This window comes from Streptomyces sp. NPDC052101, assembly GCF_040680235.1.
Classification (GTDB): Bacteria; Actinomycetota; Actinomycetes; order Streptomycetales; family Streptomycetaceae; genus Streptomyces.
The window spans coordinates 285,375-342,634 of sequence record NZ_JBFAWH010000001.1 but is presented as its reverse complement, the minus strand read 5'-3'; the positions used below and the strand labels follow the sequence as shown (position 1 = coordinate 342,634).

Here is a 57,260-nt window from a genome sequence, read left to right as displayed (position 1 = left end):
AGCAGGCGGCCCGCGACGCCGCCGCGCAGGGCGCCCAAGTCCTCTGCTTCCAGGAGCTGTTCTACGGCCCGTACTTCTGCCAGGTCCAGGACAAGGCCTTCTACGAGTACGCCGAGCGGATCCCGGACGGCCCGACCGTGCGGCGCTTCACGTCCCTCGCCCGCGAGCTGGGCATCGTCCTGGTCCTGCCCATGTACGAGGAGGAGCAGCCGGGCGTCCTCTACAACACCGCCGCCGTGATCGACGCGGACGGCTCCTACCTCGGCAAGTACCGCAAGACCCACATCCCCCAAGTGCGGGGATTCTGGGAGAAGTTCTACTTCCGCCCGGGGAACAGCGGCTGGCCGGTCTTCGACACGGCCGTCGGCCGGATCGGCGTGTACATCTGCTACGACCGCCACTTCCCGGAGGGCTGGCGGGCGCTGGGCCTCGCCGGGGCCGAGATCGTCTTCAACCCCTCGGCCACCTCGCGCGGCCTGTCCCGCTACCTCTGGCAGCTGGAGCAGCCGGCGGCGGCCGTCGCCAACGAGTACTTCGTCGGCGCCATCAACCGGGTCGGCGTGGAGGACCTGGGCGACAACGACTTCTACGGCACGACCTACTTCGTCGACCCGGAGGCCCAGTTCGTCGGCGAGGTCGCGAGCGACAAGGAGACCGAACTCGTGGTGCGCGACCTGGACCTGGCCAAGCTGCGCGAGGTCCGCGACCGCTGGCAGTTCTACCGCGACCGGGCGCCGGGCGCGTACACCCCGCTGACCGCGCCCTGACCGAGACCGAATGACCGAGGGAGCAGCATGAGCAGCCGTACCGTCATCCGCGGTGGTCTCGTCATCACCGCGTCGGACGAGATCCACGCCGACGTCCTGATCGAGGACGGCCGCATCGCCGCCCTCGCCGCCACCGGCACGCCCGCCGCCGGGGCGCTGACCGCCGACAGGGTCATCGACGCCACCGGGAAATATGTCATCCCGGGCGGCGTCGACGCCCACACCCACATGGAGCTGCCGTTCGGCGGCACCTTCGCCTCCGACACCTTCGAGACCGGCACCCGCGCCGCCGCCTGGGGCGGTACGACGACGATCGTCGACTTCGCGGTGCAGAGCGTCGGTCACACCCTGCGCGAGGGCCTGGACACCTGGCACGCCAAGGCCGAGGGACAGTGTGCGATCGACTACGCCTTCCACATGATCGTCTCCGATGTGAACCAGGAGACGCTCAAGGAGATGGACCTGCTGGTCGAGGAGGGCGTCACCTCGTTCAAGCAGTTCATGGCATACCCGGGTGTCTTCTACTCCGACGACGGACAGATCCTGCGCGCCATGCAGCGCTCCGCCGAGAACGGCGGGCTGATCATGATGCACGCCGAGAACGGCATCGCCATCGACGTCCTGGTCGAGCAGGCGCTCGCCCGGGGCGAGACCGACCCGCGCCACCACGGCGAGGTCCGCAAGGCCCTGCTGGAGGCCGAGGCCACCCACCGCGCCATCCGGCTCGCCCAGGTCGCGGGCGCCCCCCTGTACGTCGTGCACGTCTCGGCCATGGAGGCGGTGGCCGAGCTGGCGCGGGCGCGCGACGAGGGGCTGAACGTCTTCGGCGAGACCTGCCCGCAGTATCTGTTCCTGTCCACCGACAACCTCGCCGAACCGGACTTCGAGGGCGCGAAGTACGTGTGCAGCACACCCCTTCGGCCGAAGGAACACCAGGCCAAGCTGTGGCAGGGCCTCAGGACGAACGACCTGCAGGTGGTCTCCACCGACCACTGCCCCTTCTGTTTCGCGGGCCAGAAGGAGCTGGGCCGCGGCGACTTCTCCAAGATCCCCAACGGGTTGCCCGGCGTGGAGAACCGCATGGACCTGCTCCACCAGGCCGTCGTCGACGGACACCTCTCCCGCCGCCGCTGGATCGAGATCGCCTGCGCCACCCCGGCCCGGATGTTCGGCCTGTACCCGAAGAAGGGCACCATCGCCCCGGGCGCCGACGCCGACATCGTCATCTACGACCCGCACGCCGAGCAGGTCATGTCGGCCGAGACCCACCACATGAACGTCGACTACTCGGCTTACGAGGGCAAGCGCACCACCGGCCGGGTCGAGACCGTGCTCTCGCGCGGCGTACCCGTCATCACCGAGCGGGAGTACACCGGACACGCCGGCCACGGCGTCTACACCCCGCGCTCCACCTGTCAGTACCTCAACTAGGAGTGGCGCACATGGACTTCGGACTCGTGCTGCAGACCGACCCACCGGCCTCCCGCGTCGTCAGCCTGATGAAACGGGCCGAGCGCAACGGCTTCAGCCACGGCTGGACCTTCGACTCCGCCGTGCTCTGGCAGGAGCCGTTCGTGATCTACAGCCAGATCCTCGCCAACACCTCGAAGCTGACGGTCGGCCCGATGGTCACCAACCCGGGCACCCGCACCTGGGAGGTCACCGCCTCCACCTTCGCCACCCTCAACGACATGTTCGGCAACCGCACCGTGTGCGGCATCGGCCGCGGCGACTCCGCGATGCGGGTCGCGGGCCGCAAGCCCAACACCCTCGCGCGCATCAGCGAGGCCATGAAGGTCATCCGGGCGCTCGCCCGCGGCGACTCCGCCGACCTCGGCGGCGGCACGGTCGTCAGGTTCCCGTGGATCAAGAAGGGGGCCGAACTCCCCGTCTGGATGGCCGCGTACGGCCCGAAGGCGCTGAAGATGACCGGTGAGGAGGCCGACGGATTCATCCTCCAGCTGTCCGACCTGTATCTGACCGAGTACATGGTGAAGGCCGTCAAGGACGCGGCCGCGGCCGCCGGACGCGACCCCTCCGAGGTCACCATCTGCGTGGCGGCCCCGGCCTACGTCACCGAGGACGACTCGCCCGAGGCCCTCGCCCACGCCCGCGAACAGTGCCGTTGGTTCGGCGGCATGGTCGGCAACCACGTCGCCGACCTGGTCGCCAGGTACGGCGAGCACTCCGCCCAGGTCCCCGAGGAACTCACCGACTACATCAAGGCACGCCAGGGCTACGACTACGCCCACCACGGGCGCAGCGGCAACCCGGAGACCGAGTTCGTGCCCGACGAGATCGTGGACCGGTTCTGTGTGATCGGCCCCGCGGAGAAGCACATCGAGAAACTGAACGCGCTCCGCGCACTGGGGGTCGACCAGTTCGCGGTGTACGACATGCACGACGCGCAGGAGGCCACCATCGACGCCTACGGCACGACGGTGATCCCGGCCGTCAACGCCTGATCCAGAACCCGCAGTCCGAGGCCCCCCACGCCCCTCTTGGTCACCCCTCCCCACCTCCCCGGGGAGGGGGCTGGTGCCCGCACGGCCGTAGCTCCCGACCCACCTCACCCGATTGGCCAGCCCATGACCGACACCGCTCCCACGGCCATACCCCTCTTCGGTCAAGTCACCCTCCCCGACGGGCGCGTGGAACTCGCCCCCGGCACCCCGCCGCCCAGCGGTCCCTACGCCAACGAGGACCTGCTCCCGGTCCCGGTCGGGAAACGCACCTGGACCACGTACAACTTCTCCGCACTCTGGGTCGGCATGGCCCACAACACGGCCTCCTGGACGCTGGCCTCCGGACTGATCGCCGTCGGCATGGACTGGAAGCAGGCGGTGTTCACCATCGCCCTCGCCAACCTGATCGTGCTGGCGCCGATGCTGCTGACCGGACACGCCGGCCCCAAGTACGGCATCCCCTTCCCGGTGTTCGCCCGCGCCTCCTTCGGGGTGCGCGGAGCCAACCTGCCCGCCGTCGTACGGGCGCTGGTGGCGTGCGGCTGGTTCGGCATCCAGACCTGGATCGGCGGCGAGGCGATCTATTTCCTCGCCGGGAAGCTCATCGGCGACAGCTGGTCGAACGCGGCGCACGTCGGCGGCTACGCCTGGACCATGTGGCTGTCGTTCGCGATCTTCTGGGTGATCCAGGTCTGCATCATCTACCGGGGCATGGAGACCATCCGCCGCTTCGAGAACTGGGCCGCGCCGTTCGTGCTCGTCGGCGCGTTCGTGATGCTGTGGTGGATGAGCAGCAAGGCGGGCGGCGTCGGCCCGCTGTTCGACCAGCCCTCGAAGCTCGGTTGGGGCGGAAGCTTCTGGAAGCTGTTCTGGCCCTCATTGATGGGCATGATCGGCTTCTGGTCCACTTTGAGTCTGAACATTCCCGACTTCACCCGCTATGGGCGCAGCCAGAAGGCCCAGACCTGGGGCCAGGCCCTCGGCCTGCCGACGACGATGACCCTCTTCGCGTTCCTGTCCGTCCTGGTCACCTCCGGCTCCCAGGCGGTGTACGGCAAGCCGGTCTGGGACCCGGTGCAGCTGGCGGCGAAGACGGACAACGTGGTGGGCCTGCTCTACGCGCTCGTGACGGTCCTGGTCGCGACCCTGTCCGTGAACATCGCCGCGAACCTCGTCTCGCCTGCCTTCGACTTCTCCAACGTGGCCCCGCGGAAGGTGAGTTTCCGCACCGGAGCCCTGATCACCGCGGTCCTCGCCGTCCTGATCTTCCCCTGGAAGCTGTACTCCGACCCGCAGGGCTACATCTTCACCTGGCTCGGCCTGGTCGGCGGTCTGCTCGGCACGGTCGCGGGAATCCTCGTCGCCGACTACTGGTTCCTGCGCCGCACCCGCCTGGACCTCGCCGACCTCTACCGCACCGGCGGCCGCTACTGGTACGCGGGCGGCTGGAACTGGCGGGCCGTCGTGGCCTTCCTCGCGGGCGGCGTCCTCGCCGTCGGCGGCGCGAGCTTCAAGCCGCTGATCGACGGCCGCCCCATCCCGGCGCTGGCCTCCCTGGCCGACTACGGCTGGGCGGTGGGCCTCGGGACATCCCTGGTGCTGTACCTGGCCCTGACCCTGCTGACCGGCCGCGGGGAGGCCACCGCCTAGCGCGGGGAGGCCACCGCGCAGCCGAGCCGGGAGGCGGTCAGCCGGACGTGGACTGCCCGCCCCCGAGCGCGCCGACCGCGGCCCGCGCCGCCTGGATGGCCCCCTTGTTGATCTCGTCCGTACCCGGCGCCTTCTTGGTCTCGAAGTTGCTGCCGTTGTAGGTCACGACCACCAGGGCGTTGGACATCCGGACCATCACCACGCCCTCCCGGGTCTGCTGCTTGTCCTCCGTGGTGAGGTTGACGACGGAGTAGGCGCTGTCCCCGAGCCCCGGCACGGCCCCGCCGCCGCTCTTCTCCTTCACCCGGTCCTGGTACTCCTGCTGCGCGTCCTGGCTCGACTCGCTGATCTCGAACGACACGTCGAGCCAGCGGTAGTCGTAGCCCTGCAGCGCGTTCCAGGAGCAGGTGCGGCGCACCTTGGTGTCCGTCGACGGGATCTCCTTGCCGGCCGTCTTCGCCCCGGGCACCAGCGACTTCACGGTCGCCGCGGGCACGCCGGCGCAGGGGGAGGGCGCGGTGCCGTACGCCTTCGCCGCGGCCGTGGCCGACGGGCCGGAGGAACCGGACGAACCGGAGGCGGACTGGGTGGTCGTCTGCCGGCCCGCCTGGTGCCCGGCGGTGTCCGACGGGGCGGCCGGTCCGGACGTCAGCGCCCAGCCGGCACAGGCGAGGACCGCGACCGGAGAGATCCGCGCGGTGAGGGCGATCGGCAGAGGAAGAGAACGCACAGCGCACTTCTCGTGGGGGAGGGGGTGCGGAAGGGGGGTCCGCAGGGTGGACGGGGACGACAGTGTCACACGAGTCCCTGTGGGGCGGTAGGGGTAACTCGCTGCGTGGCCGCGCGGTCACGACGGCGCGTTCACGACGTACCGAACTGCCCGTTTTGTACCCCAGTCGGCTCGGCGGCAGTCGCCGGCCGGGGCGGGCGCGAGCGGCGACGGCCGGACCGGTGGGGTGGCCCGGCGCGGCAGGGACGGGATCTCTACAGGCGGTTCACTCGGTGTCATGCCTCGGCGGAGTGCTCCTCCAGCCAGCGGCGGGCGCCCACTTCGCTGGGGTATTCGCGGACGGTGAGCCATGCGGCCAACCAGCCCACGAGGTAGGCGGCGAACGCCGGCATGACAGGGGCAGCGAGCACGACCAGCCCACGACCGAGGGCGATCAGGCCCGGGACGCGCCTGTTGTGGTCGCGTTTGGCCTGGAGGGTCTGGCCGGGACTGGGGGGATCCAGAAGCGCCTCGCGGTGTCCCCGGCGCTGTTGCACCCATCCCCACACCGACGCCGCGCAGGCCGCCACCACCTGCGCCCCGTCCCACACGCCGCGCGCGGCGGGCGGCAGGATGTCGCGGAACCCCGAGTAGAGGCTCAGCGCGAAGAAGGAGAACATCGCCATGACGAGGACGATGAAGACGGTCGTACGCGCCCGGCACAGCCAGTAGAGCGTGCCGCGCTTGTACCAGGTCCGGCCCAGCTTCGGCAGGGCGGGAATGGGGACGGAGAACCCCGGGGCGGGGGCCTCAGAAGATGCTTGTGACGCCATGCCAGACATCTTTCGCCAGTCGCTTCCCGTCATCGTAGGTCTCCGAGGCGACGTGCTCGGTTCCGGTCATCACGCCGCCGATCACCCCGTGGTCGTGGATGTCCTCGCTCCAGTGCTCGTGGAAGGCGTGGTCGATGACCGATGTCGCGACGATCACCGAGCCGACACCGACCGCGGCGACCGCGACCGCACCCTCGACGGGCAGAGCCGCCGTGATGGCAGCGCCGGCGGCCAGGCCGCCGACGGCTGCCCCGACATCGAGGGTGACGGAGTGCTGCCAGGACCAGCCCTTGTCGTGGTCCTCTTTCGCTTCGAGCACCCCACAGGTGGCGGCCGCGGCGACGTCCAGGACCGGCACCTCCTTCAGGACGTCCGGCAGTGCCTCCAGCCCCTTGCCCAGGCGCAGCGCGTCCGCGGCATCGACCAGCTTGACGTTCAGGGCACGGTCGTACGGCAGCTTGCTACTGCCGTTCTCGGCGCGGGCGATGTCCCCCTCCAGCGCGTCGACCTTGGTGACCGCGTCGCGGTAGGCGCTCTTGGCGGGCAGGTCGTCGGGCATCCTGCGGCCCTGCTGCTGGAACACCTTTCGCTCGGCGCGGAGTTGCTTCTTGGCGGCCTGCGCCTCGGCCTTGGCCGCGTCGAGGTGCTTGCGTGCCTCGATGCCTCCCGCGCGGGCGCCCTCGGCGTCGTACGCGTACAGGCCGCGCAGCGCGTCGTACAGGGTGACCTTGTCCTGCGGGGACGTCGGGTCCTTCTTCGTCACCTTGTCGTACATCCCCTGCAACTGCTCCGCCGCCACCAGCCGGGCGTGCTGGGCGGTGTGCAGGATCCTGGTGCGCACCTTGGTGTACTCGTCGCGGGCGGAGGCGATCTTCTGGTCCTCCGCGCTCGGCGGTTTCGCCGACAGCATCGGCGTCGGCACGCCCTTGGAGTCCGTCTCCACGCCCTTGCCCGCAGCGATGTACTCCGCGTTGTGCAGGGAGGCCTCGCAGGTCGACAGTGCGTCGGCGAGCGTTTGCAGGGTGTCGCCCGCCTGATGCACCAGTTCGGCGAAGCCGCCGGCCGTGATCTCGTCCTCGCTCCACTTGCCGCGGAACGTCTCAGCTGCCTCCCCCTTCCACCCGGAGTCGCCCGCCAGCTTGTCGACGGCGCGGCTGAGCGGCTTCACCACGCCTTCGAGCTTTTCCTTGGCGTTCTTGTACGTGGTGGCCATCGTGTGCAGGCCGTCGAGGTCGCCACCCACCCAGCTGTCGCCCATCAGTGCCAGTCCTCCGGGTCGAGGTCCTCGAAGACACCGTGGATGTCCACGTCGTGCCGGTGGAAGGAGTCACGCGCGTACGCGGCCTTGTCCCCGTGGTCGTCCAGCCGGTCCGCGAGAGCCAGGTGCATGCTGATGATGAGATCCGCGACCTCCTTGATCGCGTTGTCCAGTCCCGGGTCGCCACCGCTGACCACGGGCGGTGTCACGTCCGGCTTCAGCTTGCGGTAGTCACTCGCCTGGTCGTGGAAGGTCTTGGCCAGCGTGACGAGGTCGTCGTAGATGACCTTGAAGTCCGCCGTCACCGCTGCACCTCCTGCGCGAAGGCGACCAGGTCCCGCGGCAGCCAGTTGCGTTCAGCGGGTGCGACCCGAGGGTCCAGCAGGACGGTGACGCCCTGTTCGTGCACTCCCTCGGCCAGCGGGCCGAGCGACGCGGCGACCCACGGCTGTGCCTCGCCGAGTGCGTCCACCAGCTTCTCCGGTGTCGTGAAGGCGAAGGCCACGGTGCCGTGCGCGGGATGACTGAAGAGTTCCAGGACGATGAAGGGCACGCGCGCCGGCCGGCCGTCCCGGCCGGTCCCCGCCACGGACCTCTGATGCGACGGGACGAACACCGGAGTGTGGTACGCGGGCACCCCCGGCTTGGGCGCGGGCCGGTCGTCCACGGCCGCGCGTGGGGGTGGAGCCGCCTCCACGAGGTCCAGCAGGGTGGAATGACGCGGCTGCGGAGCCTGCTCCGGGCGATGTTCTGCCGGCGGATCCGGCTCTACGAAATCGAGCAGGCGCGAACGAATGGGCGCCCCCATCGCCGTCACCTCTTCCCCGTGGTTGCGTGGCCGATTGGGCCCGACCACGGTAGCCAGCGGGCAACGGGGCAAATCCGGCTATGTCGGGGCCGTCACCTGGACGTACACGGAACTCATACGACCGTTTGGGCGATGGCAGAGCAGTCCTTGACCCGTTGCTGAACCGGGGCTTCCGGTCGGCTCGGCGGCTACGGCACCCGCGCCGTCCACTCGGCCGACGTGAACTTGGTCCGTGCCAGCTCCTCCGCGCGCGCCAGTTCCTCGTCCGTGATCTTGCCCGGCGCCAGGCCGTACCGCGCGCGGAACGACTCGATCATCCGGTCGATGACCGCCTCCCGCGGCAGCCCGGTCTGCCGGCGCAGCGGATCGACCCGCTTCTTCGCGCTTGCCGTCCCCTTGTCGGACAGTTTCTCCCGCCCGATGCGCAGCACCTCGGTCATCTTGTCGGCATCGATGTCGTACGCCATGGTCACGTGGTGCAGTACGGCGCCCGGACCCCCGCCAGGTCCGACGATCCGCTTCTGCGCCGCGCCCGCGATCTTGCCCTGGTCCGTCGCGATGTCGTTCAGCGGCTGGTACCACGCCCGGATGCCCATGTCGCCGAGGGCGCCCAGCACCCAGTCGTCCAGATAGGCGTAGCTGTCCTGGAAGGACAGACCCTGCACCAGGGACTCCGGCACCGACAGCGAGTAGGTGATCGTGTTGCCGGGCTCCACGAACATCGCGCCGCCGCCGGAGATCCGCCGCACCACCTCGATGCCGTGCCGCGCGGCGCCCTCGGGGTCCACCTCGTTGCGCAGCGACTGGAAGCTGCCGATGATCACCGCCGGGCCTCCCCACTCCCACACCCTGAGTGTCGGCGGGCGCCGGCCCTCGGCGACCTCGGCGGTCAGCACCTCGTCCAGTGCCATGTGCAGCGCGGGCGGCTGCGAGCCCTCGTGGATCAGCTGCCAGTCGTAGTCGGTCCAGTCCGTGGCGTGCGCGAGAGCCCGGCGCACCGCGATCGCCACGCCCTCCGACGTCAGGCCGTACATCACCGTCCCCGCGGGCAGCGCGGCGTCGATCCGCGCGGCCAGCCCCGCCGCGTCGGTGTCCGCCGGGGCGCCCTCCAGCGCGCCGTTCACCGCGTCCAGCGCCTCGTCCGGCTCCAGGAAGAAGTCGCCCGACACACGCACGTGCCGCAGCACGCCGTCCTGGGCCTCCACGTCGACCACGACGAGCTTGCCGCCGGGCACCTTGTACGCACCGTGCACTGCCTGGGCCTCCGTTCCTGCCGCCTCCCGCACGAGATCAACGGCGCAGGCCGTCGCGGTGTTCCCCGGACGGTGATCACGCTCGTACGATCACCCGGAAGACGTACCCGAGCCGAGGAGGCTCCCGTGTTCACCACCCGGCCCACCCTGCAGGGCACCTTCGGAATGGTGTCCTCCACCCACTGGCTGGCCTCCCAGTCGGCGATGGCGGTTCTGGAGGCCGGCGGCAACGCGTTCGACGCCGCCGTGGCCGGGGCGTTCGTGCTGCATGTGGTGGAACCGCATCTGAACGGGCCGGCAGGCGAGGTGCCGATCCTGCTCGCGCCGGCCGGCGGCGAGGTGCGCGTGCTGTGCGGGCAGGGCGTGGCCCCGACAGGCGCCACCGTCGCGCACTACCGGGGGCTCGGGCTGGACCTCGTACCGGGCACCGGGCCGCTCGCGGCCGCCGTGCCGGGCGCCTTCGACGCCTGGCTGCTGCTCCTGCGCGACCACGGCACGAAGTCCCTGGACGACGTACTGAAGTACGCCATCGGATACGCCGAGCACGGGCACGCGCCCGTGGAGAAGGTCGGCGCGACCGTGGAGACCGTACGGGAACTGTTCGAGACGGAGTGGACGTCGTCGGCCGCCGTGTATCTGCCCGGCGGACGGGTGCCCCGGCCCGGCGAACTGCTGCGCAATCCCGCCCTCGCCGCGACCTGGAAGCGGCTGCTCGCCGAGACCGCCGGGGCCGGCGACCGGGAGGCCCGGATCGACGCCGCGCGCGAGGTGTGGCGCTGCGGCTTCATCGCCGAGGCCCTGCTGCGGCAGTCCCGCCGGCCCACCCTCGACACCAGCGGCGAACGCCACACCGGCACGCTCACCGGGACCGACCTCGCCGACTGGTCGGCGACCTACGAGACCCCGGTGAGCTACGACTGGAACGGCTGGACCGTCTGCAAGGCCGGCCCCTGGAGTCAGGGCCCGGCCCTCCTCCAGCAACTCGCCCTGCTCCCGCCGGACCTGCCCGCCTACGGCTCCGCCGACTACGTCCATCTGCTGATCGAGGGCTGCAAGCTCGCCATGGCCGACCGTGAGGCCTGGTACGGGGACGCCGCCGAGGTGCCGCTCGCCGACCTGCTCTCGGACGGCTACAACGCCGGCCGGCGGGCCCTGGTCGAGGCCAAGGCCTCCTGGGAGCTGCGGCCCGGCAGCCCCGGCGGACGCGTGCCGCGGCTGCCCGCGCAGGCGTGCGCGCGCGTGGAGACCGGCGATCACCGCGGCTTCGACCCGATGGGCGCGGGCGAGCCGACCGTTGCGGAGTTCCCCGGCGAGCCCACGGTGGCCGCCGACGGCGCCACCCGCGGCGACACCTGCCATCTGGACGTCGTCGACCGCTGGGGCAACATGATCGCGGCCACGCCCAGCGGCGGCTGGCTGCAGTCCAACCCGGTCGTGCCCGAGCTGGGCTTCCCGCTCGGCACGCGCCTGCAGATGACCTGGCTGGAGGAGGGCCTGCCGAACTCCCTCACCCCGGGCCGCCGCCCGCGCACCACCCTCACCCCGTCCCTCGCGCTGCGCGGCGGCGTGCCGGTCCTGGCCTTCGGCACGCCCGGCGGCGACCAGCAGGACCAGTGGCAGCTGCACTTCTTCCTGGCCGCCGCCCTGCGCCCGCCGGTCCGCGGCGCCCTCGACCTGCAGGGCGCGATCGACGCCCCGAACTGGCACAACGACAGCTTCCCCAGCTCCTTCTACCCGCGCGGCCACCGCCCCGGCAGCGTCACCGTGGAGTCCCGCACGGACCCCGAGGTCGTCGAGGAACTGCGACGGCGCGGCCACGACGTCACGGTCGGCCCCGCCTGGTCCGAAGGACGCCTGAGCGCGGTGGCCCGGGACCCCGAGACCGGGGTGCTGTCGGCAGCGGCTAACCCGCGCGGGATGCAGGGGTACGCGGTGGGCCGCTGACGCCGCTGACGCCGAGCCCCTGGCGGCGCGGTGGGCCCGCCGGCTGCCCGTCAACCCGATTCCCCAGTTCTTCAACCCGATTCCACCCGCTGTGCACCGGACGGGCGGGGATTGTCAGTGGGACGTGGTCTCATGGAGGCATGATCGAAGACACGGAAACCATCGACGAGTTTCTCACGCGCTGCTCCGCCGACGTGGAACAAGCGGTCCGCAAGGCGGCCGAGGCCGAGATCCTGCCCCGCTTCCGCCGCCTCGCCGAGCACGAGGTGGACCAGAAGAGCGGCCCCCATGACCTGGTGACGGACGCCGACCGGCTCGCCGAGCTGCGGCTGACCGAGGATCTGGGCGCGCTGCTGCCCGGCTCGGTCGTGGTCGGTGAGGAGGCGGTGCACGCCGACCCGGCGAGCTACGCGGCGCTCCAGGGCGACGCGCCCGTCTGGATCGTCGACCCGGTCGACGGCACCCGCCAGTTCGTGCACGGCGACGACGGGTTCTGCACCCTGGTCGCGCTCGCCCACCGGGGCGTCGTCCTCGCCTCCTGGACCTACGCCGCCGCGCGCGACCAGCTCGCCACCGCGGTGCGCGGCCGGGGCGCCTTCCTCGACGGCGAGCGGCTGTTCGCGGGCCCGCCCGCGCCCGGCCGGGACCTCGTCGTCGCCACGTCCCACCCGGACTACACCACCGACGAGCAGAAGCGCGCACTGCACGCCCTGTGGACCGACGGTGTCGCCCCGCGCGCCTGCGGATCGGCGGGCCTGGAGTATCTCGCCGTCGCCCGGGGCGAGTTGGACGCCGTCGCGTTCTCCTGGGAGGCCGCCTGGGACCACGCGGCCGGCCTGCTCCTGGTCGAGGAGGCGGGCGGCGCGCATCTCACCCCCGCAGGCGAGCCGTTCCGCGTGACCGGCGGCAACGCCCTGCCGTTCACCGCGGCCCGGGACGCCGCGACGGCCCACCGGATCGCCGAGCTGCTGCGTACGGCGGCCTGAGACCCACGCCCCCCGCTCCGCCCCGCCCGTGACCGGCAGGTGGCAGGCGGCAGCCGGCAGCCAAGTTCACCGGCCCCGGGCCTCGGGACCTGGGCCCCAGGCCGTTCACCGGGGCGGGCGCTCGGTGCCCGGGACCGGGCACCCGGGCCGGGGGAGTGTCAGTCCTCCGGCATATCCTGAATCCCGAGTGGCCATCGGCTGACGAAGGGGTCCTAAGGTGCCGTCGATGCTCGATGCGGTCGTGGTGGGTGCGGGACCGAACGGACTGACCGCTGCTGTGGAGCTGGCCCGCCGTGGCTTCTCCGTCGCGCTGTTCGAGGCGAAGTCCACCGTGGGCGGTGGCGCCCGCACCGAGGAACTGACCCTGCCCGGCTTCCGGCACGACCCGTGCTCGGCCGCCCACCCCCTCGGCGTCAACTCGCCCGCGTTCCGCGCCCTCCCCCTCGACCGCTACGGCCTCGAATGGCTGCACGCCCAGCTGCCGATGGCGCACCCCTTCCTGGACGGCACCGCGGCCGTGTTGTCCCGCTCGGTGGCCGAGACGGCGGCCTCCTTCGGACCGCGCGACGCGGGGGCGTACCGCAGACTGGTCGAGCCGTTCCTCACCCACTGGGACACCCTCGTCCTGGACTTCATGTCCCTGCCGCTGACCGCGCTCCCGCGCGACCCGGTCACCCTGGCCCGCTTCGGGCTGGCCGGGCTGCCGCCGTCCACCTGGCTGCTGCACCGCTTCAAGGACGAGCGGGCCAAGGCCCTCTTCGCCGGCCTGGTCGCCCATGTGATCGCGCCGCTGAACGGCCTGGCGACCGGCGCCGTCGGGCTGGTCTTCGCGCTGGCCGCGCACGCCCGCGGCTGGCCGGTGCCCCGCGGCGGCTCCCAGGCGATCTCCGACGCCCTCGCCGGCTATCTGCGGGACCTCGGCGGCGCCGTGCACACCGACTACGAGATCAAGCGCCTGGACGACCTGCCGCCGGCGCGTGCCTACGTCTTCGACACCTCGCCCACCGCGCTCGCCCGCATCGCGGGCTTCGGCGACCACTACGCGCACTACCGCTACGGCCCCGGCGTCTTCAAGATCGACTACGCGCTGGACGGCCCGGTGCCCTGGACCGCGCCCGAGGCCCGCGCCGCCGGAACCGTCCAGGTCGGCGCGAGCAAGGCCGAGATCGGCACCGCCCTGCGCGCCGCCTCCCGCGAGGGCCGCGCCCCCGACCGGCCGTTCATGATCACCGTGCAGCCCAGCGTGGTCGACCCGACCCGAGCCCCCGAGGGCAAGCACGTCTTCTGGGCCTACGGCCATGTCCCGAACGGCTGGTCCGGCGACCTCACCGACGCCATGGAACGCCAACTGGAGCGCTTCGCCCCGGGATTCCGCGACCGCGTGCTCGCCCGCGCCGTCGCCGGCCCCGCCGAGATGGCCGCCCACAACGCCAACTACGTGGGCGGCGACATCGCCTGCGGCGCGGCGTCCGGACTCCAGTTGCTGCTCCGCCCCAGACTGTCCCTGTTCCCGTACCGCACCCCGCATCCGGCCGTCTTCATCTGCTCCTCGGCCACCCCGCCGGGACCTGGCGTGCACGGCATGTCGGGGCACAACGCGGCCAAGGCCGTCTGGCGAAGACTGAGGCAGACATGACCACCATCACCCTCGTCCAGGGCGACATCACCGCGCAGAGCGCCGACGCGATCGTCAACGCGGCCAACTCCTCCCTGCTCGGCGGCGGAGGGGTCGACGGCGCGATCCACCGGCGCGGCGGCCCCGCCATCCTCGAGGAGTGCCGCGCCCTGCGCGGCTCCCGGTACGGCAAGGGCCTGCCCACCGGCCAGGCGGTCGCCACGACGGCGGGCGCACTCGACGCCCGCTGGGTCATCCACACCGTCGGACCGGTCCACAGCGACAGCGAGGACCGCTCGCAGCTGCTCGCCTCCTGCTACCGCGAGTCCCTGAAGCTCGCCGACGAACTCGGCGCCCGCACGGTCGCGTTCCCCGCGATCTCCACAGGCGTGTACCGCTGGCCGATGGACGACGCGGCGCGGATCGCGGTGGAGACGGTGCGCAACACGGCGACCGCCGTCGAAGAGGTCCGGTTCGTCCTCTTCGACGAGCGGGCGTACGAGGCGTTCGCCGCGCGGCTTCGCTGACGGAACCACGGTTCGGGTCCCCCGCGCCTGCCCCGCCGACCGTGTCAGGAGGTGGGCCGGGGGCAGGTGATGTCGTGGGCCGGGGGGTGGCCGGTGGTGAGGTAGGCGTTCACCGTGGCGTCCACGCAGGAGCTTCCGAAGACGCCGTACACCGCGTGCTGGTCCGCGCCGCTCAGGGTGACCAGGCGGGAGCTGGGCCAGTTGCGGTGGACGGTTCGGGCGCCGCGGTAGGTGGTGCGCGGGTCACCCGTGGCGTTGACGAGCAGGGCCGGCAGGTCGCCGCGGATCGTCGTGGGGCGTTCGCGTGGCGGTGCCCAGAACGCGCAGGGGTTGATGTCGTTCGCGACGGGAGCGAACAGCTTGTCCCGCGTCCCGGCGCGCCGCAGGTCGCGCCAGTAGGTCTCCGGGTCGCGCGGGGCGGCCACGTCGCCGCAGAGGATCGACGTCTGAGCGCTGCCGTAGGTGGAGTCGTGCCCGGTCAGCAGAAAGTCCAGGGTGCCGGCCAGCCAGGGCGACGGGGAGACGGCCCGGCCGTCGGCGGCGCGCCGCAGGTCCCGCACGGCCTGGGCGAGATCGCCGTAGGCCGCGGGGTTGTCCTGGGAGAGGCCGTTGAAGACGATGACGGGCAGGGCGTGCTCGTCCACCCGGTGGCCGCCGACCCGCAGCGGTGTGTGCGCGGCGGCCGACTGGAGCGCGTTCACGGTCGCCAGCACCGCGCTCCGGGTGCGCCCCAGACCGTACGTCGCCTCGTGCGCGGCGGCCCAGCCGGCCCAGTCGCCCAGGGCGTCGCGGTTGGCCTGCTCGGCGCTCCGCAGAAGCCTCGGACCGTAGCGGCCGGGATCCACCACGCCGTCCAGGACCACCCGGTCGGTCCGGTCCGGGAACATCGTCGCGTAGACCTGGCCGAGGTAACTGCCGTACGAGTAGCCGAGGTAGGAGATCCGGCGGTCGCCCAGGGCGGCGCGGATCACGTCCATGTCGCGGGCGGTGTTCCGGGTGGTGGCGTACGGCAGCAGGTCGCCCGCGTTCGTGCGGCAGCGGCGGGCGAGGTCCACGGAGAAGGCCACCATGCGGTCGAAGCCGGCGCGGCCGGTGCCCGCCCCGCGGAACATGCTGCCGGTGGGCCAGTGGCAGTCCAGCTCGGTGCTCCGGCCGACGAAGCGCGGGTCCACGCCCACCACGTCGTAGCGCGCCCCGACCCCCTTCATCGCCTTGCGCACCCAGGGCGGATCGCCGATGGTCTGCCCGCCGGGGCCGCCGCTGTTGAGCAGCAGTGCGCCGATGCGGTGGGCGCTGTCGGTGGCCCGGATCCGGGAGATCGCGACGGTGATCGTACGGCCCTCGGGGTGCGTGTAGTCCAACGGCACGGTGACGTCGGCGCATCGGGCGCCGGCCTGCTCCAGATCCTTGTCGGTGGTGTCGTCGGGGCCGAGCCGGCAGCTCTTCCAGTGCAGGTGCTGGTGGTGGTAGCGGGCGAGCGGGTCGCCGGCGGCAGTGGCTGCGGTGGCCGCGGCGGTCAGGGCAGTGGCGGGGGCGGCGCCCAGGGTGAGGGTGCCGGTCAGGCATACGGAGGCCGCTACGGCGACCCGTGCCGCCAGACGGCCTGCGCGGCCGGTGCGCGGGCGGTGCCCGGTGCCGCGGGAGAGGGAGGCGGTCATGCGTTTTTCCTTTCGGACGTGCCCCGCTCGCAGAGGGCCTTGTCGACGACGTCGAGGAAGTCCAGTTCGGCCTGGAGCGTTGCCGGTACCTGGTTCAGGGCCACGGCGACGCTCCGGCCACCGGGGCCGACGGCGACCAGTGCCCGGTGGCCGCCGGGCACGGTTCCCGCGTGGCCCCACCAGGTGCCGCCGCAGGACAGGGGCGAGGAGATCAGCCCGAGCCCGTAACGGGCGCCGGGCCAGAGCCGGTCGGGGTCCGCCGCCACGGTCCGCCGCATCTGGGCGAGTTGGGCCGCGGGCAGCAGCCGGCCGCCGAACAGGGCGGTGGCGAACCGGGTCAGGTCGGCCGGTGTGGACACCAGCGCCCCGCCGACCCCGCCGAAGGTCGTGTTCCAGCTCGTGCCGTCCCTGCGGCGGCCGTCGTCCGCGGTGAAGTAGCTGTGGGAATGCGGCCCTCGGATGCGTGGGTCGTCTCCGGGCCAGTACGTGTCGTGCAGCCCGAGCCGCTCGATGACGCGGTGGGTGATCTCCGACTCGGGGGTGTGACCGGTGACCCGCCGCACGATCAGCCCGGCTATGAGGTAGTTGGTGGTCGCGTAGTGCCAGGTCTGCCGCGGGTGGGGCAACCGCAGGGCCTGGGCGATGAGTTCGCGCGGCTCGAAGTGGCGGTACCGCAGCCGCTCGGGGTGCTCCCATGCGGGGGCGTCGAGGTAGTCGGGGAGTCCGCTGGTGTGCTGCAGGATCTGCCGGACGGTGATCCGGCGGCCGTCGTAGCCGGGCCCGCGGATCAGGCCGGGCAGGTAACGCTCGACGGGCGCGTCCAGGGACAGGCGCCGCTCGGCGGCGAGTTGCAGGACGACCGTCGCGGTGAAGGTCTTGGTGACACTGCCGACGCGCAGCCGGTCGGTGGCGTTCATCGGGCGGCCGGTGCGGAGATCGGCCGTTCCGTCCGTCACGGCCCAGCGCCCGCAGGACGCGTCCGTGCCGGTGCCGGTGCCGGTGACGAGGACCGCGGCGCCGGCGATCCGGTCGTGTGTGACCAGGTGGTGCACGGACCGGCGTAGGGCGTCATGGGTGCCGCACGCGCCGGGCGCCCGCGGCGAAGCCTGGGGCGACGTCTGCGGCAGTGTCCGTGGCAGTGACTGTGGTGGTGTCTGTCGTGATGTCTGCGGTGGTGTCTGCGGTGGTGTCTGTGCGAAGGACGCGGGTGCGGCGGTCAACAAGACGGCCGTCGCCGCGGCCGCGAGGCCGATTCGCCTGCGGTGTAAGGCTCTTGAGAGGGGGATGGCCATGGACAGCACGCTAGGCACCGCCCGGCCCCCGATCACTCCGGCAGGCAGCCGACTCGGTGCTGGGGACAGCACCAGTGCGCCTGGGGGAGAAACCCCCGTGGCGCGCCGGGCCGTTCAGGCCAGTTCGCGCAGGACGCCGCCGAGCAGGGCCACCCCTTCGGCGACGGCTCCCGGCGAGGTGGCCGCATAGCCGAGGACGAGACCGGGCGGGCCGGGCAACTGCCGGTGCCAGGACAGCGGTTGGCACTTCACCCCGCGGGCCAGCGCGGCGGCCGCGAACTCGGTGTCGGGTACGTCCGCGGTGTAGGTGACGGTCAGGTGCAGGCCCGCCGCGGCGCCGTGCACGGTTCCGCCGGGCAGATGCTCGGCGAGCGCGGCGATCATCGCGTCGCGGCGGTCGCGGTGCCGGCGCCGCAGCAGCCGTAGCTGACGCTCCAGCCCACCGGACTCCATCAGCCGGGCGAGGACCAGCTGCGGAAGCACCGCGTTGCCGAGGTCGTTGAAACGCTTGGCGTCGACCAGGTCCGCGCGGTAGCGGGGCGGGGCCACCAGCCAGCCGATGCGCAGGGCCGGGGCGAGCAGCTTCGAGACGCTTCCCATGTAGCACACGCGGTCGGCCAGCAGCGCCCGCAGGGCGGGGACCGGCGGGCGGTCGTAGCGGTGCTCCGCGTCGTAGTCGTCCTCAAGGATCAGCCCGCCGTCCCGGGCCCAGCCCAGCAGTTCACGTCGGCGCTCGCCGCTGGTCACCACGCCGGTCGGGAACTGGTGGGCCGGGGTGAGCAGCACCGCGCGGGCGCCGGTCGCGCGCAGCGCGTCCACCCGGACGCCGTCCTCGTCGACCGGTACCGGCGGGGTGCCGAGGCCGCCGTTCGCCAGATGCTGGCGGCCGCCGAGCGAGCCCGGGTCCTCCACCGCGACGGCGTCGATGCCGTCCGCCCGCAGCACGTGATGCAGCAGGGTGAGCGCCTGGGCGGTGCCGGCGAGGATCAGCACCTCGTCCGGCTCCACCCGCACGCCCCGCATCCGCGCCAGCCAGTCGGCCACGGCCCGCCGCAGCTCGGGGGCGCCACGGGGGTCGCCGTAGCCGAGGTGCTCGTAGGACAGCCCCGCGAGCACGGCGCGCTCCGCACGCAGCCAGGCGTTCCTCGGGAAGGCGGCGAGGTCCGGCCGTCCCGGAGTGAAGTCGACGACGGCCGGGGCGTTGCGTAATGCGTCGAAGACGTCGGCGCCGGGGGCGCGGGAGAAAGGCGACACTCCGACCTCTCCGACCTCTCCGATCTCTTCGACCCCGCTCCCGGCGGCATCCCGCGGCGCACAGGGTGCCGCCACCACCACCGTGCCCCCGCGGCGGCGTCCCTCCAGATGGCCGTCCTCGGCGAGCCGGCGGTACGCCTCGGTGATCACCCCGCGGGAGACGCGCAGTTCGGCGGCGAACACCCGGGTGGGCGGGAGTCTGCTGCCCACCGCCAGGCGGCCGTCGGCTATCGCCTGCCGCAGCCGGCCGGCCAGCCACTCCGCCTTCCCGCCCTCGGGCAGGTCACCGACCGCCAGCTGCAGGAAGTCCGAGCCCCGGCCGCGAAGTTCGCCCGCGACGGCCGGCATCTCTCGCTCCTCGTTCACCCTGGCGATGCTGTCATGCGCCGGGCTCAGCCGCCGAAGTCGAAGTCGGGTGCGGCCGCGCTGAGCACGGCCGACTCCGTGCCGGCGCCCCAGTGCGCCGCCACTTCCTCCTGCACCGCCTTCAGCAGCTCGGGCACGATCCCCGCGCCGCCCTCGTGCATGGCCTCCGCCACCACCAGCACCCGGCGGGTGTGCCGGCCGACCGCCGAGTGACCGCTCTGCCGGTGCGTCCAGCGCCGGGCGTGCGCCCGGCCGGCGGAGTCGACGAAGGTCACCTCGCCGGGCGCGGGATGCTCGATGCCCCCGCCGAACGCCGTGTACGTCTCGTCGCCGCGGGCCGGCCGCACCTCCAGCAGCGGCCAGGCGACCCGGTCGACGTCGAGGACGGCCACCGGGACCGCGTAGGCCACGGACAGCGCGTTGCACAGGTCGACCAGCGGATGGATGCGCGGCAGCGTCCCCTCCTTCCGCAGCCGCCGCAGCAGCGACTCCGAGGCACTGCGGTACTGCGTCGGCTTCACGCCGAGCCGGCTGAACGTCCGCCGCCAGGCCAGCACTTCGGGAAACTCGCCCTCGGTGGCGCCGGCCAGCCGGTCCAGGGCGCGGGCGGTGTACGCGGCGGCGCGCGGCGCGGTGTCCCTGTGCGCGTCGACGCCGGTGGCGTAGAGCGCGCCGCAGGCCAGTTCGGGGTACGTGGACCAGATGCTCGCCGCGTGCCGGAATCGCATGCTCGGGTGCTCCTCGGGTTCTCCTCGGGTTCGGGATCACCACCCTGCCGGGGGCGATGGCCCGCTCACCAGAGCCAAAGCCGGTACGTCTCACCGGTCCATAACCGCGCTCGCGAGCCACACGGCTCCTGCTCGGGCCGGTCCGGGGCGGTCCGGGTCGGCCCGAGGGGGAGCGTCCGTCTCCTGGGTCTCGCGGGTGAGCGGGTACCACTCGTGTCGATGTCGCTCGGACGGGCACGCGGTCCGGTCAGCTCGCCGCCCGCGCCGGTGCCGGGGTGCGCCGGGCCCGCAGGGACAGCACGCGCTCCGCGTGATGCTCCTCGTGCAGGTCGATGCGGCGCGCGGTCAGCAGATGCCGCAGGCCGATGATGCCCTCGACACGGGGGCGCGGCTCGCGGGTGACCACCAGCAGCCGGGTGACCTCGTGCTGCGCCATGCGGTTGGCGAGCGTCCTCAGGGTTTCGTCGGGGTGCGCCGTGAGCGCCGGCCGGGCCAGCTCGCCGAGCGGGGTGGTGTCGGCGGGATCGGCGTGGATCAGCGCGCCACGCGTGACGACACCGGCCAGCCCGCCGTCCGCGTCCAGCACCGGGTACAGGCGCTGGGCCAGCAGCCCCTCGGGGTCGCCCGCCTCGTGCGCGGCGCGCAGCAGGGCGGTGACCTCGCCGGCGGCGCGGCCGGCGGCGAAGGTGACCCCGGCGGGCGTCTCCAACTGCCGTACGAGATGCACTTCGAGCGGGTCGACGGAGTACTCGCGGGTGAGATGCAGACCACGCCGGGCGAGCTTCTCGGTGAGCACCGACCGCTTCAGCAGCACCACCGAGAGCAGGTAGGCGGCCGACGCGGTGATCACCATGGGGATCAGGGCGTTGACCTCATGGGTGAGTTCCAGGCAGAAGACGATGCCCGTGAGCGGGGAGCGCATGACCCCGCCGAGCACGCCGGCCAGCGAGACCAGGGCCCAGAAGCCGGGGCTGACGTGCGGGAAGACCAGGGCCTCGGCCGCACCCAGCGCGCCGCCGACCATGAACATGGGCGCGAGCACGCCACCGGAGGTGCCCGAGCCCAGCGACAGCCCCCAGATCAGGGTCTTCACGACCAGGATGCCGACGATCAGCCCGACCGTGGCGTGGCCGGTGAGCAGCGCGTCGATGACGTCGTAGCCGACCCCCAGGGCGCGCGGTTCGATCAGTCCGCCCACGCCGATGATCGCGCCGCCGAGCGCGGGCCACCACATCCAGTGGATGCGCAGCCGGGAGAACAGGTCCTCGGAGAAGTAGACGAGGGAGGTGGCGCCCAGCGCCAGCAGGCCGGCCGCCGCCCCCGCGACCACGCACAGTCCGTACGACGGCAGGCCGATACGGTCCGGCACATGCGCGCCGCCGAAGAGCGGGTCGGTGCCGAGCAGCGGGCCGCGCACCAGGGTGGCGGTCACGGCGGAGACGGCGACCGGCAGGTAGGAGCGCGGCCGCCATTCGAAGAGCAGCAGTTCGACCGCGAGCAGGATGGAGGCGAGCGGCGCGTTGAAGGTCGCGGCCATGCCGGCGGCGGAACCCGCCACCAGCAGCGCCTTGCGCTCGTCCGTGGTGACCTTGAGGAACTGGGCCAGCAGGGAGCCGACGGCACCGCCGGTCATGATGATCGGGCCCTCCGCGCCGAACGGACCGCCGGTGCCGATGGATATCGCGGCCGAGGCGGGCTTCAGCACGGCGACACGCGGCTGCACCCGGCTGCCGCCCACCAGGATCGACTCGATCGCCTCCGGCATGCCGTGGCCGCGTATCTTCTCCGAGCCGTAGCGGGCTATGACCCCGACGGCCAGTCCGCCCAGCACCGGCATCACCGCGAGCAGCCAGCGGTGCGGGGTGTCCGCGGGCACGGCGGAGCCGAAACCCGGGCGGCCCAGGAAGGCGAGGTTGGTGATCAGCGCGATCAGCTTCAGCAGACCGGCGGCCACCAGCGCGGCGACGGCGCCGACGGGGACGGCCAGCGCCGTGATCACGACGACGCGCGGAGGTACATGGAAGTCGCCCAGGTGCGGGACTTTGAGCGCGGGCAGAGGGCGGGTGGGGGCCTGGGGCCTGGCGGGAGTCGGTGACTGCGGCGGCATGGTCGCTCCGTAAGGGGTACGGCGGCAGGGGCGGACGGGGCATGACCGGGTGGCCCCGGTGCCGGTCCCCGCCCGTGTCGGGGCAGGGGTGACCGGCAGCCGGGCACCGGCCGATTCGGGCGGCGCTGCCCGTGAGGAGGAGGTGAACAGGCGGGATAGGCGGGGCAGTTGCGGACATCGGGCATGCGGACGGACGCGCTTCGTCGCGCGTGTGTCGGGGAAGGGGTGCGGCCGGTGCCCTCAGCGTGGGCGTACGAAGAAATAGGCTTCGTGTGTCGGCTCGGATCTCATGGTCATCACCCTCGGCGCCGGAGCCGTCGCGCCCGCGCGGTCCGGTTGCCCGCACTTTATCATTGCAGTCTGCAATGGTCACCATGGGTGACAGGTAGTGTCCGAGTCGTGGACAGCGGAAAAGGGAGCGAGGAGCGCATGGCCCAGCAGGACGGCCGTCCGGAGCAGGCGCGGGGGCGGACGGGAGCACCCGCGCGGACGCCGGACGGCACGGCAGGCTCTGGCGAGGCGGGAATCAAGGACGCGCTGGAGGGCGCTGCGGGGGCCGAGGAGGAGTTGGACCGGGAGGCCGAGGCGGTCACGCTCGCGGTGATGGCGGCCTCGCGGCTGATCGTTGCCCTCTCCGCCCGGGCCCTTGCCTCCGTCGACGTGCCGCTCACCCTGCCCCAGCTGCGCTCCCTGGTCGCCCTGCACACCTGCGGCCCGATCAAACTCGCCGCCATGGCCGCCACGCTGGGCGTCACGCCGTCCACGGCGCTGCGCATGGTCGAGCGCCTGGAGGTCCTGGGGCTCACCGACCGGCGGGTCAACCCCGGCAACCGCCGTGAGGTCGTGCTGCGGCTGACCGCCGCGGGGGAGGAACTGGTGGACCAGGTGCTGCGCCATCGCCGCGCGGAGATCCGGGCTCTGGTGGAACGGTTGCCCGCGCAGGAGCGCGCCGGCCTGGTCCCGGCGCTCACCGCACTCACGGCCGTCGCCGGTGACCTGGATCCCGGCCTCACCCCGTCCGAGGAGGCGGGCCGTCTGGCGGGCGTGGTCGACGACCCCCTGAACCCCGCGCCATAACAAACCGACACCGCCCGGCCCCGGCCGTGGGCAGTTGGAATTCCCGGCGATCGGTTCCCTGGCGGCCGCGTCTGTGGCGGTTGGATTCCCGGGTGTTCTGGATTTCCGGCGGTCCGGATGCGGGCGGGTCGGGTTCCTGACGGTCGGGTTTCTGGAGGTTCGGATCTCGGCGCCCTGGTGGCCGGATTTCTAGCGTTGCGGATCCCGGCGGTCCGGCCCCGGCGTTTCAGGTTCGGGCGGGCCGGTTCTCTGGTGGTCGGATTCCCGGGCGTTCCGGATACCCGGCGGTCGGATTCCTGGGCGGCCGGATTCCTGGGCGGCCGGGTCCCCCGGTCCGGTACCTGGCGGCCGATACCCCGGTGGTCCGGTTCCTGACCGTCGGGATTTCCCACAGTCGGATCCTCTGGATCCTCTGGATCCTCGGTGGTCCCGCAGGGTCCAGCCCCCCCACCGGCCCGACCCCGGCCCCGGTCCGGCGCGTCGCGCTTCGCGTGGCATCATCGGGCGAGGTCAGGAACGCCGTCGTACGAGGAGCACGATGAACCCCGCTCTCACCGTCCCCCCGGCCGTCGGTGCCGCTCTGCTGGACGACTTCTCCCTGGAGATGACCGGCAAGGACGTGCCCCGGCTGGAGGAGGCGCAGGGCAGCATTCCGCGGGGCACCCGGATCAACATCACGTTCCTCGCCGGCGAGGACCTCGGCATGCGGCTGGCGGCCGCCCGTGCGGTCAAGCGGCTCGGTTTCGTCCCCGTACCGCACATCTCCGCGCGCCGCCTCCCCTCCCGCGCCGCCCTGGAGGAGTTCCTGTCCGGGCTGGCCGCGGACGGCACCGCCGAGAACGTCTTCGTCGTCGGCGGCGACCCCGCCCGCCCCGAGGGCCCCTACGAGGACGCCCTCGCCGTGCTGCGTACCGGCCTGCTCCAGAAGCACGGCGTCCGCCACATCGGCATCAGCGGCTACCCGGACGGCCACCCCGCGATAGCCGACCGCACGCTGTGGTCGGCGCTCACCGACAAGGCGGCGGCCCTCGGGGTGCACCGCTTCGGCGGCGACGTCATCACCCAGTTCGGCTTCGACGTCGACCCGGTCCTCACCTGGCTGGAGGCCGCTCGCGCCCGCGGTGTCCACCTGCCCGTCCGCATCGGCGTGCCCGGCCCGGCGGGCGTACGCCGGCTGCTCGGCTATGCCGGCCGGTTCGGCGTCGCGACCAGCGCCTCCATCGCCCGCAAATACGGCTTCTCGCTGACCAACCTCATGGGCACGACCGGCCCGGACCGCTTCCTGCACACGCTCGCCCACCGCTACGACCCGGAGCGGCACGGCGCGGTGAAGGTGCACTTCTACACCTTCGGCGGCCTGCGCCACACCGCCGAGTGGGTCGCCGGTTTCCGCCGGACCATCTCGGGCACACCCGCCCCGTGAGGCGGGGCGCAGCCCGACCAGGGACACCTGGATCCGGATCCCGGCAGGCCGGGGCATGCTGGTGTCGGAATTCCGCCAGCGATCGCCGGTGCGCGTGGCCGATGCTGGACGTATGCAGACAGCGCAGACAGCGACGCACCTGGACCGGGAACACTGCGTACGCGCCGTCCGGTCCAAGGACGCGCGGTTCGACGGATGGTTCTTCACGGCCGTCCTGACCACCCGGATCTACTGCCGGCCCAGCTGCCCCGTCGTCCCGCCCAAGCCGGAGAACATGACGTTCTACCCGAGCGCGGCCGCCTGCCAGCAGGCTGGGTTCCGGGCCTGCAAACGCTGCCGCCCGGACACCAGCCCCGGCTCCCCGGAGTGGAACCACCGCGCCGATCTGGTGGCCCGCGCGATGCGGCTCATCGCCGACGGGATCGTGGACCGCGAGGGCGTGCCGGGGCTCGCCGGCCGGCTCGGCTACAGCACCCGCCAGGTGGAGCGGCAGCTGCTCGCGGAACTGGGCGCGGGCCCGCTCGCGCTCGCCCGTGCCCAGCGCGCCCAGACCGCGCGGCTGCTCATCGAGACCAGCGCGCTGCCCATGGCGGAGATCGCCTTCGCGGCCGGTTTCTCCTCCATCCGCACCTTCAACGAGACCGTCCGCGAGGTCTTCGCCCTGACCCCGAGCGAGCTGCGCGGCCGCGCACCGAAGGCCGGGGCCGGCCTGCCCGGCGGGCTCAGCCTGCGGCTGCCGTTCCGCGCCCCGCTCAACCCCTCCAACCTCTTCGGCCACCTCGCCGCCACCGCCGTACCCGGCGTCGAGGAATGGCGGGAGGGAACCTACCGGCGCACGCTCCGGCTGCCGTACGGCCATGGGATCGTCTCCCTCGCCCCGCGCCCCGACCACATCGCCTGCCGGCTCGCGCTCAGCGATCTGCGCGACCTGAACGTGGCGATCAGCCGCTGCCGCCGCATGCTCGACCTGGACGCCGACCCCGTCGCCGTGGACGACCACCTGCGCACGGACCCGTTCCTCGCGCCCCTGGTCGACAAGGCCCCGGGCCGCCGGGTGCCACGCACGGTCGACGAGGCCGAGTTCGCCGTCCGTGCCGTGCTCGGGCAGCAGGTCTCCACGGCCGCCGCCCGTACCCACGCGGCCCGTCTGGTCCTGGCGCACGGCAAGCCCCTGGACGACCCCGAGGGCGGCCTCACCCACCTCTTCCCGGCGCCCGAGGCACTGGCCGCCCTCGACCCCGAGTCCCTGGCGATGCCCCGCACCCGGCGCACCACCTTCACCACCCTCGTCCGCGAACTCGCCGACGGCACCCTCAGCCTGGGCGTCGAGTCCGACTGGGCCGAGGCCCGCGCCCGGCTGCTGGCGCTGCCCGGTTTCGGGCCCTGGACGGTCGATGTCATCGCCATGCGCGCCCTCGGTGACCCCGACGCCTTCCTCCCCACCGACCTCGGTATCCGGCGCGCGGCCCAGGAGCTGGGACTGCCCGCCACCCCGGCCGCGGTCACCGCCCGAGCCGAGGCCTGGCGGCCCTGGCGGGCGTACGCCGTCCAGTACCTGTGGGCGACCGACAGCCACCCCATCAACTTCCTGCCCGTGTAAGAAGGTTCCCTCGTGACACCTGTGACGACACCTATGACGACACCCATGACGTCCCACACCGTGACCGACAGCCCCTACGGCCCGCTCACCCTGGTCGCCGACGCCGACGGCGCCCTGTGCGGCCTGTACATGGCCGGCCAGCGACACCGCCCGCCCGAGGAGAACTTCGGCCCGCGCGACGACGATCTGCCCTGCTTCGCCGCGGCGAAGGAGCAGCTGTCGGCGTACTTCGCGGGCGAGTTGCAGCGGTTCACCCTCGAACTCGCCCTGCAGGGAACGCCGTTCCAGCGCGGCGTCTGGGAGCAGCTGACCCGCATCCCCTACGGCGAGACCCGCACCTACGGCCAACTCGCCGACGCCCTCGGCAGCCCCGGGGCATCGCGCGCGGTGGGGCTCGCCAACGGCCGCAACCCCGTCGGCATCATCGTCCCCTGCCATCGCGTGATCGGTTCCGACGGCAGCCTCACCGGCTACGGCGGCGGCCTGGACCGCAAGCGCCGCCTGCTGGACTTCGAGCGCGGAGCGGTGCTGTTCCCGTCGTGAGGAGCGGGGACTCGGCGCTCAGCGCTGCCCGCCGGCGGGTGCGGCGAGCTCGACGAAGACGATGCGCTGGTGGACGCGGTTGCGGCGCGGCGTGGTGGGCTGTGTCGCTCCCGAGTCGGTCGTCGCGCGGCAGGCGAGGACATACTCGCCGGCCGAACGCGGCGTCCAGGGGCAGCTGAACCGCTGCCAGCCGTACGCGGAGCGCGGGGCGACCCGGGCCGGGGTCCAGTGCCGCCCTCCGTCGGTCGTCACCTCCACGGAGCGGACCGGCTCGTCCGCCCAGGCCCATCCCCAGATCTCGACCGGTTCGCCGGCGTGCACGGTGCCGTCGACGGGGGCGACCAGGCATGAGTTGGGTGCCAGCTCCCACACCGGAACGGCGTCGCCGGAGCCGTCGTCGGGCCGGTCCATGTAGTACCTGGTGGTGAACGCTCCGGCGCTGCGGTGGTCGGAGACGGTCAGGGAGTCCAGCCACTTGGTCGAGTTGGTGCCGTAGTAGCCCGGCACCACCAGGCGCAGCGGGCCGCCCCGCCGTACGGGCAGCGGGACGCCGTTGACCGAGAGGGCCACCAGGGCACTGCCGTCCAGTGCCCTGGCGAGGGGGAGGTCCTTTTCGTACCGCTCGTGGCGGGTGCCGTCGAACACGCCGTGATCGACGCCGGTGGAGATGACATAGGCGGCGCCGTCCGCGATCCCGGCGAGGCCGAGGAGGTCGGTGAGCCGGACACCGGTCCAGCGGACGTTGCCCACCCGCCGCTGCGGAACGGTGGGCGCCAGCGGGCTGCCGGCGCATTCGTGCACGGCGGTGATCTCCGTCTGCGGCAGTGCCCTCAAGTCGTCGAGCGACAGGGTCAGTTCGCGGGTGACCAGTCCGCCGACGCGCAGCGTCCAGGAGTCCGGTGAGACATCGGGGATGCCCAGGTGCCAGACCGAGAACAGGTCCGCTTCCGCGGTGACGAAGGACGTCAGGTGCTCGGGCCGCAGCCGCTGCACCAGGCCGAAGCCCTCATGGAGCATCGCGGGCGTGATCCGCATGATCGTCTCCCCCTCAGACGTGAGTTCCGTCAGCCTAGACACCCTTCAGGAGCCGGATGAAATGCCGGTTGGGCTGCGTCCATGCGTCACGGGCATGGACGTCGCGGTCACGCCACCCGGTGGCCGTTCTCCAGTTCCGCGGCACCGGTGCCGTGCGTGAGGACGTCCAGGGCGGTCAGGACGCGGCGGCCGAGGGCGCCGGGCAGATGGCCGGTGACCTCCTCGCGCGGGACCAGCCGCCAGGACAGCAGCTCCTCCTCCTGCAGGCGGATGGCCTTCAGATCGGTCTCCGTGAGGACGCCGCCGTCGTACAGGTACGCCACCAGGGGCGGCCGTGCCGTGCCGTGCACCCAGTCCACGGCCAGCAGCCGGCCCAGTTCCCGGTCGAGCCCGATCTCCTCCAGGGTCTCCCGGCGGGCGCCCTGGCGCGGCGTCTCCCCGTGGTCCGACTCGATCGTGCCGCCCGGAAGCGCCCAGCCCTCGCGGTAATTGGGCTCGACCAGCAGCACGCGCCCCTCGGCGTCCCGGAAGAGCGCGGCGGCACCGGCGAGGACACGGGGCAGGCCCGCGATGTACGCGGCGAAGTCAGGAGTGGTGGTCATTGAGGAAGGGTAACCAGCCGCCGGACCGCTACGGCCCGGCCGTGGCCAGGCGCAGGGTGCGTGTTGCCAGCGCACTGATCCGTACGCCGTCGAAGCCGAACACCGCGCTCCGTACCGTGTCCTCCAGCGGGTCCTTCCACCGGGCCGGGATCGCGGCCGCGCCGGTGCGGACCCCGGCCACCGAGCCGGCCGTCGCCCCGTTGGAGTCGGTGTCCAGGCCGCCGCGCACGGTCAGCGCGATGGTCCGGGTGAAGTCGCCGTCGCCGTACAGCAGCCCGGCGGTGAGGACGGCGGCGTTGGGCACCGTGTGGATCCAGCCGAGCCCCGCCGTCTCCGCGGTCAGCGTGGCCAGGGTCTCCTCCCAGGGCAGTCGCGTCTCGTGCAGGGTCATGACCCGCCGTACGGTACGGGCGAGCCGGCTGCTCGCCGGGATCACGCCGAGCGCGCTCTCCAGCGCGTCCCGCACGGTCGGCGCGGTGAACGCCGCCGAGATCAGCGCGGCCGCCCACATGGCGCCGTAGACGCCGTTCCCGGTGTGCGACAGCACCGCGTCCCGGCGGGCGAGGCCGGCGGCGCCGGCCGGGTCGCCGGGGCGGGTCCAGCCGTGCACGTCGGCGCGGATCAGCGCGCCGATCCACTCCTGGTACGGGTTGTCGTACGTCGCCGTCAGCGGCGGCTTCAGCCCGCACGCGAGGTTGCGGTACGCCGCCCGCTCCGCGGTGAAGGTCTGCAGGTACGGCAGTCTGAGCAGCCACAGCTCGCCGACCTGCTCGGTGCTGAAGCCGAAGCCGTACGTCTCCAGCAGGTGCAGTCCGAGGACCGCGTAGTCGACGTCGTCGTCGCGCACGCTGCCGTGGATCCGGCCGCGCACGCACTCACGCCACTCCGGGCGCAGCACGGCGCCGTCGGCCGGGTCGGCGGGCTCGGGCAGATAGTCGGTGAGCGGCAGCGCCGCGGCCCTGGCCAGATAGCCGTCGATGCGCTCGCGGGTCCACACCTCGCCCTGCTCGACCGGCTTGCCGAGCATGTTGCCCGCGATCCGGCCGACCCAGCCGCCGTGGATCCGGTCGGCGAGGTCGGCCGAAGTGAGGCGCTGGCTGGTCATGGCTGGGGTCTACCCGTTTTCCCCAGGACGCTCCCAGGTGCTTCCCAGCCTTCGGTCGGAGCATGACGCCGGGGGCCTGCTGAGGTTATGGTCGCAACGGCGCGACTGGCCCTGACGTGCGCGGGGCCCGGAGAGCAAGGGGAAAGCAAGGTGGCGGACGCTGCAGTGAACGAGACCCGTCGGGTGCTCATCGCCGCGGACAAGTTCAAGGGCTCGCTGACGGCCGTGCAGGTCGCCGAGCGGGTGACGGCCGGGCTGCGCCGGGTCGTGCCGGACCTGCGGGTCGAGGCGCTGCCGGTGGCCGACGGCGGCGACGGGACGGTGGACGCGGCGGTCGCGGCCGGTTTCGAGCGGCGCGAGGTGCGGGTCGCCGGGCCGCTGGGCCAGGAGGTGACGGCCGCCTTCGCGCTGCGCGGCTCGACCGCGGTCGTGGAGATGGCGGAGGCCAGCGGCCTCCAGCGCCTCCCGGCCGGGGTCTTCGCGCCCCTGACGGCCTCGACGTACGGCTCCGGCGAGCTGCTCCGGGCCGCGCTCGACGCGGGCGCGCGGACGATCGTGTTCGGTGTCGGCGGCAGCGCCACGACCGACGGCGGCGCGGGCATGCTGGCGGCGCTGGGCGCCCGGTTCCTGGACGACGGCGGCGAGCCGGTGACGACGGGCGGCGGCGGGCTGGCGGATCTGGCGCGCGCCGACCTGTCCGGGCTGGACCCGCGGCTGTCCTCCGTGGAGCTGGTGCTGGCCAGCGACGTCGACAACCCGCTGACCGGCCCGAAGGGGGCACCGGCGGTGTACGGCCCGCAGAAGGGCGCGTCCCCCGACGACGTGGAGACCCTGGACGCGGCCCTCGCGCACTTCGCCGAGGTGCTGGAGGCGGCCGTGGGGCCGCGTGCCGCCGAGTACGCGGCGGCGCCGGGCGCGGGCGCCGCGGGCGGCATCGGCTACGGCGCGCTGCTCCTGGGCGCCCGCTTCCGGCCCGGCATCGAGGTCATGCTCGACGTCCTCGGCTTCGCGCCGGCGCTGGAGCGAGCCGATCTGGTGATCACCGGTGAGGGGTCGCTGGACGAGCAGACGCTGCACGGCAAGGCGCCGGCGGGGGTCGCCGCCGCCGCGCGGGCCGCGGGCAAGGAGGCCGTCGCGGTGTGCGGCCGGCTCGCCCTGCCCGTCCGGGCGCTGGAGCGGGCCGGGATCCGCAAGGCGTACCCGCTCACCTCGGTCGAGCCGGACGTGGCGCGGTGCATCGCGGAGGCCGGGCCGATTCTGGAGGACGTGGCGGAGCGGATCGCGCGGGACCGGCTGGCCTGAGCGGGAGCCGGACAACGGGCGGGCGTGGCGCCCGCCCGTCCCGCGGCTACTGCAGGGGGGTCAGCTCGCCGTCCGGGTCCCGGAAGTAGCTTCCGGCCGTGACGCCGAACACCTTGCCGTCCTTGAGCCACTGCTGCGAGATGTCGTGCAGCGTCTTCGCCTCGCGCTCCCAGACCATGGAGTGCCCGGCGTCGGCGAAGCAGAACATGAGCTTCTCGGGCCCGGCGATGGCCTGGAACAGGTCCGGGACGGAGAAGTGCGCGACCGGGGGCAGTGAGGGCGGGTTGTTGGCCTGCCGGTCCAGTGCTCCGTAGACGATGAGCACCGGCACCCGGCCGCCGAGCACCGGCGTGCCCGAGTCGTCCCTGAGCGGCACGGTCTGGTTGTTCCAGCCCCACCAGAAGGTGTTCCGGTAGCGCAGCACGCCCTCGTACGAGCCGTCCGGCAGGGCGGGTCCCCACTTGGCGCCGAGGTCGTCGTTGTCCATCGCGGCCTGCCACACCTCGTCCACCATGCCGGGCTCCCGCTGCTCCGGGCTGCCCTGCTCCAGGTCCCAGCCGGTCTTGAAGCCGGTCTTGCCGCCCACGTTCATCGGGAAGCCGAACTGGACGGCGGGCTTGGACACGGGCAGGTTCAGGCCGTCGGGCGGACGCCCGAAGGGGGACTCGATGTGGGTGGACCAGCGGCCGCCGGGCGGGAAGATGGGGGCCAGCAGGATCAGGTGGTCGACGTTCTCCGGGTGCTGGATGGTGTAGGGGCCCATCACGAACGCGCCCGCGGACCAGCCGACGAAGTCGATCGGCTTGTCCCGGTCGGGGGAGAGACCCCTGATGAACTGGACCACGGTGTCCAGCTCCGCCCACTCGCTCTCGGAGTTGCCGAGCTGGAACGGATAGGGCGGTGGCGGCGGGCACGGCTGCGCCAGCGGGTTGGGGACCAGGACCTGCTGCTGGGCCGGGTTGGCGTTGCAGGGATCGTCCATCTTCGGACGTGGGGAGAGCCCGTTGCCCTGCAGATCCATGAGGAACACGTCGTAGCCGTGCTGCGCCAGTTCCTGTGCCCAGCTGTAGCGGGTCTCCGAGCCGCCGAGGCCGAAGCCATGGGGCACGACGAGGTCGAACCCCGCGACCGCGGGGGCGCTTCTGCCGTGGAGCATCAGCACGGGCTTGGTCTCGGGGACGTTGTCCTTCCTGTACTCCCGTACGAACAACGTGACCGCTTCATCCTTGTTCGCCGGAATCGTAGATTTATGCGGAACGTGGTAATCCGCGGTGACCAGTGCGGACATGGCGGTTCTCCGATCCGGAGAGAGGGCGAGAGAGCGAGAGGGGCCCCTGGTGTATGGCACATGCCACTGGCAATGCCCTCCCCTTCTCCACCTTCCTCGCCCCCGGTGCCCGTCGCAACTCAGCGTAGAACAGGCCTAGTTGACTGGTCAACGGGAAACGGGCGAGCCTGTTGAACGCAAAACGGGTGTGGCCCGAGCCGTTCAGGCTCGGGCCACACCCGGGGTGCCGGTGCGGGGCGTCAGGGCAGCTGCGCCGCCCGCGCCTCGCGTCGGTTGTCGCGGAAGTTGTTCACCCGGCGGGCCGTGGCGAACAGCGGGATCACCGCGCCCATGACCAGCTGCAGCGCACAGCCGGTCTGGAGCAGCAGCTGACCGCCCGGGGCGTCGAACGCCCAGGCGGCCAGCAGGCCCATGGACAGCACGATCCAGGAGAGCATCGCGCCGGCGAGGCGGCCCCGCGGCTTCGGGTACTCCACCCGGCTCACCATCAGCCACGCCGTGCCCAGGATGGCCAGCAGCGTCGCCACGAAGGGCAGCTCCAGCAGGACGATGGAGACCACGGTCAGCGCGCCGAAGGGGCTGGGCATGCCCTGGAACATGCCGTCCTTCATCGTCACGCACGAGAAGCGGGCCAGCCGCAGGACGACCGCCAGGAGCACCACGATTGCCCCCAGCGCCGCCATCCGCTGGTGCGCGTCGTCCGCGACCATGCCGTACACGAGCACGAAGTACGCCGGCGCGAGGCCGAAGCTGATCAGGTCGGAGAGGTTGTCCAGCTCCGCGCCCATGGGCGAGGAGCGCAGCTTGCGCGCCACCAGTCCGTCGAACAGGTCGAAGACGGCCGCGCAGAGCATCAGGATGACGGCCGTGGCGGCGCTGTGCCGCGCCATGCCCGCGGACTCGTCGTTGCCTGTCAGATGCGGGATCAGGATGCCGGTGGTGGTGAAGTACACCGCCATGAAGCCGCACGTGGCATTACCCAGGGTGAGCGTGTCCGCTATCGACAGGCGCAGAGAGAGAGGCATCTCCTCCTCGTCGTCCACCTCGTCGGCCTCGGGCACCCAGCCCGCCTGGGTCTCCGGATCAATCACGGTCAATGCGAGTCACCCCAGCCACGGTCTTCTGTCCGACCTCGACCGCGACCTCCACGCCCTCGGGCAGGTAGAGGTCGACACGCGAGCCGAAGCGGATCAGACCGATACGGTCGCCCTGCTCGACCTTCGTGCCCTCAGGGAGGTAGGGCACGATGCGACGGGCCACCGCGCCGGCGATCTGGATCATCTCGATGTCGCCGAGTTCGGTGTCGAAATGCCAGACTACGCGCTCGTTGTTCTCGCTCTCCTTGTTGAAAGCAGGAACAAAGCCGCCCGGGATGTGCTCGACGGACGTCACCGTACCCGCGAGGGGCGCGCGGTTGACGTGGACGTTCAGCGGGCTCATGAAGATCGCGACGCGGGTGCGTCCGTCCTTCCACGGCATGATGCTCTGCACCACGCCGTCGGCGGGTGAGATCACCCGGCCGGAGCCGATCTCGCGCTCGGGGTCGCGGAAGAACCACAGCATGCCCGCCGCGAGCGCGGTGGCGGGCACGGCCACGGCCCTGGCCGCGCCGGAGCGTCGGGCGCGGGCCAGGCTGAGGGCTGCGGTGGCGACGGTCGGGAGAAGCCACGGCGATGCTCCGCGCGCGAGGCGTACGCCGGCTCGGCTGTCGCGAGGTGCAGAGGTTTGGCTGTGGGGCATGGATGACCTTCGTAGCGGATGATGCCGCGCAGGACGGGGGACGGCGGCTTTTCCGGGGATCGTACCGGTCGCGGGCTGCAACTGGGCAAGCCAGGCAGTCGAGTCGGCGGCCGAACACCATCTACGGGGTGTGATCTTCTTCTCGAAGAAAACACCCCGTATCCGGACATTCAGCCCTGGAATCGATACTCTTCGAGCAGCCTGCGCCCGATGATCATTTTCTGGATCTCGGCGGTACCTTCACCGATGAGCAGCATCGGGGCCTCCCGGTAGAGGCGCTCGATCTCGTACTCCTTGGAGAAGCCGTAGCCGCCGTGGATCCGGAAGGCGTCCTCCACGACCTCCTTGCAGTATTCGGAGGCGAGGTACTTCGCCATCCCTGCCTCAAGGTCGTTTCGCTCTCCGGAGTCCTTTTTGCGTGCCGCGTTGACCATCATCGCATGGGCGGCCTCGACCTTGGTCGCCATTTCCGCCAGCTTGAACTGGATGGCCTGGTGCTGGGCGATCGGCTTGCCGAAGGTGTGCCGCTGCTGGGCGTACTGTACGCCCAGCTCGAAGGCGCGCTGGGCGACGCCGCAGCCGCGCGCCGCCACGTTGACCCGGCCGACCTCGACACCGTCCATCATTTGGTAAAAACCTCGGCCGGTGACGCCGCCGAGCACCCGATCGGCCGGAAGGCGCAGGCCGTCCATGATCAGCTCGGTGGTGTCGACGCCCTTGTAGCCCATCTTCTCGATCTTGCCGGGGATGGTGAGGCCGGGGCGGACCTCTCCGAAGCCGGGCTCCTTCTCGATCAGGAAGGTCGTCATCGACTTGTGCGGGGCCGTGCCCTCGGGGTGGCCCTCGTCGCTGCGGACGAGCACGGCCACCAGGGACGACGTACCGCCGTTCGTCAGCCACATCTTCTGGCCGTTCAGGACGTACTCGTCGCCGTCCCTGACCGCCTTCGAGGTGATCGCTGACACATCGGAGCCCAGGGCCGGCTCCGACATCGAGAAGGCGCCCCGGATGTCGCCGGCCGCCATGCGTGGCAGGAAGTGGTCCTTCTGCTCCTGCGTGCCGTGTTGCTTGAGCATGTACGCGACGATGAAGTGGGTGTTGATGATGCCGGACACCGACATCCAGCCGCGGGCGATCTCCTCCACGCACAGCGCGTAGGTGAGCAGCGACTCGCCCAGGCCGCCGTACTCCTCGGGGATCATCAGACCGAACAGGCCGAGTTCCTTCAGGCCGTCCACGATCTGCTGCGGGTACTCGTCGCGGTGCTCCAGCTCGGTCGCGACCGGAATGATCTCCTTGTCGACAAAGTCCCGGACGGTGGAGAGGATCTCCTGCTGGACGTCGGTCAGACCGGCGGTCTGGGCGAGGCGCGCCATCACTTCTCCTGCTGCTTCAGCTCCGGGCGGCCGGGCTGCTCGCCGCCGCGCTCCTTGATGTACGTCTCGGTGGGCACCATGACCTTGCGGCGGAAGACGCACACCAGGGTGCCGTCCTGCTTGTAGCCCTTGGTCTCGACGTAGACGATGCCGCGGTCGTTCTTCGACTTCGACGGCCATTTGTCGAGCACGGTCGTCTCGCCGTAGATCGTGTCGCCGTGGAAGGTCGGCGCCACGTGCTTGAGCGACTCGATCTCCAGGTTGGCGATCGCCTTGCCGGAGATGTCCGGCACGCTCATGCCGAGCAGCAGGGAGTAGATGTAGTTCCCGACGACGACGTTCTTGCCGAAGTCCGTCGTCTTCTCCGCATAGTTCGTGTCCATGTGGAGCGGGTGGTGGTTCATGGTGAGGAGACAGAACAGGTGGTCGTCGTACTCCGTGACCGTCTTGCCCGGCCAGTGCTTGTACACCGCGCCGACCTCGAACTCCTCATAAGTGCGTCCGAACTGCATCGTGCTCAGGCCTCCGGGATCTCGAACTTCGACGTGCGCTGCATGCCGGCGGCCCGGCCCTTGCCGGAGATGACCAGGGCCATCTTGCGGCTGGCCTCGTCGATCATCTCGTCGCCGAGCATCGCGGAGCCCTTCTTGCCGCCCGCCTCGGACGTGTAGTAGTCGTACGCGTCCAGGATCAGCTCGGCGTGGTCGTAGTCCTCCTGGGAGGGCGAGAAGATCTCGTTGGACGCCTCGACCTGGCCCGGGTGCAGCACCCACTTGCCGTCGAAGCCGAGCGCCGCGGCGCGCTGGGCGACCGCGCGGTAGCCGTCGATGTTGCGGATCTGCAGGTAGGGGCCGTCGATCGCCTGGAGGTTGTTGGCGCGGGCGGCCATCAGGATCTTCATCAGGATGTAGTGGTAGGCGTCCGCCGGGTAGCCGGGCGGCTGCTCGCCCACGACCAGGGACTTCATGTTGATGGAGGCCATGAAGTCGGCCGGGCCGAAGATGATGGTCTCGACGCGCGGGGAGGCCTGCGCGATCGCGTTGACGTTGTTCAGGCCCTGCGCGTTCTCGATCTGCGCCTCGATGCCGATCTTGCCGACCTCGAAGCCCATCGTCTTCTCGATCTGGGTCAGCAGGAGGTCGAGCGCGACGACCTGCTCGGCCGTCTGCACCTTCGGCAGCATGATGCAGTCGAGGTTCTGGCCGGCGCCCTCGACGACCGTGACGACGTCCCGGTACGTCCACTCGGTCGTCCAGTCGTTGACGCGCACGACGCGCGTCTTGCCGGTCCAGTCGCCCTCGTTGAGGAACTTGACGATGGTGTGCCGCGCCTCGGGCTTGGCGAGCGGCGCGCAGGCGTCCTCCAGGTCCAGGAAGACCTGGTCCGCCGGGAGGCCCTGCGCCTTCTCCAGGAAGCGCGGGTTCGAGCCCGGCACGGCCAGGCAGGAGCGCCGCGGGCGAAGGCGGTTGACGGTCGTCATGCGGGGACCTCCAGGGGGTCGAGCTTGTTCGCTTTCCGGATCTCGTCGACGATGGCGCCGATGATTCCGGTGATGTCGAAGTCCTTCGGGGTGAAGACGGCGGCCACGCCGGCGGCCCTGAGCTGCTCGGCATCACCATTCGGGATGATGCCACCGGCGATCACCGGTATATCTGTGGCACCTGCCACACGCAGCCGCTGGAGCACGTCCGGCACCAGCTGGGCGTGCGAGCCGGACAGGATCGACAGGCCCACCGCGTGCACGTCCTCCGCGAGGGCCGCGTCCACGATCTGCTCGGGGGTGAGTCGGATGCCCTGGTAGACCACCTCGAAGCCGGCGTCACGGGCGCGTACGGCGATCTGCTCGGCGCCGTTGGAGTGCCCGTCCAGGCCCGGTTTGCCGACCAGGAAGCGCAGCTTGCCGACGCCGAGGTCGCGGGCGGTGGCGTCCACCTTGGCGCGCACCTCGGCGAGCGCGGAGCCCGGCTCGGCGGCGACCGCCACCGGCGCGGACGAGACCCCGGTGGGCGCCCGGAACTCGCCGAACACCTCGCGCAGGGCCCCGGCCCACTCGCCGGTCGTGACCCCGGCGCGGGCGCACTCCAGCGTGGCCTCCATCAGGTTCGCGGTGCCCTTGGCAGCCTCCTTCAGCCGCTCCAGCGCCTTGCAGGGGCGCGGGTGGTTGAACGGCGGCTGGTACCGCGTGTCGCGCCAGTTCTGCAACGAGTCGATGACCCGGGCCTCGACCGCCGGGTCGACCGTCATGATCGCGGTGTCCAGGTCGGCCGTCAGCGGGTTCGGCTCGGTGCCCTCGAAGGCGTTGACACCGATGATCTTCTCCGCGCCGGACTCGATCCGGGCCCGGCGCTCGGCGTGCGAGGCGACCAGCTGGGACTTCAGGTAGCCGGACTCCACGGCGGCCATCGCGCCGCCCATCTCCTGGATCCGGTCGATCTCCGCGAGGGCGTCGGCGACGAGCTGGTCGACCTTCGCCTCGATCACCTTCGAGCCCTCGAAGATGTCCTCGTACTCCAGCAGGTCGCTCTCGTACGCCAGCACCTGCTGGATGCGCAGTGACCACTGCTGGTCCCAGGGCCGGGGCAGACCGAGGGCCTCGTTCCAGGCCGGCAGCTGCACGGCACGCGCGCGTGCGTCCTTCGACAGCGTCACGGCCAGCATCTCCAGCACGATCCGCTGGACGTTGTTCTCCGGCTGCGCCTCGGTCAGGCCGAGCGAGTTGACCTGGACGCCGTAGCGGAACCGGCGCTGCTTGGGGTCCTCGATGCCGTACCGCTCCCGGGTGACCTTGTCCCAGATACGGCCGAACGCCCGCATCTTGCACATCTCCTCGATGAAGCGGACGCCCGCGTTCACGAAGAAGGAGATGCGCGCGACGACATCGCCCATGCGCTCCCGCGGCACCTGGCCGGAGTCGCGGACGGCGTCGAGGACGGCGATCGCGGTGGACATCGCGTACGCGATCTCCTGCACCGGCGTGGCCCCGGCCTCCTGCAGGTGGTAGCTGCAGATGTTGATCGGGTTCCACTTCGGGATGTGGGAGACCGTGTACGCGATCATGTCCGTCGTCAGGCGGAGCGACGGTCCCGGCGGGAACACATGGGTGCCCCGGGACAGGTACTCCTTGACGATGTCGTTCTGGGTCGTGCCCTGGAGCTTGGTGATGTCCGCGCCCTGCTCCTCGGCGACGACCTGGTAGAGCGCCAGCAGCCACATGGCGGTGGCGTTGATCGTCATCGAGGTGTTCATCTGCTCCAGGGGGATGTCCTGGAACAGCCGGCGCATGTCACCGAGGTGCGCGACGGGCACGCCGACCCGGCCGACCTCGCCGCGGGCGAGGATGTGGTCGGAGTCGTAGCCGGTCTGCGTCGGCAGGTCGAACGCCACCGACAGACCGGTCTGGCCCTTGGCGAGGTTGCGCCGGTACAGCTCGTTGGACGCCTCGGCCGTCGAGTGGCCCGCGTACGTCCGCATGAGCCACGGACGGTCCTTCTGACGCTCTGTCATCTATGGCTCTCAGACGTTGCGGAAACGGTTGATGGCGTCGATGTGCGTGGCGCGCATCTCCTCGTCGCGCACACCGAGGCCTTCCTCGGGCGCGAGGCACAGCACACCGACCTTGCCCTGGTGCAGGTTGCGGTGGACGTCGTACGCCGCCTGGCCGGTCTCCTCCAGCGAGTACACCTTCGACAGGGTCGGGTGGATCTTGCCCTTGGCGATGAGGCGGTTGGCCTCCCAGGCCTCGCGGTAGTTGGCGAAGTGCGAGCCGATGATGCGCTTCAGGGACATCCACAGGTAGCGGTTGTCGTACTCGTGGTTGTACCCGGACGTCGAGGCGCAGGTGACGATCGTGCCGCCCTTGCGGGTGACGTAGACGGAGGCGCCGAAGGTCTCGCGGCCGGGGTGCTCGAAGACGATGTCGACGTCCTCGCCGCCGGTGAGTTCGCGGATGCGCTTGCCGAAGCGCTTCCACTCCTTGGGGTCCTGGGTGTGCTCGTCCTTCCAGAACTTGTAGCCCTCGGCGTTGCGGTCGATGATCAGCTCGGCGCCCATCCTCCGCGCGATCTCGGCCTTCTGCGGCGAGGAGACCACACAGATCGGGGTGGCGCCGCCGGCGAGCGCGAACTGGGTGGCGTAGCTGCCGAGCCCGCCGCTCGCGCCCCAGATCAGGACGTTGTCGCCCTGCTTCATCTGGGCGCCGTTGCGGGAGACCAGCTGGCGGTAGGCGGTGGAGTTCACCAGGCCCGGGGCCGCGGCCTCCTCCCAGCTGAGGTGCGCGGGCTTCGGCATCAGCTGGTTGGACTTGACGAGCGCGATCTCGGCGAGGCCGCCGAAGTTGGTCTCGAAGCCCCAGATCCGCTGCTCGGGGTCGAGCATGGTGTCGTTGTGGCCGTCGGAGGACTCCAGCTCGACGGAGAGGCAGTGGGCGACGACCTCGTCACCGGGCTTCCAGGCGTTGACGCCCGGACCGGTGCGCAGGACGACGCCCGCGAGGTCGGAGCCGATGATGTGGTACGGCAGGTCGTGCCGGCGGGTCAGCTCGCTGACCTTGCCGTAGCGCTCCAGGAAGCCGAACGTCGGCAGCGGCTCGAAGATCGAGGTCCACACCGAGTTGTAGTTGACCGAGGAGGCCATGACGGCCACCAGGGCCTCGCCCGGGCCGAGTTCGGGCACGGGCACCTCGTCGAGGTGGATCGACTTGCGCGGGTCCTTGTCGCGGGTCGCGAGGCCCGCGAACATCTCCGTCTCGTCCTTGTGCACGGTGATCGCACGGTACGACTCGGGGAGCGGCAGGGCGGCGAAGTCGGCCGGCGTCGATTCCGGCGACTGGATCGCGTCCAGGATGTCCTTCACGGTCACGGTGTTGCCTCCGGCGGTGAACGCCCCTGAGGGAGGGGGCGCTGGGGGTTCGTCGGTGCTGCGGTGAGTGCTGCTGAGGGTGGTGTGCTGTGCCGTCGGTTCGGCTCGGTGGTGCTTCGGCAGCGCTTTGTGGCGCGGGAGGTTGCCTGTGACGCAGGCGTCCGGGCGCGCGGGCCATGGGCCTTTGGGGACAGCCGGCGAGCGATCGGTCTCTGCTCGCCGGCCGCCCGGACTCCTTCAACGTATGACACCGCGTGTCAGGCCGCAAGGCACTGAGTGCCACGAGTTCGGCTCAGGTGAAATCTTTACGTAACAAATGAGCGATGATCGATCGAACGCCTTCTGAAATCTGCTGGAAAACGGCCCCTGACATGGCAAAACGGCCACCCCGAAGGGTGGCCGTCATCACAGTGCCGGAGCAGCCCGGGAGTAGCCCGGGAGCGGGCTCAGCGCTCCTTCAGCGCCTCCTCGATGGTCCGCATGACCTCGTCCAGCGGAGCGTCGGTGCGGGCGACCGTGACGAGCACCTCGCCGTGCGCGGACACCGTCGCCGGGGCGGTGCCGGCGGCCGGCTTCGGCGCCGGACCGCGTCCCGCCCCGATCCCGGTGCCGAAGGTCTTGCGCACGATCGCGAAGGCGTGGTCCAGCTGCGCCTCGACGTCGCCCTGGCCGCCCGCCCGCAGCCAGCGTCTGAGGACGTGGTTGTGGGCGGTGACGACGGCGGAGGCCGCCACCTCGGCCAACAGCGGGTCGTCGTTGGCGTCGTCGGCGTGCGCGTGCTCGTCGAAGTGGCCCAGGAGGTAGCGGGTGAAGAGGCGCTCATAACGGGCCACCGAGGCGATCTCGGCCTCCCGCAGGGTAGGCACCTCGCGGGTCAGCTTGTAGCGGGCGACCGAGATCTCCGGCGCGGCCGCGTACATCCTCATGACTTCCTTGATGCCGCGGCACACGGTGTCGAGCGGGTGCTCGTGCGCGGGGGCGGCGTTGAGGACCGCCTCGGCGCGGATCAGCGTGTCGTCGTGGTCGGGGAAGATCGCCTCTTCCTTGGAGCGGAAGTGGCGGAAGAAGGTGCGGCGGGCGACTCCGGCGGCGGCCGCGATCTCGTCGACGGTGGTCGCCTCGTACCCCTTGGTCGCGAACAGCTCCATGGCTGCTGCCGCCAGTTCTCGGCGCATCTTGAGCCGCTGGGCGGCGGCGCGACTGCCTGCGGCACTTTCCGGCGCGTCGGGCGTAGCTGGTGTACGTGAGGACCTGGCGGGCTGGGACATGACCCGAACGTACTGCATGTGCGCAGCTCGATGCGCAGGTGTGCCGTTTCCCCCGCCCGGTGGGGGCGGGGGAGAGCCCGGCCGGCCGGGCGGGGCGAGGGCGCCGGGATCCAGCAGCCCGCCCCACTCCGCCTCCGTGGGGGACCAGTCGCCGACGCCGTCAGCGGCGGGCATACTCGCGGAAGCCGCGGCCGGTCTTGCGGCCGAGGCAGCCCGCGGCCACCAGGTGCTCCAGCAGCGGTGCCGGGGCCAGGCCGGGGTCGCGGAACTCGCGGTGCAGGACCTTCTCGATGGCCAGCGAGACATCCAGCCCGACCACGTCCAGCAGCTCGAACGGCCCCATCGGGTAGCCGCCGCCGAGCTTCATCGCAGCGTCGATGTCGTCCAGGGACGCGTAGTGCTCCTCGACCATCTTGATGGCGTTGTTCAGGTACGGGAACAGCAGCGCGTTCACGATGAAGCCGGCCCGGTCACCGCAGTCCACGGCGTGCTTCTTGATCTTCGTGCAGACCTCGCGGACGGTCGCGTGGACGTCGTCGGCCGTGAGCACCGTCCGCACCACCTCGACCAGCTTCATCGCCGGCGCCGGGTTGAAGAAGTGCATGCCGATCACGTCCTGCGGGCGCGAGGTGGCGCGGGCGCAGGCGACGACGGGCAGCGAGGAGGTGGTGGTGGCGAGGACCGCGCCGGGCTTGCAGACCTTGTCCAGCGTGGCGAACAGCTGCCGCTTGATCTCCAGGTCCTCGGCGATCGCCTCGACGGCCAGGTCGACTTCGGCGAAGGAGTCGTAGGACCCGGCCGGGGCGATCCGGTCCAGGATCTCGGCGGCGGCCTCGGCGGTCAGCCGGCCCTTGTCGACAGAGCGCGAAAGCGACTTGCCGATACGGGCCTTGGCGGCCTGCGCCTTCTCCTCGCTGCGGGCGGCCAGGACGACGTCGTAGCCCGCCTTGGCGAAGACCTCGGCGATGCCCGAGGCCATGGTGCCGGAGCCGGCGACGCCCACCGAGCGGACGGTGCGGCCCGCGGCCCCGGTGCCCTCGGTCGCCGGGGTCAGCGCGTCCGGCACGACCGTGGCGCTGCCCGGCGCCGCGTAGGAGTAGAAGCCGCGCCCGGACTTGCGGCCGGTCAGGCCCGCCTCGCTGAGCTGCTTCAGGATCGGCGCCGGGGCGTGCAGCCGGTCACGGGACTCGGCGTACATGGCCTCCAGGACCGTACGCGCGGTGTCGATGCCGATCAGGTCCAGCAGCGCGAGCGGGCCCATCGGCAGACCGCAGCCGAGCCGCATCGCCGCGTCGATGTCCTCACGGGAGGCGTACCGGGCCTCGTACATCGCGGCGGCCTGGTTGAGATAGCCGAAAAGGAGCCCGTCGGCGACGAAACCGGGGCGGTCGCCGACCGCGACCGGCTCCTTGCCCAGCTCGACCGCGAGGTCCGTGACCGCGGCGACGGCCTGCGGCGCGGTCAGCACGGAGGAGACCACCTCGACCAGCTTCATCGCCGGCGCCGGGTTGAAGAAGTGGAGCCCGAGCACCCGCTCGGGGCGGGCCGAGTCGGCGGCGAGGCGGGTCACGGACAGGGCGTTGGTGCCGGTCGCGAGGATCGTCTCCGGGCGGACGATGCCGTCCAGCTCGCGGAGGATCTGCTGCTTGATCTCGTACGACTCCGGGGCCACCTCGATGACGAGGTCGGCGTCGGCCGCCGCGGTGAGGTCGGTGGCGGTGTGCACCCGGGCCAGGGCGTCGGCGCGCTCCTGCTCGGTGAGCCGGCCGCGCTCCACGCAGCGGGCGGTGGAGGCCTCCAGGGCGGCGAGGGAGCGCGCGGCCTGGGCCTCGCTGACGTCGATGCCGATCACCTCGCGACCGGCCTTCACGAGGACCTCGGTGATACCGGTGCCCATGGTGCCGAGACCGACGACGGCGATCGTCGGGAACGGGGGCAGCGGGGTGCCGGACTGGGGGGACAGGGGAGTGGCCATCGCGGGACTCCAGGAATGAGGGTGACGACGAGGAGCGCGCCGGGTGCGCCGAGGGGCGCACCGCGGTGCGGAAGAGGAGTGCGGGTGTTGCCGGGCTGCGAGCGCACACGCCCGGTACTGCCGGGTGCCACGGGCGATGCACACGCCCGCGAGCGGCAAACGGCAGGGATTCCGACCGGCCCTGTCCCGGAGCCGGGTCGTACTGCGGTACACGTCGTACCGAACCGACCTGATCTCCCGTCGCCCCGAAGGGCTGGGAGGTGTCCCGGACGACGGCTGCGTCACCAAACCGTCGCCAGTGGAAGTGCGAGTGGGTAACTCGCTCGTCTGAGCTTAACCGGCGAGTAACGAGCGCGCCAGCCCTGAGTCGCACCGGACTTTGTGATGTAGCTCCCCAGGCGCCCGTGACGCCCCTACGCTGGACTTCGTGGACGAAGAGTTGCGATCGCTCACGGAGCGCTTACAGCAGGAGTCGCGCGGCTCGGCGGCGTTCGACCGGCTGCGGGCGACCGAGGACCACGACGAACTCGCGGAGGTGCTCACCGCGCCCGGACAGCCCCTGTGGGCCATAGAACTGGCCGCGTTCCGGCTCGGCGTCGCCGGCGACCGGCGTGCCTTCGAGGCCCTGGTGCTTCTCCTCAACCACCGCGACCCCCCGCGCTGCGCCTGTGCCGCCCACGCCCTCGCCCGGCTCGGCGACCCGCGCACGGCCCGGGCGGCGGCGGCACTGGCGACGAACGAGCTGCGCGTGGCCTACGCCCTGCACCCGGTACGTCTCCTGGTCGAACTCCGCGCCCCCGAATCCGTCCCCGCGCTCATCACCACGCTGGAACGCCGGCTGCGCCCCCACGATCCCTATCGCCGCGTCGCCCTCGCGTGCGTCGAGGGCCTGGGCGCCCTCGCCGACCCCCGCGGCCGCCGGGTCCTGAAGGAGGCCCTCGCCCATCCGGCCCTGGCCAAGGCGGCGGTGTGCGCGCTGGCAGCCATCCCGGAGGAGGAACAGGCCAGGTGACGGCCGCTCAGCCGCACGGCCCGGCTAGTGCCCCGGCAGGCAACGCTCGCTCCGTCGCGACGCCCTAGTCACCCACCACCGCCAGTGCCTCGATCTCCATCAGGAACTGCGGTGCCACCAGCGCCGCCACCTGTACCGCGGAGGACGCCGGAAGGCGGTCGTCGGGTATGTGGGCGGCGCGGGCCGCGCGGATCGCCGGCAGGTGGGCCGTGTCGGTGACGAAGCAGGTCAGCTTGACCACGTGCTCGAAGCCGGCGCCGGCGGCGGCCAGGCAGCGCCTGAGGTTCTCGAACACCTGGCGCGCCTGCGCCGCCGGATCGCCCTCGCCGACCAGCTCGCCGTGCTCGTCCAGGGCGAGCTGGCCGGAGACGGCGACCAGGCGGCCGGCCGCCGAGACGACATGGCTGTACTGCGTGGCGGGGGCGACCCCGTCGGGGGCGTGGATCCGGGAGGGTTCACTCAGGGCCGCGTCGACTCCATGCTGATCGCTCATGGCTCCATGGTGGACCACCCCACTGACAACGCCCCCGACGGGTCGTGTGGTTGCTCAGCGGCGGAAGCCCAGCAGATCGTGCAGGGCCATGCCGCGGGAGGGGGCCGAAGCGGACTTCGTGCCCAGTGGCTTCGGGTCCGGTGACTTCTCGCAGACCGCGTCGGCGGTACCCGAGCCGTGCGGCACCGTACCGTCCGTCAGATACGCGGCCAGGTAGGTGTCCAGGCAGGAGTTGTCGCCCAGTGTGGTGCCGTGGTTGCCGCCGCCGTCCTCGACCACCAGGCTGGAGCGGGCGAGCAGCCGGTGGACCGTGACGCCGCCGGTGTACGGGGTGGCCGCGTCGTCCGTCGCCTGGAACAGCAGCGAGGGCGGCAGCGCGGTGTTGGCGATGTTCACCGCCTTGCGCTTCGCGATCGGCCAGAACGCGCACGGCGCGTTGTACCAGGCGTTGTTCCAGGCCATGAAGGGCGCCTTGCGGTACACCTGCCAGGCGTCCGTACGCCACCGCTCCCAGCGGGTCGGCCAGGACGTGTCGCGGCACTGCACGGCCGAGTAGACGCTGTAGCCGTTGTCGCCCGAGGTGTCCACGGCGCCGAGCTTCTCGTACGCCGCCACCAGCGGCGCGGGGTTCCTGTCGCGCACGTACGCCGCGAACGCCTCGGCGAGATAGGGCCAGTAGCCGTTGTAGTAGCCGCCGGGGATGAAGGTGTCCTCCAGCTCGGAGGCGCCCACCTTGCCGTCGGCCGGCTTCTTCGCCAGGGCCGCGCGCATCGAGTACCACGCGGCCTCGATCTTCGCGGGGTCCTTGCCGAGGTGGTAGGTGGCGTCGTACCGGGCGATCCACGCCATCAGCGCGCGGTGGCGGTTGTTGAAGGCGTACTCCTGGCCGACGTTGTCCCGGTACCAGACGCCGGTCGGGTCGACGATCGAGTCCAGCACCAGTCGGCGGATCCGTTGCGGGTACAGCTTCGCGTAGACCCCGCCGAGGTAGGTGCCGTAGGAGTAGCCGAGATAGTTGATCTGCGGTGCGCCGAGCGCCCGGCGGATGGCGTCCATGTCACGCACGGCGCTCACGGTGTCCATGTACGGCAGCACGTCGGCGTACTTGCGGCCGCAGTCGGCCGCGAAGGCCCGCGCACGGGCGAGGTTGGTCCGCTCCAGCACGGTCGTGGCGGGCAGCGTGTCCGGGCGCACCGTCGTGAAGTGGCCGGGCGCGCAGTCCAGGGCCGGGCTGCTCCTGCCGACCCCGCGCGGGTCGAAGCCGATGACGTCGTACTGCGCGGCGACGGTCTTCGGCAGGGCGGAGGCGACGAACCCGGCTAGCGTCAGGCCACTGCCGCCCGGCCCGCCGGGGTTGACCAGGAGGGGGCCCTGGAAGGCCTGCGCGGTGTGCGGGACGCGGGAGAGGGCGAGCGTGATCTGCCGGCCCGACGGATGGGCGTGGTCCAGCGGCACCTGCAGCGACGCGCACTGGAGCGTCGGATAGATGGCGCTGCCGCACGCCTTCCAGGCGAGCGGGTCGGCGGGAGCGGCCGGGGCCGCCTGGGCGGGCAGGGCGGTGACCGAGCCCGCCAGCACGGCGGCGGTTGCGCACAGCACGGCTGCGCGTGTTCTCATGCGTCCTCCCGGGACGTCGGCGGACCGCGAAGGTCTCATCTTTCGCCGCATCGTCCCGATATCGGCGCCCTGAAGAACGTCTTATAGGCATAGTTGACCCGATTGGATCTCACATGAGGGTGAGTTGGGTCGGCTCGGCCACGGCCGGGGGCTCGGCCGGCCGCGCCGGGGGGATCCGGCGGGCCAGGCCCGCGCGCGTGGGTCCGATGCCGTACTCCTGTGCCAGTTCGTGCACCTGACGGGTGATCCGGCGCTGGTACCACCTGGGTGCGTAGGCGCCCTCCGCGTACAGCCGCTCGTAGCGCCGCACCAGGTGCGGATGGTGCTGGGCGAGCCAGGCCATGAACCACTCCCGTGCGCCGGGGCGCAGATGGAGCGCCAAGGGCGTGACGGAGGTGGCCCCGGCCGCCGCGATCGCCCGTACCGTGGCCCGCAGCCGGTCCGGATGGTCGCTCAGGAACGGGATGACCGGCGCCATCAGCACCCCGCAGCCGATGCCGTGCTCGCCGAGGTCGCGCACGACGTCCAGGCGGCGCTCGGGCGTGGGCGTGCCCGGCTCCACCGTGCGCCACAGCTCGGTGTCGAGGAAGCCGACGGAGACCGAGATGCCCACGTCCGTCACCTCGGCCGCCCGGACCAGCAGGTCCAGGTCGCGCAGGATCAGGGTGCCCTTGGTGAGGATCGAGAACGGGTTGGAGTGCTCGGTGAGGGCGGAGATGATGCCCGGCATCAGCCGGTAGCGGCCCTCCGCGCGCTGGTAGCAGTCGACGTTCGTGCCCATGGCCACGTGATCGCCCTGCCAGCGCCGGGAGGCCAGCTGGCGGCGCAGCGCCTCGGGCGCGTTCACCTTGACCACGATCTGGGTGTCGAAGCCGATGCCGGTGTCGAGGTCCAGATAGCTGTGCGTCCTGCGGGCGAAGCAGTAGACGCACGCGTGCGTGCAGCCCCGATAGGGGTTGACCGTCCACTCGAACGGCATGCGCGAGGCGCCCGGCACCCGGTTGAGCACCGAGCGCGCCCGGACCTCGTGGAAGGTGATCCCGCGGAACTCGGGTGTGTCGAACGTGCGCGTGGTCACGGCGTCCGCGCCGAACAGCGCGGCCTCGGCGGCCCGGCCGTGTTCGCTCTCGCCCGTGAGGTTCTCCCAGCGCATGACGCCTCCTCGGTAGCACTGCGGCACAGAATAGAACATCTGTTCCCATGATCGTGCGGCCCGGTCGTGCGGGCCCACAGGCGCCCCGATTTGGGTGGCCGGGCACCGGGGTGGTTGGCTTGCCCAGACTCTGAGAAACCCCGAGCAATCAGGTCCTGGAGGAACGCAATGGCGCAGGTCGAGGCCACTACGGAGCGGGTCGTCGCGGCGGACGCGGAGAAGGTGTTCGACGCGCTCGCCGACTACCGCGGCACGCGGCAGAAGCTGCTGCCCGAGCACTTCAGCGAGTACGAGGTCCGCGAGGGCGGTGACGGCGAGGGCACCCTCGTGCACTGGAAGCTCCAGGCCACCAGCAAGCGCGTGCGCGACTGCCTGCTGGAGGTCAGCGAGCCCACCGACGGCGAGCTGGTCGAGAAGGACCGCAACTCCTCCATGGTCACCACCTGGCGCGTCACCCCCGCCGGCGAGGGCAGCTCCCGGGTCGTCGTCACCACCACCTGGAAGGGCGCAGGCGGCATCGGCGGCTTCTTCGAGAAGACCTTCGCGCCCAAGGGTCTCGGCCGGATCTACGACGCCGTGCTCGCCAACCTCGCCGCCCAGGTCGAGAAGTAGGCCCAAGCGCCCGCCGGTGAAGGGGTGTTGTGCCCCTTCACCGGTTCGAGTGGATCTCCCCGTCCGCCTGAACCCCGCCGTAACTCGCGGCAGTTGTCAGCAGTTGTCGCCTTGTGCGGGAAATGTGACAGGTGTGACGAGGGGAGCGGTACGTGGGCGGGACGACTCCGGTGACGCGCGAGCCGGTCGCGGCTCCGGCGGCGGGGGAGGGGACCGCCCCGCGCGAGGAGACCGCCGCGCCACCGCCCCCGCCCGCACCGGCCGCCGGACTCGGCGCACGCCGCGTGCGGCTCGTGTTCTTCGGGCTGACGCTCGCCCTGCTGCTCGCGGCACTCGACCAGATGATCGTCGCGACCGCGCTCCCGAAGATCGTCGGCGAACTGCACGGCCTGGACCGGATGTCCTGGGCGCTCACCGCCTATCTGCTCACCTCCACCATCGGCCTGCCGCTCTACGGCAAGCTCGGCGACCTCGTCGGCCGCAAGGGCGTCTTCCAGTTCGCCATCGCCGTCTTCGTCGTCGGCTCCGCGCTCGCCGGCCGGTCCCAGTCGATGGACCAGCTGATCGCCTTCCGCGCGATCCAGGGCGTCGGCGCGGGCGGCCTCATGATCGGTGTGCAGGCGATCATCGCCGACATCGTGCCGCCCCGCCGACGCGGCCGCTACATGGGCCTGATCGGCGCCGCCTTCGGACTCGCCTCCGTCGCGGGCCCACTGCTCGGCGGCTACTTCACCGACCACCTCTCCTGGCGCTGGTGCTTCTACGTCAACGTGCCCTTCGGCCTGGTCACCCTCGCCGTCGTCACGGTCGTGCTGAAGCTGCCCAGGCCCGCCCGCCGTGGGCGCTTCGACGTCCTCGGCGCGCTGCTGCTCGCCGCCGCCTCCACCTGCCTGGTGCTGCTGACCAGTTGGGGCGGCACCGAGTACGCCTGGGGCTCCCGGCAGATCATCGGCCTCGGCGCCGGCGCGTTCGCCGCCGTCGTCCTCTTCCTCGTCGCCGAGCGCCACGCCGCCGAACCCCTCATCCCGCTGCGGCTGTTCCGCGACTCCGTCTTCGACATCAGCGGGCTGGTGGGGCTGGTGATCGGCGTCGCGCTGTTCGGCGCCGCCAGCTATCTGCCGACCTTCCTGCAGATGGTCGACGGGGCCAGCGCCACCGAGTCCGGGCTGCTGATGCTGCCCATGATGGCCGGGATCGTCGGCGCCTCCGTCATCGGCGGCCAGCTCATCAGCCACACCGGCCGCTACAAGATCTTCCCCGTGCTCGGCGGTGCCGTCTCCGCCGTCGGCATGTGGCTGCTCTCCCGCCTCGAAGCCGACACGCCCCGGCTGCACTACAGCATCTGGATGGCCGTCCTCGGCGCAGGCATCGGCATGGTGATGCCCGTCCTCGTCCTCGCCGTGCAGAACTCCGTACGGCCCGCCGACCTCGGCACCGCCACCAGCGCCAACAACTACTTCCGGCAGATCGGCGGCAGCGTCGGCGCCGCGGTCTTCGGCACCCTCTTCGCGAACCGGCTCACCGGCGCCCTGCGCAGGGAACTGCCGCCGCACGCCGGGGCCCGGCTGCCCGACCCCGAGTCCATCACGCCGCACGCGGTCCACGCGCTGCCCCCGGCCCTGCGCGACGCCTACATCCGCGCCTACGCCGACGCCATGCCCCGGATCTTCCTCTACCTCGTCCCGGTGCTCGTCCTCGGCCTGCTCCTCGCCTTCTTCCTCAAGGAGAAACCCCTGGTGTCCCACCACACCGCCGCAACCGAGCCCGAGCACGAGGCCGTGAACGCCCCGATCCCGCAGGCCCGCACCCAGCCTTCGGCCGGGGGGACCCCCGTCTCGCTCCGCTCGCCCCACACCGCCGGAATCCCCGTCTGCGGTACGGTGCAGCACCCCGACGGCACCGTGGTGCCCCGCGCCGCGCTCACCCTCATCGACGTGGCCGGAGTGCAGATCGGGCGGGGCGCGAGCGGCGAGGACGGACGGTACGCGCTCAGCACCCCCGGCTCCGGGGCGTATGTGCTGATCGCCGCAGCCGGCGGCCACCAGCCGCAGGCCGTCTCCGTCACCGTCGGCGAGCGGCCCGTCGAGCTGGACGTCGTCCTCGGCGGCGCCGGACGCCTCGCCGGCAGCGTCCTGACCGCCGACGGCAGCCCCGTGCGCGACGCCACCGTCACCCTCACCAATGTGCACGGCGAGGTCGTCGCCACCACCCGCAGCGGCCGCGAGGGCGGCTACGTCATCAGCGAACTCGTCGCCGGCGAGTACACCCTCGCCGCCAGCGCCCCCGCCTTCCGGCCCGCCGCCCTCCCGGTCACCGTGCAGGCCTCGCGGGAGACCCGGCAGGACGTCGAACTCGCGGGCGGCGCCCTGCTGAGGGGCACCGTCCGGGCGAGCGGCGGACGGCCCGTGGAGGACGCGCGCGTGACGCTCCTCGACGCCGCGGGCAACGTCGTCGACACCCTCACCACCGCAGCGGACGGCACGTTCCGGTTCGTCGACCTCGCCTCCGGCGAGTACACCGTCATCGCCGCCGGCTACCCGCCGGTCGCCACCGTGCTGCGGGTCGCGGGCGGCGGCCGTACCGAACGCGACCTGCAACTGGGCCACGAGGACTGAGCGAGGACCGAGCGAGGACCGAGCGAGGACCGCGCGGGGGCGCCCGCAGGGCGCTGAGCTGCGCGCCGGTGCGATCCGGTGAAACCAATTCCAGGATTGCCACACATCGCGACCGGCCATCGCCGTACCGTAGTTGGCGGGCGGCACAGATCGTTTGCGTACAGCCGTGGGGAGAGAGGGCCGGGGCCATGGACCGTGGCAGCGAGCGGGAGACGCCTCCCGGGCGCGACGGCAGCGCGGCGGGCCGGATTGCGCTGGCCGTGGTCGTCGTCGACCGCGACGGCCTGGTGTCCCACTGGAGCAGCGGAGCACGGCGCCTGTTCGGGGCGGACAGGGAGGAGGCCGTCGGGCATGCCGCGGCCGATCTGCTGCCGGTCTCCGGCGCCCTGCCCGAGGAAACGCACGGCGATCCGATGCCGGACGCCTGCGAGGAGTACGACGGACTCGGTCCCGACCTGGAGGCCTCGCTCGGCGGCCGCACCGCCTACGCCACCGCCGGCCGCGCCCGGCTGGTCCCGCACGGCCACGATCCCGGCACCGAGCGGCTCGACGTGCTGTGGTGGGCCTACCCGCTGGTCGGTCCCGGACCGTCCCGGCTGCTGGTGCTCGCCGCCGACGCCACCCGGCTGCGCGACGAACGCGGCTACGACGACGAGACCGCCGAACGCATCTCGCCCGGCTTCGCCCGCCACACCGAACTGCCCGCCTCCGACGAACTCGCCCGGCGGCTGCCCGAGATCCTGCCCAACATGGGCCCCGGACCGAGCGGCCGTATCGTCTCCCAGGTCCTCGAACTGGGCTATCCGGTCCTGGAGTTCAGCCAGTTCGACCGGGTGCCCGTCACCCCGTACTGGGGCGTGCCGCGCCGCCCCGGCCGCCCGCGCGCCGAGGCCGTCGTACCGCAGGTGCGGCCGGTGGCCGCCGTGATCCCGGAAGGCGCCGAGCAGGACCTGGAGTACGCCGCGGTGCGGGAGCGGCTGGAGTTCCTCAACGAGGTCAGCTCCGCCATCGGCTCCTCCCTCGACCTCGGCGAGACCATCCGCGAGGTCACCAGCGCCGCCGTACCCCGGTTCGCGGACTTCGCCGGCACCCATCTGCGCGCGGCCGTCCTCGCCGGCGAGGGCTTCCCGGACGGACCGCCGGACGCCAGCACCGTGATGTTCCGGGTGTGGGTCGAGCACAACGACGAACCGGGCCGCTGGGACGACACCGTGCCCGTCGGCGAGGCCTTCGCCTTCCCCGAGCACACCCCCTTCTACAAGTGCATGAGCACCGGCGAACCGGTCCTCGTCCCACGGGTCACCGAGGAGCTGAGCGAGCGTATCTCCGGCGAGTTCGAGAAGCGCGACCTCAGGCCGCTCATCGGCGGCCGCTCCCTGCTGATCGTGCCCCTCAAGGCCCGCAACGTGGTCCTCGGCTTCATGGTGCTGATGCGCCGCCCCGACCGGCAGGCCTTCGACGACATGGACCGCACCACCGGCGCCGAACTCGCCGCCCGCGCGGGCCTCGTGCTCGACAACGCCCGCATGTACACCTACCAGGAGAACGTCGCCGACACCCTGCAGGACAGCATGCTCCCGCAGGTCACCCCGCGGATGGCCGGCTGCGACGTCGCCACCCGCTATCTGCCGGGCACCCGGCTCGGCCGGATCGGCGGCGACTGGTTCGACACCGTCAAACTGCCCGGCTCGCGCACCGCCCTCGTGGTCGGCGACGTCATGGGCCACGGCCTCAACTCCGCCGCGATGATGGGCCAGTTGCGCACGGCCGTACAGACCATGGCCGCCATGGAGACCCCGCCTGCCCAGCTGCTGCGCAACCTCGACGACCTGGCCCGCCGGCTCGGCGACAGCTACCTCGCCACGTGCCTGTACGCCGTCTACGACCCGATCCGCGGCGAGCTGCACCTCGCCAACGCCGGACACATCCCGCCCGTCCTGGTCCGCGCCGAGGACGGCAGCAGCGAGCTGCTGGACCTGCCCACCGGCGCCCCGATCGGGGTCGGCGGCGTCCCGTTCGAGGCCACCTGGGTCAAGGTCGCGCCCGGCGACCGGCTGGTGCTGTGCACCGACGGCCTGGTCGAGGTGCGCGGCTGCGACATCGGCGAGGGTCTCGCCGCCCTCTGCGAGTCCGCCGCGCACCCCGCCGCCTCCATGGACGACGCCTGCGACACCATCATCCGCGCCCTGAACACCCATGGCGGCCGCAAGGACGACGTCGCCCTGCTCATGGCCCGCCTCAACGGCATCCCGGACGACCACGTCGCCGAATGGCGGCTGGACGCGGCTCCGCACGAAGTGTCCCGGGCCCGCCGCCTGGTGCGCGAGCGGCTCCTGCAGTGGGGGCTGCCGCAGTCCGTGGAGACCGCCGAGCTGCTCGTCAGCGAGGTCGTCACCAACGCCGTACGGCATGCCGGGAGCGAGTCGGTCGGGCTGCGCGTGGTCCGCACCGACGCCCTGCTGTTCGAGGTCACCGACGACGAACCCGGCCTGCCCGCCATGCTCGGCTCCGGCCCCTACGCCGAGTCGGGCCGCGGCCTGCGCGTGGTCAGCAGGCTGGCCCGGGAATGGGGCGCCAGCGCCACCGGGCACCGCAAGACCGTCTGGTTCGAACAGACCGTCACCGGAAGGGCGTGACCAGGGGGGCGTGCGCCCTTCCGCCGCGCTCCCCCGGGCTGGCCGGGGTCCGTACATCCGGTGAACGTGGCGGCGCGCCCCTTGCCCCGCTCCGGGCCCCCGCGATATCCCGATCACGGAACCGAACCGTGGGGAGAGGCCATGAACGTCTCGGACAAGTACCGCAGTGCCTGGGAGAGTTACTGGAGCGAGACGTCCGACGACACGGGCGAGGCGATCTGGGACTGCGATCCGGCTCTCTCCGCCGAACCGCACAGCGCCCTGCTGCTGCCCCACGCGGACCCGGCGCGCACCATCGTCGACCTCGGCTGCGGCAACGGCACCCAGACCCGTTACCTCGCCACCCGCTTCGCGCGCGCCGTCGGCGTCGACCTCTCGCACGCCGCCGTCGAGCACGCCCGCCGCACCACCCAGGATGCCGCCGTGGAGTTCCAGCAGCTCGACCTCACCGACGCGGGTGCCGTGCGCGCCCTGCACGAGCGGCTCGGCGACGTCCACGTCTATATGCGGGCCGTCATCCACCAGAGCGAACCCGCGGCGCGGCCCGCGGTCGCCGCCGCCGTGGCCGAACTGATCGGCACCGAGGGCCGTGCGTTCGTCGTCGAACTCACCTCCGGCTCCCGGGACGTACTCCGGCGCGCCGCGACCCAGCCGGGCGGCCCCGGGCCCAAGCTCCAGCGCGTCTTCCACCATGGGCTCAAGCCCGCCGACGCCGACGACGCGGAGATTCCGCGCGTGCTCGGCGCGGCAGGTCTGAAGGTCCTCGCCGAGGGCGAGACGACCCTGCCGCAGACCGAGAACCTGGCCGACGGCACCCGCATCGACCTGCCGGCCCGCTGGTTCGTCCTAGCCGGCGCATAGTCGGCGCAGATCCAGGTACCGGCCACGTCGGCGCTCTCCTTTTCTTCATAAGTCAAACGCTTGACTTGCATTTGGTGAGCTGCTCGGCCGGGTGCACTCCGAGCACGGCGTCCGGCTGCTCCTTGGTGCGGCGGTCGAAGGGCTGACGGCACGTCAAGGCAGCGTGAGAGAAGTCCGGTTGGACACGGGTGAGGTGGTGCCCGCGGACCTGGTGGTGGTCGCGATCGGATCGGTGCCGGTGACCGACTGGCTGGAAAACAGCGGCCTGGTGCTGGACGACGGCGTGGTGTGCGACTCCCGTTGCCGGACGTCGACGGAGGGGATCTACGCGGTCGGCGACGTGGCCCGCTGGCACCACGAGGGGCTCGGCACCATGCTCCGGCTGGAGAACCGGACCAACGCCACCGAGCAGGCCGTCGCCGTCGCCGGCAACATCCTCGGCGAGGACCGCCCCTACACCCCCGTTCCGTACTTCTGGACCGACCAGTTCGACGTCAGGATCCAGGCGTACGGGACGCTCTCCGCCGGCGCGGATGTCGAGATCGCGGAGGGCGCCGAGCGCGACCGGCGGTTCGTCGCCGTCTACCGCAAGGGCGGCAGGCCCACCGGCGTCCTCGGCTGGAACATGCCCAAGCAGACCCGCCTGCACCGCCAGGCCCTCGTCGATGCGGCCGACCACTCACTCGCGTTCCGACGCTGACCCCCAGAGGAAGCCCCCCACACGCACAGAAGGCCCCCCACAGGAGGAGACATGACCGCCACACTCGAAACCGGCCGGACGTCGGCCGGCATCCCCGACTTCCCCGAACCCCGTTCTGCCCGCTGTCCGTTCGACCTCTCCCCGAAGATGCGTGCTCTGGCCGCGCTCGGCCCGGTGTTCCGGGTCCGGACCTGGGACGGCAAGGCTCCATGGGTGGTGACCAGCCACGCCGAGCAGAAGGCGCTGCTCTCCGACCACCGGTTGAGCGTGGACTTCGCCGCGCCCGACTTCCCCAGCCCGGTCGCCCACCACGGCAGCGGCGAGGGCGAGGCAGGGGCCCACGGCGAAGGCGCGGAAGGCGGTGACAGCCACGGCACCACCGACCTGAGCTTCGTCGGAATGGACGACCCGGAGCACGCCCGGCTGCGCCGGATGGTCAGCGGCGTCTTCACCATCAAGCGGGTCGAGGCCATGCGCCCCGCCGTGCAGAAGATGGTGGACGGCTTCATCGACCGGCTGCTGGACGAGCCCAAGCCGGTCGACCTGGTCCAGGCGTTCTCGTTGCCGATCCCGTCGCTGGTGATATCCGAACCGCTCGGGGTTCCCTACGAGCACCACGAGTTCTTCCAGGCCAACAGCAAGACCCTGGTCTCGCTCACCGCCACCCCCGCCGAACGGCACGCCGCGCACACCGGTCTGGCCGAGTACCTGGACCGGCTGGTCGGCGAGAAGCTCGACAACCCCGGCGAGGACCTGCTCTCCCGCCTCGCCGCGCAGGTCGAGGCCGGTGAGCTGACCCGCCGGGAGGCCGCCGTCATGGGCGTCCTGCTGCTGCTCGGCGGCCACGAGACCACCGCCAACATGATCACCCTGGGCACCCTGCTGCTGCTTCAGCACCCGGAGCAGGCCGCCCGCGTGCGAGAGAGCGAGGACCCCAAGGTCGTAGCCGACGCCGTCGAGGAACTCCTGCGCTTCCTCGCCATCGCCCACCTCGGGCGCCGCCGCACGGCGCTGGCGGACATCGAGATCGCCGGGCAGACCATCCGCAGGGGCGAGGGCGTCATCATGCTCGGCGAACTCGCCAACCGGGATCCCTCCGTCTTCCCGGACCCTGACCGACTGGACATCACGCGCGACGCCCGCCGGCACCAGGCGTTCGGCGCAGGCACCCACCACTGCGTCGGCCAGCCGCCGGCCCGGATGGAACTTCAGGTGATCTACCCGACCCTGCTGCGCCGCATCCCCACTCTCCGGCCGGCGTCCGCACTGGACCAGGTCCCGTTCAAGTACGACGCCGTGATCTACGGCGCCCACGAACTCCAGGTCACCTGGTGACCGGGGCACTCTGAGCACTCTTGTGCGGCCGGGACCGAAGTCCTGGCCGCTCTGCGGCCGTCGGGGTCAGCGGCCGGGGACGGGCAGGAGACCCTCCGTGTACTGGGCGCGCCCGTGGCCGAAGGACCAGTCCTGAGGGCCGTTCTCCATGATGCTGATGAAGATGTCCTCGCCGGCGATGCCGAGGGGTTCCAGCTGCTTGGCGATGGTCCGGTAGACGAGTTGCTTGACCTCGGTGGTGCGCCCCGACTGGGTGAAGATCTGGATCATCACCAGTCCATCGGTCCGTTCGAAGCCCAGGCCGGCGTCGAGGGCGATGACGTGGTCGGCGTCGTGCTCGGTGATGATCTGGAACCGGTCCCGCTCGGGGATCGCCAGCACCTCCACGAGTGCCCGGTGCGTCGCGTCGGCGATCGCCCTGATGTCCTCGGGCCGGCGTCCGCGGATGAGGTCGATGCGTACGAGGGGCATGTCTTTCGTTCCTTGCCTGCGTGTTGCTGTGTGCCGGTGGGCGCCGGCGGGGCCGTCTTCGCGAACACCTCACTCAGGCCATCGACGCTAACCACGACCGGGTGCCGCGTGAAATGCCTGTGGTGGAGTGTCCATGCGTGGCAGGCATGGATGCCGCGTCACGCGGTCGAGGTGAGCGTTACTCCGCCGCTGTCCGGACGGCGGCATCCAGGAATCGGCGGATCAGGGTCCGCTGCGCGTCGGGGAAGTGGACCAGGCTGACGGGGCTGGCCGGCGCGCCGGTGAGCGGGATGAAGCGGACCGCCGGGTGCTGGGTACGCCGTCGCGCGACCTCCGGGACGATG

Annotated in this window: 48 protein-coding genes and 1 pseudogene (2 of these 49 cut by a window edge); 20 read left to right on the top strand and 29 right to left on the bottom strand. The window is 71.8% G+C overall.

The annotated features are described in order from the left end of the window. The 4 genes from AB0L75_RS01510 to AB0L75_RS01495 all read left to right on the top strand — a co-directional run. Positions 1-767: the 3' portion of a nitrilase-related carbon-nitrogen hydrolase gene (locus AB0L75_RS01510; protein WP_365173795.1), read on the top strand. The gene continues 76 nt to the left of window position 1, outside the view; only the last 767 of its 843 coding nucleotides appear in the window; its start codon lies off the left edge, out of view; it ends in the stop codon at positions 765-767. A gap of 27 nt (positions 768-794) precedes the next feature. After that, the gene (hydA, locus tag AB0L75_RS01505; RefSeq protein ID WP_365173793.1) at positions 795-2,198 is read left to right on the top strand and encodes a dihydropyrimidinase; all 1,404 of its coding nucleotides are present in this window, start codon (positions 795-797) and stop codon (positions 2,196-2,198) included. 11 nt (positions 2,199-2,209) lie between these two features. Continuing rightward, positions 2,210-3,232 carry a TIGR03842 family LLM class F420-dependent oxidoreductase gene (locus tag AB0L75_RS01500; RefSeq protein WP_365173790.1) on the top strand — a complete coding sequence of 341 codons (1,023 nt, stop codon included), beginning with the start codon at positions 2,210-2,212 and terminating at the stop codon, positions 3,230-3,232. Positions 3,233-3,355: 123 nt separating this feature from the next. Beyond that, positions 3,356-4,882 (top strand): NCS1 family nucleobase:cation symporter-1, encoded by a 1,527-nt coding sequence (locus tag AB0L75_RS01495; RefSeq protein WP_365173789.1) that lies wholly within the window; start codon positions 3,356-3,358, stop codon positions 4,880-4,882. Between the two features lie 37 nt (positions 4,883-4,919). Here AB0L75_RS01495 and AB0L75_RS01490 read toward each other — a convergent pair whose 3' ends face one another. From AB0L75_RS01490 to AB0L75_RS01465, 6 genes are all read right to left on the bottom strand, one after another. Continuing rightward, positions 4,920-5,612, bottom strand: a complete 693-nt coding sequence (locus AB0L75_RS01490) for a hypothetical protein (RefSeq protein WP_365173787.1) — start codon at positions 5,610-5,612, stop codon at positions 4,920-4,922. Between the two features lie 275 nt (positions 5,613-5,887). Then, positions 5,888-6,424, bottom strand: coding sequence for a hypothetical protein (locus AB0L75_RS01485; protein WP_365173784.1), 537 nt, complete (start codon positions 6,422-6,424; stop codon positions 5,888-5,890). Next, the gene (locus tag AB0L75_RS01480) at positions 6,402-7,682 is read right to left on the bottom strand and encodes a WXG100 family type VII secretion target (RefSeq protein ID WP_365173782.1); all 1,281 of its coding nucleotides are present in this window, start codon (positions 7,680-7,682) and stop codon (positions 6,402-6,404) included. The genes AB0L75_RS01485 and AB0L75_RS01480 overlap by 23 nt, the downstream gene beginning before the upstream one ends. Then, positions 7,682-7,987, bottom strand: a complete 306-nt coding sequence (locus AB0L75_RS01475) for a DUF6317 family protein (protein ID WP_365173780.1) — start codon at positions 7,985-7,987, stop codon at positions 7,682-7,684. The genes AB0L75_RS01480 and AB0L75_RS01475 overlap by 1 nt, the downstream gene beginning before the upstream one ends. Then, entirely contained in the window at positions 7,984-8,490 is a 507-nt protein-coding gene (locus tag AB0L75_RS01470; protein ID WP_365173777.1) for an SAV_915 family protein, read from the bottom strand. Before AB0L75_RS01470 ends, AB0L75_RS01475 begins: the two co-directional genes overlap by 4 nt. A 188-nt stretch (positions 8,491-8,678) precedes the next feature. Then, complete coding sequence (locus AB0L75_RS01465; protein WP_365173775.1) at positions 8,679-9,743, bottom strand: biotin/lipoate A/B protein ligase family protein; 1,065 nt, start codon at positions 9,741-9,743, stop codon at positions 8,679-8,681. A 126-nt stretch (positions 9,744-9,869) separates the two neighbouring features. On the opposite strand from AB0L75_RS01465, the gene AB0L75_RS01460 reads away from it, so the two are divergent. The 4 genes from AB0L75_RS01460 to AB0L75_RS01445 all read left to right on the top strand — a co-directional run bounded on the left by AB0L75_RS01460 (position 9,870) and on the right by AB0L75_RS01445 (position 14,815). Further along, positions 9,870-11,687 carry a gamma-glutamyltransferase gene (locus AB0L75_RS01460; RefSeq protein ID WP_365173772.1) on the top strand — a complete coding sequence of 606 codons (1,818 nt, stop codon included), beginning with the start codon at positions 9,870-9,872 and terminating at the stop codon, positions 11,685-11,687. Between the two features lie 140 nt (positions 11,688-11,827). Continuing rightward, positions 11,828-12,673 carry an inositol monophosphatase family protein gene (locus AB0L75_RS01455; protein WP_365173769.1) on the top strand — a complete coding sequence of 282 codons (846 nt, stop codon included), beginning with the start codon at positions 11,828-11,830 and terminating at the stop codon, positions 12,671-12,673. 217 nt (positions 12,674-12,890) lie between these two features. Continuing rightward, positions 12,891-14,309: an NAD(P)/FAD-dependent oxidoreductase gene (locus AB0L75_RS01450; RefSeq protein WP_365173766.1), complete on the top strand. Its 1,419-nt coding sequence runs from the start codon at positions 12,891-12,893 to the stop codon at positions 14,307-14,309. Continuing rightward, positions 14,306-14,815 (top strand): O-acetyl-ADP-ribose deacetylase, encoded by a 510-nt coding sequence (locus AB0L75_RS01445; RefSeq protein WP_365173763.1) that lies wholly within the window; start codon positions 14,306-14,308, stop codon positions 14,813-14,815. The genes AB0L75_RS01450 and AB0L75_RS01445 overlap by 4 nt, the downstream gene beginning before the upstream one ends. A gap of 44 nt (positions 14,816-14,859) precedes the next feature. Here AB0L75_RS01445 and AB0L75_RS01440 read toward each other — a convergent pair whose 3' ends face one another. The 5 genes from AB0L75_RS01440 to AB0L75_RS01420 form a co-directional block, all read right to left on the bottom strand. Then, positions 14,860-16,473: an alpha/beta hydrolase gene (locus AB0L75_RS01440; RefSeq protein WP_365173761.1), complete on the bottom strand. Its 1,614-nt coding sequence runs from the start codon at positions 16,471-16,473 to the stop codon at positions 14,860-14,862. After that, a complete protein-coding gene (locus tag AB0L75_RS01435) occupies positions 16,470-17,525 on the bottom strand; it encodes a serine hydrolase domain-containing protein (RefSeq protein WP_365173759.1) in 1,056 nt (351 codons plus the stop codon). Before AB0L75_RS01435 ends, AB0L75_RS01440 begins: the two co-directional genes overlap by 4 nt. Before the next feature lie 354 nt (positions 17,526-17,879). Continuing rightward, the gene (locus tag AB0L75_RS01430; RefSeq protein WP_365174841.1) at positions 17,880-19,367 is read right to left on the bottom strand and encodes a PLP-dependent aminotransferase family protein; all 1,488 of its coding nucleotides are present in this window, start codon (positions 19,365-19,367) and stop codon (positions 17,880-17,882) included. A gap of 44 nt (positions 19,368-19,411) precedes the next feature. Then, positions 19,412-20,113 carry a phenylalanine--tRNA ligase beta subunit-related protein gene (locus tag AB0L75_RS01425; protein ID WP_365173757.1) on the bottom strand — a complete coding sequence of 234 codons (702 nt, stop codon included), beginning with the start codon at positions 20,111-20,113 and terminating at the stop codon, positions 19,412-19,414. A gap of 247 nt (positions 20,114-20,360) precedes the next feature. Next, complete coding sequence (locus tag AB0L75_RS01420) at positions 20,361-22,220, bottom strand: chloride channel protein (RefSeq protein ID WP_365173754.1); 1,860 nt, start codon at positions 22,218-22,220, stop codon at positions 20,361-20,363. Positions 22,221-22,823: 603 nt separating this feature from the next. Between AB0L75_RS01420 and AB0L75_RS01415 the strand changes: the two genes are divergently transcribed. The 4 genes from AB0L75_RS01415 to AB0L75_RS01400 all read left to right on the top strand — a co-directional run bounded on the left by AB0L75_RS01415 (position 22,824) and on the right by AB0L75_RS01400 (position 26,863). Further along, entirely contained in the window at positions 22,824-23,297 is a 474-nt protein-coding gene (locus tag AB0L75_RS01415; RefSeq protein ID WP_365174836.1) for a MarR family transcriptional regulator, read from the top strand. 538 nt (positions 23,298-23,835) lie between these two features. Further along, positions 23,836-24,720 (top strand): methylenetetrahydrofolate reductase, encoded by an 885-nt coding sequence (locus AB0L75_RS01410; RefSeq protein ID WP_365173751.1) that lies wholly within the window; start codon positions 23,836-23,838, stop codon positions 24,718-24,720. A 112-nt stretch (positions 24,721-24,832) separates the two neighbouring features. After that, a complete protein-coding gene (locus tag AB0L75_RS01405) occupies positions 24,833-26,320 on the top strand; it encodes an AlkA N-terminal domain-containing protein (RefSeq protein ID WP_365173748.1) in 1,488 nt (495 codons plus the stop codon). Between the two features lie 45 nt (positions 26,321-26,365). Further along, entirely contained in the window at positions 26,366-26,863 is a 498-nt protein-coding gene (locus AB0L75_RS01400; RefSeq protein WP_365173746.1) for a methylated-DNA--[protein]-cysteine S-methyltransferase, read from the top strand. An 18-nt stretch (positions 26,864-26,881) separates the two neighbouring features. On the opposite strand, the gene AB0L75_RS01395 is transcribed toward AB0L75_RS01400, so the two are convergent. The 3 genes from AB0L75_RS01395 to AB0L75_RS01385 form a co-directional block, all read right to left on the bottom strand. Next, a complete protein-coding gene (locus AB0L75_RS01395) occupies positions 26,882-27,898 on the bottom strand; it encodes a molybdopterin-dependent oxidoreductase (RefSeq protein ID WP_365173743.1) in 1,017 nt (338 codons plus the stop codon). 107 nt (positions 27,899-28,005) lie between these two features. Continuing rightward, positions 28,006-28,500, bottom strand: coding sequence for an NUDIX hydrolase (locus tag AB0L75_RS01390; protein WP_365173741.1), 495 nt, complete (start codon positions 28,498-28,500; stop codon positions 28,006-28,008). A 28-nt stretch (positions 28,501-28,528) separates the two neighbouring features. Next, on the bottom strand, positions 28,529-29,605 hold the full coding sequence (locus tag AB0L75_RS01385) for an ADP-ribosylglycohydrolase family protein (RefSeq protein WP_365173739.1): 1,077 nt from the start codon (positions 29,603-29,605) through the stop codon (positions 28,529-28,531). A 183-nt stretch (positions 29,606-29,788) separates the two neighbouring features. Here AB0L75_RS01385 and AB0L75_RS01380 point away from each other — a divergent pair, with 183 nt between their 5' ends. Further along, positions 29,789-30,907 carry a glycerate kinase gene (locus AB0L75_RS01380; protein ID WP_365174834.1) on the top strand — a complete coding sequence of 373 codons (1,119 nt, stop codon included), beginning with the start codon at positions 29,789-29,791 and terminating at the stop codon, positions 30,905-30,907. 46 nt (positions 30,908-30,953) lie between these two features. Here AB0L75_RS01380 and AB0L75_RS01375 read toward each other — a convergent pair whose 3' ends face one another. The 10 genes from AB0L75_RS01375 to AB0L75_RS01330 form a co-directional block, all read right to left on the bottom strand. Further along, positions 30,954-32,117, bottom strand: coding sequence for an alpha/beta fold hydrolase (locus tag AB0L75_RS01375; protein ID WP_365173736.1), 1,164 nt, complete (start codon positions 32,115-32,117; stop codon positions 30,954-30,956). Between the two features lie 317 nt (positions 32,118-32,434). Then, entirely contained in the window at positions 32,435-33,256 is an 822-nt protein-coding gene (gene pssA, locus AB0L75_RS01370; RefSeq protein ID WP_076094416.1) for a CDP-diacylglycerol--serine O-phosphatidyltransferase, read from the bottom strand. Positions 33,257-33,278: 22 nt separating this feature from the next. Continuing rightward, the gene (locus AB0L75_RS01365; RefSeq protein ID WP_069777828.1) at positions 33,279-33,935 is read right to left on the bottom strand and encodes a phosphatidylserine decarboxylase; all 657 of its coding nucleotides are present in this window, start codon (positions 33,933-33,935) and stop codon (positions 33,279-33,281) included. 170 nt (positions 33,936-34,105) lie between these two features. Next, the gene (locus AB0L75_RS01360; protein WP_365173733.1) at positions 34,106-35,311 is read right to left on the bottom strand and encodes an acyl-CoA dehydrogenase family protein; all 1,206 of its coding nucleotides are present in this window, start codon (positions 35,309-35,311) and stop codon (positions 34,106-34,108) included. After that, entirely contained in the window at positions 35,311-35,823 is a 513-nt protein-coding gene (locus AB0L75_RS01355) for a MaoC family dehydratase (protein WP_365173729.1), read from the bottom strand. Before AB0L75_RS01355 ends, AB0L75_RS01360 begins: the two co-directional genes overlap by 1 nt. Positions 35,824-35,828: 5 nt before the next feature. Then, positions 35,829-36,791: a CoA ester lyase gene (locus AB0L75_RS01350; protein ID WP_362122529.1), complete on the bottom strand. Its 963-nt coding sequence runs from the start codon at positions 36,789-36,791 to the stop codon at positions 35,829-35,831. After that, complete coding sequence (locus AB0L75_RS01345) at positions 36,788-38,815, bottom strand: protein meaA (RefSeq protein WP_365173727.1); 2,028 nt, start codon at positions 38,813-38,815, stop codon at positions 36,788-36,790. The genes AB0L75_RS01350 and AB0L75_RS01345 overlap by 4 nt, the downstream gene beginning before the upstream one ends. Positions 38,816-38,824: 9 nt before the next feature. Further along, positions 38,825-40,162 carry a crotonyl-CoA carboxylase/reductase gene (gene ccrA, locus AB0L75_RS01340; protein ID WP_365174831.1) on the bottom strand — a complete coding sequence of 446 codons (1,338 nt, stop codon included), beginning with the start codon at positions 40,160-40,162 and terminating at the stop codon, positions 38,825-38,827. Positions 40,163-40,614: 452 nt separating this feature from the next. Then, positions 40,615-41,454, bottom strand: a complete 840-nt coding sequence (locus tag AB0L75_RS01335; protein WP_365173725.1) for a TetR family transcriptional regulator — start codon at positions 41,452-41,454, stop codon at positions 40,615-40,617. Positions 41,455-41,596: 142 nt separating this feature from the next. Beyond that, on the bottom strand, positions 41,597-43,411 hold the full coding sequence (locus AB0L75_RS01330; protein ID WP_365173723.1) for a 3-hydroxyacyl-CoA dehydrogenase family protein: 1,815 nt from the start codon (positions 43,409-43,411) through the stop codon (positions 41,597-41,599). 427 nt (positions 43,412-43,838) lie between these two features. On the opposite strand from AB0L75_RS01330, the gene AB0L75_RS01325 reads away from it, so the two are divergent. Next, positions 43,839-44,423 carry an adenylosuccinate lyase gene (locus tag AB0L75_RS01325; protein ID WP_365173720.1) on the top strand — a complete coding sequence of 195 codons (585 nt, stop codon included), beginning with the start codon at positions 43,839-43,841 and terminating at the stop codon, positions 44,421-44,423. Positions 44,424-44,487: 64 nt separating this feature from the next. On the opposite strand, the gene AB0L75_RS01320 is transcribed toward AB0L75_RS01325, so the two are convergent. The 3 genes from AB0L75_RS01320 to AB0L75_RS01310 form a co-directional block, all read right to left on the bottom strand. Further along, positions 44,488-44,886: a RidA family protein gene (locus AB0L75_RS01320; RefSeq protein WP_365174829.1), complete on the bottom strand. Its 399-nt coding sequence runs from the start codon at positions 44,884-44,886 to the stop codon at positions 44,488-44,490. A gap of 84 nt (positions 44,887-44,970) precedes the next feature. Next, on the bottom strand, positions 44,971-46,533 hold the full coding sequence (locus tag AB0L75_RS01315; protein WP_365173718.1) for an alpha/beta hydrolase: 1,563 nt from the start codon (positions 46,531-46,533) through the stop codon (positions 44,971-44,973). Positions 46,534-46,642: 109 nt separating this feature from the next. Then, on the bottom strand, positions 46,643-47,686 hold the full coding sequence (locus AB0L75_RS01310) for an Rv2578c family radical SAM protein (RefSeq protein WP_365173716.1): 1,044 nt from the start codon (positions 47,684-47,686) through the stop codon (positions 46,643-46,645). Positions 47,687-47,854: 168 nt separating this feature from the next. On the opposite strand from AB0L75_RS01310, the gene AB0L75_RS01305 reads away from it, so the two are divergent. The 6 genes and pseudogenes from AB0L75_RS01305 to AB0L75_RS01280 all read left to right on the top strand — a co-directional run bounded on the left by AB0L75_RS01305 (position 47,855) and on the right by AB0L75_RS01280 (position 56,445). Further along, entirely contained in the window at positions 47,855-48,298 is a 444-nt protein-coding gene (locus AB0L75_RS01305; RefSeq protein WP_365173714.1) for an SRPBCC family protein, read from the top strand. Between the two features lie 152 nt (positions 48,299-48,450). Beyond that, positions 48,451-50,913, top strand: a complete 2,463-nt coding sequence (locus tag AB0L75_RS01300) for an MFS transporter (protein ID WP_365173711.1) — start codon at positions 48,451-48,453, stop codon at positions 50,911-50,913. A 188-nt stretch (positions 50,914-51,101) separates the two neighbouring features. Beyond that, positions 51,102-53,549, top strand: a complete 2,448-nt coding sequence (locus tag AB0L75_RS01295) for a SpoIIE family protein phosphatase (protein WP_365173709.1) — start codon at positions 51,102-51,104, stop codon at positions 53,547-53,549. 141 nt (positions 53,550-53,690) lie between these two features. Continuing rightward, positions 53,691-54,410 carry a methyltransferase domain-containing protein gene (locus tag AB0L75_RS01290; RefSeq protein WP_365173707.1) on the top strand — a complete coding sequence of 240 codons (720 nt, stop codon included), beginning with the start codon at positions 53,691-53,693 and terminating at the stop codon, positions 54,408-54,410. Between the two features lie 76 nt (positions 54,411-54,486). Next, positions 54,487-55,110 (top strand): annotated as a pseudogene (locus AB0L75_RS01285) (FAD-dependent oxidoreductase); the annotation flags it as partial. A gap of 51 nt (positions 55,111-55,161) precedes the next feature. After that, entirely contained in the window at positions 55,162-56,445 is a 1,284-nt protein-coding gene (locus tag AB0L75_RS01280; RefSeq protein WP_365173704.1) for a cytochrome P450, read from the top strand. A 66-nt stretch (positions 56,446-56,511) separates the two neighbouring features. Here AB0L75_RS01280 and AB0L75_RS01275 read toward each other — a convergent pair whose 3' ends face one another. Continuing rightward, a complete protein-coding gene (locus AB0L75_RS01275; protein WP_365173702.1) occupies positions 56,512-56,916 on the bottom strand; it encodes a tautomerase family protein in 405 nt (134 codons plus the stop codon). A gap of 178 nt (positions 56,917-57,094) precedes the next feature. Then, on the bottom strand, positions 57,095-57,260 hold the 3' end of the coding sequence (locus tag AB0L75_RS01270) for a LysR family transcriptional regulator (RefSeq protein WP_365173700.1). Its footprint extends 692 nt past the window's final position; only the last 166 of its 858 coding nucleotides appear in the window; the start codon falls outside the window, past its right edge; its stop codon occupies positions 57,095-57,097.

What these genes read in the sequence shown, in the direction of transcription:
- hydA (WP_365173793.1), top strand. Translation starts at nt 795, where the DNA reads ATGAGCAGCCGTACCGTCATCCGCGGTGGTCTCGTCATCACCGCGTCG.
- AB0L75_RS01500 (WP_365173790.1), top strand. Translation starts at nt 2,210, where the DNA reads ATGGACTTCGGACTCGTGCTGCAGACCGACCCACCGGCCTCCCGCGTC.
- AB0L75_RS01495 (WP_365173789.1), top strand. Translation starts at nt 3,356, where the DNA reads ATGACCGACACCGCTCCCACGGCCATACCCCTCTTCGGTCAAGTCACC.
- AB0L75_RS01485 (WP_365173784.1), bottom strand. Translation starts at nt 6,424, where the DNA reads ATGGCGTCACAAGCATCTTCTGAGGCCCCCGCCCCGGGGTTCTCCGTC.
- AB0L75_RS01480 (WP_365173782.1), bottom strand. Translation starts at nt 7,682, where the DNA reads ATGGGCGACAGCTGGGTGGGTGGCGACCTCGACGGCCTGCACACGATG.
- AB0L75_RS01470 (WP_365173777.1), bottom strand. Translation starts at nt 8,490, where the DNA reads ATGGGGGCGCCCATTCGTTCGCGCCTGCTCGATTTCGTAGAGCCGGAT.
- AB0L75_RS01455 (WP_365173769.1), top strand. Translation starts at nt 11,828, where the DNA reads ATGATCGAAGACACGGAAACCATCGACGAGTTTCTCACGCGCTGCTCC.
- AB0L75_RS01445 (WP_365173763.1), top strand. Translation starts at nt 14,306, where the DNA reads ATGACCACCATCACCCTCGTCCAGGGCGACATCACCGCGCAGAGCGCC.
- AB0L75_RS01440 (WP_365173761.1), bottom strand. Translation starts at nt 16,473, where the DNA reads ATGACCGCCTCCCTCTCCCGCGGCACCGGGCACCGCCCGCGCACCGGC.
- AB0L75_RS01430 (WP_365174841.1), bottom strand. Translation starts at nt 19,367, where the DNA reads ATGCCGGCCGTCGCGGGCGAACTTCGCGGCCGGGGCTCGGACTTCCTG.
- AB0L75_RS01425 (WP_365173757.1), bottom strand. Translation starts at nt 20,113, where the DNA reads ATGCGATTCCGGCACGCGGCGAGCATCTGGTCCACGTACCCCGAACTG.
- AB0L75_RS01420 (WP_365173754.1), bottom strand. Translation starts at nt 22,220, where the DNA reads ATGCCGCCGCAGTCACCGACTCCCGCCAGGCCCCAGGCCCCCACCCGC.
- AB0L75_RS01415 (WP_365174836.1), top strand. Translation starts at nt 22,824, where the DNA reads ATGGCGGCCTCGCGGCTGATCGTTGCCCTCTCCGCCCGGGCCCTTGCC.
- AB0L75_RS01410 (WP_365173751.1), top strand. Translation starts at nt 23,836, where the DNA reads ATGAACCCCGCTCTCACCGTCCCCCCGGCCGTCGGTGCCGCTCTGCTG.
- AB0L75_RS01405 (WP_365173748.1), top strand. Translation starts at nt 24,833, where the DNA reads ATGCAGACAGCGCAGACAGCGACGCACCTGGACCGGGAACACTGCGTA.
- AB0L75_RS01400 (WP_365173746.1), top strand. Translation starts at nt 26,366, where the DNA reads ATGACGTCCCACACCGTGACCGACAGCCCCTACGGCCCGCTCACCCTG.
- AB0L75_RS01395 (WP_365173743.1), bottom strand. Translation starts at nt 27,898, where the DNA reads ATGCGGATCACGCCCGCGATGCTCCATGAGGGCTTCGGCCTGGTGCAG.
- AB0L75_RS01390 (WP_365173741.1), bottom strand. Translation starts at nt 28,500, where the DNA reads ATGACCACCACTCCTGACTTCGCCGCGTACATCGCGGGCCTGCCCCGT.
- AB0L75_RS01385 (WP_365173739.1), bottom strand. Translation starts at nt 29,605, where the DNA reads ATGACCAGCCAGCGCCTCACTTCGGCCGACCTCGCCGACCGGATCCAC.
- AB0L75_RS01365 (WP_069777828.1), bottom strand. Translation starts at nt 33,935, where the DNA reads ATGCCCCACAGCCAAACCTCTGCACCTCGCGACAGCCGAGCCGGCGTA.
- AB0L75_RS01360 (WP_365173733.1), bottom strand. Translation starts at nt 35,311, where the DNA reads ATGGCGCGCCTCGCCCAGACCGCCGGTCTGACCGACGTCCAGCAGGAG.
- AB0L75_RS01355 (WP_365173729.1), bottom strand. Translation starts at nt 35,823, where the DNA reads ATGCAGTTCGGACGCACTTATGAGGAGTTCGAGGTCGGCGCGGTGTAC.
- AB0L75_RS01350 (WP_362122529.1), bottom strand. Translation starts at nt 36,791, where the DNA reads ATGACGACCGTCAACCGCCTTCGCCCGCGGCGCTCCTGCCTGGCCGTG.
- AB0L75_RS01345 (WP_365173727.1), bottom strand. Translation starts at nt 38,815, where the DNA reads ATGACAGAGCGTCAGAAGGACCGTCCGTGGCTCATGCGGACGTACGCG.
- AB0L75_RS01335 (WP_365173725.1), bottom strand. Translation starts at nt 41,454, where the DNA reads ATGCAGTACGTTCGGGTCATGTCCCAGCCCGCCAGGTCCTCACGTACA.
- AB0L75_RS01330 (WP_365173723.1), bottom strand. Translation starts at nt 43,411, where the DNA reads ATGGCCACTCCCCTGTCCCCCCAGTCCGGCACCCCGCTGCCCCCGTTC.
- AB0L75_RS01315 (WP_365173718.1), bottom strand. Translation starts at nt 46,533, where the DNA reads ATGAGAACACGCGCAGCCGTGCTGTGCGCAACCGCCGCCGTGCTGGCG.
- AB0L75_RS01310 (WP_365173716.1), bottom strand. Translation starts at nt 47,686, where the DNA reads ATGCGCTGGGAGAACCTCACGGGCGAGAGCGAACACGGCCGGGCCGCC.
- AB0L75_RS01305 (WP_365173714.1), top strand. Translation starts at nt 47,855, where the DNA reads ATGGCGCAGGTCGAGGCCACTACGGAGCGGGTCGTCGCGGCGGACGCG.
- AB0L75_RS01295 (WP_365173709.1), top strand. Translation starts at nt 51,102, where the DNA reads ATGGACCGTGGCAGCGAGCGGGAGACGCCTCCCGGGCGCGACGGCAGC.
- AB0L75_RS01290 (WP_365173707.1), top strand. Translation starts at nt 53,691, where the DNA reads ATGAACGTCTCGGACAAGTACCGCAGTGCCTGGGAGAGTTACTGGAGC.
- AB0L75_RS01280 (WP_365173704.1), top strand. Translation starts at nt 55,162, where the DNA reads ATGACCGCCACACTCGAAACCGGCCGGACGTCGGCCGGCATCCCCGAC.
- AB0L75_RS01275 (WP_365173702.1), bottom strand. Translation starts at nt 56,916, where the DNA reads ATGCCCCTCGTACGCATCGACCTCATCCGCGGACGCCGGCCCGAGGAC.